Below are 50,040 nucleotides of genomic sequence, written 5' to 3'. Positions count from 1 at the left end.
ACCACCACACCCTCTCCCCCTACCCCCCGCTCCCCCTATCCCCGGGCCACGCCGCGCCCTGACCACTCCTGGGGGCCCCGCCGCCGTTTGCGGTCGGCGGCCCCCCGCTCTGTCGTGGGCGTGGAGCGGGGCCCGTACGGTCCGGCGCCGCTACTGCTCACCCTCGCGCGCGGGTGCTTCCCCTTCGCGCGCTACTGCTTCTCCTTCGCGGCGGCCTGCTCCGCGCAGTCACCGCACGTACCGAAGATCTCGATGGTGTGGGCGACGTCCCGGAAGCCGTGCTCGCTTGCGATCTGGTCGGCCCACTTCTCCACCGCGGGGCCCTCGACCTCGACGGCCTTGCCGCACGTCCGGCACACCAGGTGGTGGTGGTGATCGTCGGTGCTGCACCGGCGGTAGACCGCCTCGCCGTCGCTGGTGCGCAGCACATCGACCTCGCCGGCGTCGGCCAGCGACTGAAGCGTCCGGTAGACGGTGGTCAGTCCGACCGAGTCACCGCGGTGCTTGAGCATGTCGTGCAGCTCCTGCGCACTGCGGAACTCGTCCACCTCGTCGAGTGCGGCGGACACCGCGGTCCGCTGCCGCGTCGATCGGCCGCGTACCGGAGATCCCGCGCTCGTCGCCACCGTTGCCTCCCTAGGACGTCAGGACTTCCCCCTGCACATGCGTCCCGCCATTGTGCCAGGTGACGACCGGCCGCCCGGTGAGACGCTTACCCGTATATCTATCGCCTGCTCCCGTACGCGAACCCGACCGACAGCGCGTGCCGGCCCGATCCGGCCATTCATCCGACCACGCTCACATCGTCCGCCGCGGTGCGGCTGCCGGGCACCTCCAGGGTGCACCCGGCGCCCGGCTTCGCGGCAGCCCTGGCGCGCTTTTTCGCGAGCGGTGCGGCGAGCGCGGTGAACACGACGAACAGGCCGATGGCGAAGAGGACGATCGTGGCACCGGACGGGACGTCCACGTAGTACGAGGTGGCGGTGCCCGTAAGAGTGACCGCGACACCGATCGCGACGGCCACCACGAACGTGGCGGCGAAGCTGCGGCTGATCTGCTGGGCGGCCGCGACCGGGATCACCATCAGGGCGCTGACCAGCAACAGGCCGACCACCCGCATGGCGACGGTGACGGTGACCGCGGCGGTGACCGCGACCAGGAGGTTGAGCAGGCGGACCGGCAGGCCGGTCACCCGGGCGAACCCCTCGTCCTGGCAGACCGCGAACAGCTGGCGGCGCAGCCCGATCGTGATCGCCAGCACCAGGGCGGCGAGCACATAGATCGTGGTCATGTCCGCAGGCGAGACGGTGGTGATCGAGCCGAAGAGGTATGTGCCGAGGTTGGCGTTGGAGCCGGCGTCGGAGAGGTTCATCAGCATCACACCGCCCGCCATACCGCCGTAGAACAGCATGGCCAGCGCGAGGTCGCCACGGGTCTTGCCGTACCAGCGGATCAGCTCCATGACGACGGAGCCGGCGATGGCGACCGCGGTGGCGACCCAGACCGGGCTCTGGTTGAGCAGGAAGCCGAGGCCGACACCGGTGAGGGCGACATGGCCGATGCCGTCGCCCATCAGGGCCTGGCGGCGCTGGACGAGGTAGATGCCGATGGCGGGGGCGGTGACGCCGACGATCAGCGCGGCGATCAACGCCCGCTGCATAAACGCGTAGCTGAGGATTTCCATGATGGCGCGAGCCCCCTTACTAGGTCAGCAGGCCGGTGCGGAGCGGCTCCGCCGCGGCATCGGCGTGCGGGTGGACGTGGTCGTGGCCGGGCAGGGCGTGCTGGCCCACGGCCTCCGGAGGCGGGCCGTCGTGGACCACGCAGCCGTCGCGCAGCACCACCGCGCGGTCGATCAGCGGCTCCAGCGGGCCCAGCTCGTGCAGGACGAGCAGCACGGTGGTGCCGCGGGCGACCTGCTCGCGCAGAGCGGCGGCGAGCACCTCCTGGCTGTCCAGGTCGACGCCGGCCATCGGCTCGTCCATGATCAGCAGCTCCGGTTCGCCGGCCAGCGCCCTGGCGATCAGCACGCGCTGGTGCTGTCCTCCGGAGAGGGCGTCGACGGAGTCCTTGGCGCGGTCGGCCATGCCCACCAGCTCCAGTGCGTGGTGCACCGCGGCCCGGTCGGCCTTGCGCAGGACGCCCAGCTTCGTACGGGCCAGCCGGCCGGAGGTGACGACCTCGCGGACGGTGGCGGGGACCCCGCCGGCCGCGGTGGTGCGCTGCGGCACGTAGCCGATCCGGGCCCAGTCCTTGAAGCGGCGGAACTCCGTACCGAAGAGGGACAGCGTGCCGCCGGTGAGCGGGACCTGGCCGATCAGCGACCGTACGGCGGTGGACTTCCCGGAGCCGTTGGCGCCGAGCAGTGCGACCACCTCGCCGCCGCGCACGGCGAGGTCGACACCGCGCAGTACGGGGCGGGCGCCCAACGAGGCGGTGGCGCCGCGCAGGTCGATGACCGGCTCGGGGTGCGGCTGGTTCATGGGGGCCTCCGTCATGTGCTGCGGGGTGCGCGCTTGCTGGGGGTGCGCGCGCTGTGGTGTGCCGGGTGGTGCGCCGTGCCCTGGGGACCGGCGCCCTGGGGACCGGTGCGCTCGGGAGCGGTGTCCCGGGGCGCGCTGTCCTGGGGAGCGCTGTCCTGGGGAACGGTGTCCGTCACGGGGTGCCGAGCGCCTTCCGCAGCGCGGCGAGGTTGGCGCGCTGCACGCCGAAGTAGTCCGTGCCGCGGGACTTGGCGGTGATTCCTTCGAGCGGGTCGAGGACGTCGGTCTTCAGGTGCAGATCGCCGGCCAGGGTCTTGGCGGTGGCCGGGTTGGCGATCGTCTCGAAGAAGATCGTGGAGACGTGGTGCTCGGTGGCGAGGTCGTGCAGGTCCTTGATGCGGTTGGCGCTGGGCTCGGACTCGGGGTCCAGGCCGCTGACGGCCTCCTCGGTGAGGCCGTAGCGCTCGGCGAGGTAGCCGAAGGCGGCGTGGGTGGTGATGAAGGTGTCCGAGGAGCGCTTCTGCAAGCCGTCCCGGAACTCCTTGTCCAGCCCGTTCAGCTTCTTCACCAGGGCGTCGGTGTTCTTCTGGTAGTCGGCCTTGTGGCTCGGGTCGGCCGCGGCGAGGGTCTTGTTGACCCCCCGGGCGACCTCGGCGTACCGCACCGGGTCCAGCCAGACGTGCGGATCCTTGCCGCCCTCGGCCTCCGAGTGGGAGTGGTTGTCGCCGGTGGTGTGGTGGTGGCCGTCGACCTCGGTGCCGTGCTTCTCCAGGGAGGTCAGGGCGGCGGCGTCGGCGACGTGCTGCACGCCGGACTGCTTGACCGCGTCGTCCACGGCCGGCTGTAGGCCCTTGAGGTAGACGATCGCCCCGGACTCGCCGAGCTGGGCGGTCTGCTTCGGGGTGAGCTCCAGGTCGTGCGGCTCGACGCCGGGCTTGGTGAGGTCGGTCACCTCGACGTGCTTCCCGCCGATCTGCTCGGCGAGGAATTCCATGGGGTAGAAGGACGCCGTCACCTTCAGCCTGCCGTCATCCGTGCGGCCGGTGGCCGTGGGGGAGCAGGCGGAGAGGCCCAGCAGGCCGAGCGCCGCGGCTCCGGCTACGGCCGCGGTGGAGAGGTGACGGCGTATGTTCATGACACTCATTTTCAACAAGGCTGGAAACGATTGTCAATAAAGCTGATTGTCGTGTGAGCGGCGCGACACTGGGCCGGAAGCGATCCGGGGGGCGATCCGGAGGCCGGTCCGGGGGCGATCCAGAGGCCGATCCGGAGGTCGATCGGGGGGCGATCCCCAGCCGATCCCGAGCCGATCCCAAGCCGATCCCGAGCTGATCCGGAACCGATTTGGTCCGGGGGGCACGGCCGCCGGTACCCTGAACTATTCGCCCACCCGTCTCCCGACCACCACCCCCCAGCGAGGCGTCAGGGCGCTGCCCATCCATCGTTCGTCGTCGTAATGAAGAGAGCACCGTGGCCGCCGACAAGATCGATACCATCGTCAGCCTGAGCAAGCGCCGTGGCTTCGTCTACCCCTGCAGTGAGATCTACGGTGGCTCCCGCGCTGCCTGGGACTACGGTCCGCTGGGCGTCGAGCTCAAGGAGAACATCAAGCGCCAGTGGTGGCGTGCCATGGTCACCTCGCGCGAAGACGTGGTCGGTATCGACTCGTCGGTGATCCTGGCCCCCGAGGTGTGGCAGGCGTCCGGCCACGTCGCCACCTTCACCGACCCGCTCACCGAGTGCACCTCCTGCCACAAGCGCTTCCGCGCCGACCATCTGGAGGAGGCGTACGAGGCCAAGCACGGCAAGCTCCCCGAGAACGGCCTCGCCGACGTCAACTGCCCGCACTGCGGCAACAAGGGTGGCTTCACCGAGCCCAAGCAGTTCTCCGGCCTGCTCTCCACCCACCTCGGCCCGTCCCAGGACACCGCCTCGGTCGCCTACCTGCGCCCCGAGACCGCACAGGGCATCTTCACCAACTTCGCCCAGGTGCAGCAGACGTCGCGCAAGAAGCCGCCGTTCGGCATCGCGCAGATGGGCAAGTCCTTCCGGAACGAGATCACCCCGGGCAACTTCATCTTCCGCACCCGCGAGTTCGAGCAGATGGAGATGGAGTTCTTCGTCAAGCCGGGCGAGGACGAGCAGTGGCAGGAGTACTGGATGGAGCAGCGCTGGAACTGGTACCGCGACCTCGGCATCCGCGAGGAGAACATCCGCTGGTACGAGCACCCCAAGGAGAAGCTGTCGCACTACTCCAAGCGCACGGCTGACATCGAGTACCGCTTCAACTTCGGCGGCACCGAGTTCTCCGAGCTGGAGGGCGTGGCCAACCGCACCGACTACGACCTGTCGGCGCACTCCAAGGCGTCCGGCCAGGACCTGTCGTACTTCGACCAGGAGGCCGGCGAGCGCTGGACCCCGTACGTCATCGAGCCGGCGGCCGGTGTGAACCGCGCGATGCTCGCCTTCATGCTCGACGCCTACGTCGAGGACGAGGCGCCCAACGCCAAGGGCAAGATGGAGAAGCGCACGGTCATGCAGCTCGACCCGCGCCTGGCGCCGGTCAAGGTCGCGGTGCTGCCGCTGTCGCGCAACCCGCAGCTCTCCCCGAAGGCCAAGGGCCTCGCGGCCGACCTGCGCAAGCACTGGAACATCGAGTTCGACGACGCGGGCGCCATCGGCCGCCGCTACCGCCGCCAGGACGAGATCGGCACGCCGTTCTGCGTCACCGTCGACTTCGACACCCTCGACGACAACGCGGTCACCGTGCGCGAGCGCGACACGATGAAGCAGGAGCGGGTGTCCCTGGACCAGATCCAGGCCTACCTGGGCGGGCGACTGCTGGGTTGCTGACGCGGTCGCTGACGTCGACACGCGGTCTCTGACGTTGATGGCGATGTTGATGGCGACGGTGGCGTTGATGGCGACGGCGATGCTGACGCCGCAAGACGCTGCATAGCACTGGTGCCGGGCTCCTGAGGGAGCCCGGCACTGCTGCTGTCCGGCGCTTTTCGACGGGGAATGCTGGCGGGAATACCCGTACTGCTCCTTCACGTTGTGGACCCGCAGGGGGCGCTCGTGACCCCTACGGGTTCTGTTCGGCCATGCCCTAGGTGCCCCGCCCCGGACGGTCACCTTGACCCGTACGGTCACCCTGACCCGGTCTGTCACCCTGCCCCGGGACGGTCACCCCGCCCCGGACGGGCGGCAAGCGTCGCGCACAGGGCCGCGAGGGGGAGCTCCGCGAGAACCGCCATCATGACCGCGGTGGCCAGCTCCGCGCCCGGCGCCGCGGTGGTGAGGTCGATGCAGGCGTCCGCGAAGAGGAGCACCGCCGCGGCAGCCGCCGGCGCGCGGTATCGGAGGTCGGCACGCAGCAGGCGGGTGCCGGCGGTGAGCAGGGCGACGGCCTCCAGGGCGTCGAGGGTGACCCAGGCGGTGGCCTCGGCGGGCGGCAGGGTGCCGGCGAGGTAGCCGAGCCAGGGCAGCAGGGCGAGCCCGGCACCCGTCAGTACGCGGCCCTGCCAGCGACGCGCGCGGCCGATCCGCCCAATGCCGTGGGCGCCACCGGTCGTTGCGCAACTGCCTTTGTCGACAGGGGGGTTGAAGGCGATGAGCGCCACGGCGGCGGTCCCTTTCGGTGTCACGAACCCGGCCTTCGGGCTTGTGATCAAGACTCCCGATTCCACCGGTCCCGGTCAGTAACGTCGCTGTCCGACTTGGGGTGGCACTAGCTACACCCCCCGTACGGCAACGGGCTTCATGGCAGGTCGCGACGCCCGGCACCTACGGTTGGACCATGAACATCCCGCCCCGGCTGCGGCGCGCGCTCACCCGCCTGACCCGCGATACGTCCTTCCTCGCCCTGGGGGTGCCGCTGCACCTTTTCATCGGTTCCCTGCTGTTCCTGGTCTTCGGTCTCGTGATGGACACCATCGCGGGGCGGGACAGTGACTCGCCGGTGGTCCTGGGGTTCGCGCTGCTGTTGATGGCGTGCTCCGCGCCGGCGCTGACCGCCGCCCAGCGCTGGCGCTTCCGGCGGCTGCTCGGCATCGACATCCCTCACCCGGGGTGGCAGCGGCCGCAACGGCGGTTCGGCTACCACTGCCTGGCCGGGACGCTGCTCGGCGGGCTCGAACTGCTGCTGCTGTCGCTGCTGTTGACGGGTCTGGCCGCCGCCACCGTGTACGCATGGGTATGGGCGGTTCCCCTGCAATGGCGAGCCGACCACCCCGGCTACCTCACCCAGGCCTCTCCCGTCACCCTCGCCGGCCTCGCCGCGCTCGCCGCGGTCCCGTCCCTCGCCACGGCCCTGGTACGCCTTGAGACGCACCTCGGGCCCGCCATGCTGGGGCCCGACCCGAGCGAGGACCTGGCGCGGCGGGTGATCGACCTCACCGAGAGCCGGGCCGGGGCGGTGGACGCCGCGGACGCCGAACGGCGGCGTATCGAGCGGGACCTGCACGACGGCGCCCAGCAGCGGCTGGTGTCCCTGGCGCTGAACCTGGGGTTGGCCAAGGTGACGCTGACGGATCTGCCGCCCGAGGCCCAAGAGGTGATCGACACGGCGCACCGGGAGGCGAAGGAGGCCATCGAGGAGCTCAGCAACCTCGTGCGCGGGCTGCATCCGGCCGTCCTGGACGAGCTGGGGCTGGACGCCGCACTGTCCGGGCTCGCGGCCCGGGCGCCGCTGCCCGTACGAGTGCGGGTGGATCTGCCGCAGCGGCTGACGCCGGCCGTGGAGGCGGTCGCGTATTTCGTGGTCTCCGAGGCGTTGACGAACATCGCCAAGCACGCGCGCGAGGCGACCCGGGCGGATGTGACGGTCACCCGGCTGGGCGAGATACTGCGGGTGGTGATCGCCGACGACGGTGTGGGCGGCGCCGATCCGTCCAAGGGAAGCGGCCTGAAGGGGCTGGCCCAGCGCGTGCGGTCCGTGGACGGGGAATTCCGGATGAGCAGCCCCGTGGGGGGCCCGACCATGATGAGCGTGGAGCTGCCGTGCCCGACATGAGGGGTGCCGTGCCTGGCACGAGAGGTGTCCTACCTGATGCGCGGGGTGTCGTCCCTGATACGAGGGGTGCCGTACCTGACGTGAGAGGCACTGGGCCTGACGCGAGTGCCGTACCCGGCGTGCGGCGTGCCGTGATCGCCGAGGACTCCGTGCTGTTGCGGATCGGGCTGGTCAAGCTGGTGGAGATGGCCGGCTTCGAGGTGGTGGCCGAGGCGGGCGACGCGCAGGGGCTGCTGGCCGCGGTCGAGGAGCACCGGCCGGACCTCGCCGTGGTGGACGTCAGGATGCCGCCCGGCTTCACGGACGAGGGGGTGCGCGCTGCCCTGTTGATCCGTCAGAACTGGTCGAGCACCGCGGTGTTGATGCTCTCCCAGTACGTCGAGGAACGCTATGCGGCCGAGCTGCTCGCCACCAACACCAGTGGGGTCGGCTATCTGCTCAAGCAACGGATCGCGGACGTCGAGGAGTTCATCGAGGCGCTGCGGCGGGTGGCGGGCGGCGGTACCGCGCTCGACCCGCAGGTCGTGGCCCAGCTGCTGGTACGGCGGCCGAGCGATCCGCTGGAACGACTGACCGCCCGGGAGCGGGAGGTCCTCGCTCTGATGGCCGAGGGCCGCTCCAATGCGGGGATCGCCGCCCAGCTCGTGGTCAGCGAGAGCGCGGTCGCCAAGCACATCAACAACATCCTCGCCAAGCTGGACCTGCCGAAGGCGGACGCCGACCACCGCCGGGTACTGGCGGTACTGCACTTCCTGGGTGTGGGCGGCTAGCGGATGGGCCTTGGGCCCCATGGGGGAATCGCCGCGGATCGGGGTTCAGGTCTGGAGCGTGAGAGGCGCGAGGGGCGTGAGGGGCAAGGGGCGTGAGGTGAGCGAGGGGAGTGCGGCGAGTGGAGGGAGCGAGGGGATAGGGCCGGTGGGGTCGACATGGTGTGGCCGCTCGTGACCAGCTCCGACAACCGGTCGTTCCTTGGGGCATGAAGACGATCACGGTAATCATCGCCGCCCTGGCCCTGTCCACGTTGGCCTCCGCCGCCCCAGCGCTCGCCGACGGCGGCCCCGCGCTGATGCCGAGCCTGCGGGGCAAGGACCTGGTCCCTGCCTATGCGGCCCTGAACTACGACACCGGCATTCGGCTCCGCGACGGGTTGGGCGCCCATCGCCATGTGCTGTGGCCGGCCGGCTGGAAGGTCTGCGATCAGCAGCCGGCGACCGGGACCGCCTTGGAGGGCTCGAAGATCACGCTGACGGTCGTCAAGAAAGGCGAACAGTGCCCCCACGGGTGACCCGTCGCCGGCCACCGGGTGCGCACTGCCCACCAGCGGAAACGGCGGGCAGCACAACGGGCAGGCACAAGAGGCGCGACCCGTACCCCGGAGCATCGCACTCCGGGGTACGGCGCGTGTGTCAGCGGCGGCCTCCTCCCCGGCGCACGGTGGTGCCGGTGATGTCGCCCCCGGCAAGCTGCCTGACGAGGTCGAGCCGCTTGTGGTTGTCGATGAAGATGTCCGTGCGGCAACCCTCCCCGCCGGGAAACAGCAGGCTGAAGCTGAACGACGGCGCGCATCGGATGTCCTGGTCGAAGAGCCCGTCCTCCCAGCCCTTGGCGCTGGCCGTGCCGGCTGCCGACATCATCAGCGCACCGGCCCCAAGGGCGCCCGCGACCATACGCATTGCCTTACCCACGACGGAACTTCCTTCCTGTCTGGTCCCCGGTCTCCTGCCGGGATCACCGCGACAACGAACGAGCAACCGATGGATCACGCTGGGTTACTCCGTCACGGTGGCGGCACCGAGCGACGCGCCGAAGGAGCGAATCGTCGTTGTCGGCCCGGGGCGGGGTGAGCCGATGCATGCGGAGTGGGTCCGGCCGGAGTCGTACGTCCCTTCGTTGCCTAAGCTTTCGCCGTGAACGACACCACACATGGCATACGGATCAGACCAGGTGGCCTGGCCGACGCACCGGCCATTCTGGACATGCTCGATTCCGCGGTGGCCTGGATGAACGATCGCGGCAACACCGAGCAGTGGGGCACGACGCCGTATTCGCAGAAGCCCGGCGGGGTCGCGCGGGTCGAGCGGTACACGACCGAGAACGACCCCTACATCGCGGAGTTGGACGGAACGCCCGTCGGAGCCCTGGTGTTGGACTCCGGGCCCAGCCCGCAGATGCCGATCGAGCCGGCCGAGGAACCCGAGCGGTACGTCCGGCTGCTGGTCTCCGACCGACGGTACGCCGGTCTGGGCGTCGGGGCGGCGCTGCTGGCCCATGCTGCCGAGGAGACCCGGCGGGCCGGCGTGGAGCTGCTGCGGGTCGACTGCTGGGCGGGCGGCGGGGGCGAACTGGTCGCTTTCTACGTGCGCAACGGTTTCACCCCCACCGACCGTTTCCTTTCCGAGGCCTGGCCGGGACAGGTGCTGGCCCGACGGGTCGGCTGACGAAGCGGGCAACGCGCCGGGCGGGCCGGTCGGCTTGCGTGCCCGTTCGCGTGTTCGCCCGTTCGCCCGCTGGCGGGTCGTTGTGTGTGCGCCCGGGCCGGTCAGGCGGGTTCCTTGGCGGGGCCCGGTCTCGGCCGTACAGGGGGAGAGGGGGAACTTGGTGTCGTCGGGTGCGCATCCATCGGCCCCTCTCATGCGTCTCATGAGCGAGCGGCTTTCCCATATGGGCCGCACTGCAGGGGTATTTGGAGTATTCAATTTGAAAACTGGCATCAAGGGCATTCGTCGCATCTCTGCGGTTGCCATCACCGCTGGAGCCGTCCTGACGGCTGGGGCGTTCGCCGCCCCGGCGCAGGCCGCCACGCTCCCGACGCCCACGATCACCGCCCAGGGCGGGTTCGTGATGAACAACGGCACGGGCAAGACCCTTTTCACCAAGGCTGCCGACACCCGTCGCTCCACCGGCTCCACCACCAAGATCATGACGGCTCGGGTGGTGCTCGCGCAGCCGAACCTCAACCTGGATTCCAAGGTCACGGTCCAGAAGGCGTACAGCGACTACATCGTCAACAACAACTGGGCCTCGTCGGCCCGGCTGATCGTCGGCGACAAGGTCACGGTTCGTCAGCTGCTCTACGGGCTGATGCTGCCGTCCGGCTGTGACGCCGCCTATGCGCTCGCCGACAAGTTCGGCACCGGGTCCACGCGGGACGCGCGGGTCAAGTCGTTCATCGGCAAGATGAACTCCACCGCCAAGTCCCTCGGGCTGACGAACACGCACTTCGACTCGTTCGACGGCATAGGGCGCGGCGCGAACTACTCGACACCGCGCGATCTGACCAAGCTCGCCAGCAGCGCGATGAAGTACTCCACGTTCCGTACGGTCGTGAAGACGAAGTCGACCAAGCAGAAGGTCACCACCAAGAGCGGTGGCTACCGCTACATGGAGTGGGACAACACCAACACTCTGCTGGGCAGCTACGCGGGCACCATCGGCGTCAAGACCGGTTCGGGTCCGGAGGCCAAGTACTGCCTGGTCTTCGCCGCCACCCGGAACGGCAAGACGGTCATCGGTACGGTCCTGGCGTCCTCCTCGGTCCCCAACCGCACCGCCGACGCCAAGAAGCTGATGGACTACGGCTTCAAGAAGTAGTCCGGCTGCCACCAGGCCACGGATCACAGGCCGTTGGCCGTAGGTGGTAAGGCCATAGGCCGTCGGGCAGGGGCCCGCTCGCGACCGTGCGTCGTGGGCGGGCCCTTCGCTCACGGCGCGGCGTGCGCGGCCTGATCCGCACGGCACGCCCGCGCGGATGCGGGGACGGCCCCGCGTCTGTAACCGTGCCGGCCGGCTCAGCTGCGCAGGCCGCGCAGGAGCAGGCCGCGGACGGCCTCGAAGTCGGCGGCGATCTCGGGGCGGGACCACTCGGCGGCGTAACACGGGTCGTGGAAGCGGCCGGTGGCATCGAAGACGGCACGGGCGGTGGTGGCGGGCGAGGGGGTGTGGAAGGCGCCCTCGCTGACGCCGGCCTCGATGATGCTGGTGAGTTGGGCCTCCAGATCGGTGACGTGCCGGTCGACCACGCCGCCGCTCTCCCCGATCAACGTCATATACGTGGCGAAGAGTTCGGGGTCGTCGCCAGCCTTGTGCCGCTTGGCCTCGAAGAGGGCGGTGAGCCAACGGTCCAGCCGCTCGGGAGCCGTGCCCTCCTCCGTGACGATGACCGACAGCTGCTCGCTCGTACGGTCCAGCCAGCGCTCCGTGACCGCCTCCCGCAGCGCCGCCTTCGTACGGAAGTGGCGGTAGACGCTCCCATGGCTGACGCCCAGGGCGCGCGCCACGTCCACCACCGTGGCCTTGGCCGGGCCGTAGCGGCGCAGCACCTCCTCGGTGGCTTCGAGGATGCGCTCGGGGGTCAACGTCTCGGGGGGCATGGGGCGGGCCGGCCTTTCTGGAGAGCGGGCGGGGCGGGGACGCCGGGTACCTAGGACGGTACCTGGCCGTACCCCTCGGCCGCCCGGGGCGTATGGCCAGGGCGCCGTCACCGGCGCCGTCACCGGTGTCGTAACCGGAGTGCCGCCACGGGAGCCGCCACCGGCTGCCGTGGCCGGGCTGCCGTGACCGGGGTGCCGTGGCTGGGGGCTGTGACCGGGGTGCCGTGGCCGGGTGGTCGGGTGCCGTGGGGCGTGCGGCCCGGTGGTCAGTGCTCGCTGTCCAGGTGTGCCATCTGTTCGGCCGGGTAGCGGTCGCCCGCGGCGGCGTCGGCCGGGACCGCGTGCTCGATCGCGGCCAGGTCGTCGGCGTTCAGCGTGACGTCCAGCGCGCCGAGCGCCTCGGTCAGTCGGTCCCGGCGGCGGGCGCCGACCAGCGGGACGATGTCCTTGCCGCGGGAGAGCACCCAGGCGATGGCGGTCTGGGCGACCGAGATGCCCTTCTGCTCGGCTGTCTTCCGCAGCGCTTCCACCAGGTCGAGGTTGCGCGCGAGGTTCTCGCCCTGGAAGCGCGGGCTCATCCCACGGAAGTCGTTCGCCGCGAGCTTGCGGTCACGGCTGAAGTGGCCGCTGATCAGACCGCGGGACAGCACGCCGTACGCGGTGATGCCGATGCCCAGCTCGCGGGCGGTGGGCAGGATCGCGTCCTCGATGCCGCGGGAGATGAGGGAGTACTCGATCTGTAGGTCGCTGATCGGGGCGACCGCGGCGGCCCGGCGCAGCGACTCCGCGCCCACCTCGGAGAGCCCGATGTGCCGGACATGACCGGCCTGGACGAGCTCGGCGATGGCACCGACGGTCTCCTCGATCGGGACGTCCGGGTCGATACGGGCGATCCGATAGACGTCGATGTGGTCCACGCCCAGGCGCTGGAGGGAGTAGGCGGCGAAGTTCTTCACCGCGTTCGGCCGGCCGTCGTAGCCGGTGAAGCCGCCCTCGACGGTGCGCAGGGCGCCGAACTTGACGCTGATCTGCGCCTGTTCGCGAGCCGCCGTCGGGGCGGTGCGCAGAGCCTCGTTGATCAGCAGTTCGTTGTGGCCCATGCCGTAGAAGTCGCCGGTGTCGAGCAGGGTGACGCCGGCGTCGAGGGCGGCGTGGATGGTGGCGATGGACTCGGCCCGGTCGCTGTCGCCGTAGAGGGCGGACATGCCCATGCAGCCGAGGCCGAGGGCGGAGGTCTGCGGGCCGGTGGTGCCCAAGGTGCGGGTCTGCACTGCGTGCTCCTGAAGGAGAAGGGAGGGGTGGTGGGGTGCGGGAGGGGTCCGTCGGAGTCCGGTCGGCAGCGGCGCGTCGGGGCGAACGGGGTCGGGACGAACAGGGTCGGGGTGAACAGGGTCGGGACTGGCCGCCGTGGTCGCCGGTCGGGCCCGGGCGGGCTCCTTCCGCTTCTTCACTATGGCATGACGACTGACAGATTTCAATATCTGTCAGTCGTCATGTGTTGAGTCGAGCTCCACCCTCGGTGTTATCGCAGGTCAGCGCAGTGTTCGGGGGAGGCGGAAGGCCAGTGCCGTGGTCCCCGCGACGATCGCCAGCTGGGTCAGCAGGGCGGCGAGCAGCGCATCGCGGATACCGGCGGACGGCAGCAGCGCGAGGAAGAGAGTGCCGAGGGTCGCCACGCCCAGGGCCAGGCCGGACTGCTGGGTGGTGACCATGACGCCGCCGCCCACACCGGCCTGCGCCACCGGCAGTTCGCTCAGCACGATGCGCAGCAGAACCGGCAGCACCATGCCCTGGCCGAAGCCGAGGATCGCCATGCTCGGCGCGAGGCCGGCCACCGACGTGCCCGGCCAACTCCCGTGCACGGTCAGCACCAGGGCGATCAGCCCGCTGCCCTGGATCACCGAGCCGGCGATCACCACCCGACGCCCGAAGCGGCCCACCAGCCGCGGGCCGGCCAGCGAGGTGAGGAAGAAGGCGGCGCACAGCGGCACCAGGGACAGGCCGGCCGCGAACGGCCCGTAGTGCAGGCCGGTTTGCAGGGCGACGGCCACCACGAACATGAAGCCGCCGAAGCCCACCGAGAACGGGACGATCATGGCCAGACCGCTGTTCACGGACGGGATGCGCAGCAGCGAGGGCGGCACCAGCGGCGTACGCCCGGCGCGCTCGGCCCGGCGCTCGACGAGGACGAACGCGGTGCCCACGAACGGGAAGACGGCCAGCAGGATCCAGGACCACACGGGCCAGCCGGCCGCCCGGCCCTCGGTCAGCGGCAGCAGCAGCGTGATCAGCGCGGCGGCCAGCAGCGCGGTGCCGGGACCGTCGACCCGGGTCGGGTGCGGGGAGCGGGTCTCGGGGACCGTACGGGCGGCCAGCAGCAGGGCCACGGCCGCGATCGGGACGTTCACCAGGAAGACCGCGCGCCATCCGGTGCCCGCCAGGTCGACCGAGACCAGCAGCCCGCCGAGCACCTGGCCGAGGGCGCTGGAGACGCCGGCCGTGCCGCCGTAGAGGCTGACGGCCTTGGCGCGGCGCTTGCCGGTGGTCGTGGCCTGGATGGTGGCCAGCACCTGCGGGAGCAACAGCGCGGCCGCGGCGCCCTGGGCGACCCGGGCGGCCACCAGCGTTCCGGCGCCCGGAGCGAGGCCGCAGGCCAACGAGGTCAGACCGAAGGCGGCCAGGCCCCACAGGAACAGCCGCCGACGGCCGATCATGTCACCGAGCCGGCCGCCGAGGACCAGCAGCGTGGCGTAGGCGACGCCGTAACCGGCCACCACCATCTCCAACATCGCGGGGCCCGCGTGCAGATCGTGGTCGATGGTCGGCAGGGCGACGTTGACGATGAAGAAGTCGATCATCGGGAGGGCCGCGCCCAGCAGGACGGTCAGCAGGCCGAGAGGCGTCAACAGGGCCGTGGCCGCGTGCCGTCGTGGGGCGTTGGCCGGGGCTTCCAGGGTGGTGGTCTGTACTCGGGTATCGCTCACGGAGTCGACGATCGTCGACCGCTGAGACTGGTACCAGAGTGTCCTTATCCTGGTACCAGTGCTACCTGGCAACCGGCTGCGGCCTGCGGCAGGCTGGGAACATGACCGTAGACGCGACCCTGACGCAGGTTCCCACGGGACCCGCCACCACCGCTGCCCGGCCGTCCTCCGCCCCGCGCGACGACGTCGCCCGCCGGGCGGAGCTGGCCGCCTTCCTGCGCAGCCGGCGCGAGCGGATCACGCCCGAGCAGGTCGGCCTGCCGCGCGGCGCCCGTCGGCGGACGCCTGGCCTGCGCCGCGAGGAGGTCGCGCATCTGGGGGCGATCGGGGTCACCTGGTACACCTGGCTCGAACAGGCCCGGGACATCCACGTGTCGCCGCAGGTCCTGGACGCGGTGGCGCGGGCGCTGCTGCTGGACCGCGCCGAGCGCAGCCACCTCTTCGCGTTGGCCGCGGCGGTCGACCCGATGCCGAACAAGGAGTGCACGGGCGTTCCGCGCGAGCTGCGGCAGATCCTGGAACAGCTGTCGCCGTTCCCCGCGGTCATCCAGAACAGCCGGTTCGACATCCTCGCCTACAACCGCGCGTACGGGCACCTGATGTGCGATCTCGACGCGCTGCCCGAGGAGGACCGCAACTGCATGTGGCTGGCGTTCACCAACGCCCAGTGGCGCGCGAGCGTGGTCGACCTGGACGCCACGATGCGGCTGATGGCCGCCAAGTTCCGGGCGTCGATGGCCGAGCACATAGCCGAGCCGGCCTGGAAGGCGCTGGTCGCGCGGCTGACCGAGGCATCGCCCGAATTCCGCGAGATCTGGGCGCAGCACGAGGTCGTCCGCCCGGTCAGCTCCGTCAAGGTCTTCAAGCACCCGCGGGTGGGCGTGCTCCAGCTGACCGCCACGAGCCTGTGGACGGGCCCCAACCCGGGCCCCAAGCTGCTGTCGTACACCCCCGTCGACGAGGCGTCCCACGAGCGGCTGCGGCACCTGGACGAGCTGACGGCGTTGGCTGCGGTGTAGCTGAGGTGCGGCTGCGGGGTGACGGGTGACGCGCAACGGGGCGCGGGGCCGGCGGACATCTACGACGATCCCCTACGACCGCGCTACGACCGCGCTACGACCGCGTGTCCGCTACGACCGCGCGTCCTCCCTCTGTGATCCCCGGGCCTCCTCCTCGAAGAGGGCTGCTGTGCGGGCGGCCGTCGTCCTCGCCCAGGGGCCCGTGGTCAGTGCTCCCAGCAGGAGTACGGCGGCGCCGCAGCCCGTGATGATCCACCATGCCGGGTGGCCGGCCGCGATGAACTCGTCGGCGGTCGCGGCGGCGTGTGCTCCGCCCGCCAGGACGGCGCCGATCACCGCGACGCCCAGCGACTGCCCCACCTGCCGGCTGGTGGAGGCCACGGCGGCCGCCACCCCGGCCCGGGTGCGTGGCATGCCGGACACCGCGGTGTTGGTGATCGGCGCGTTGACCAGCCCGAATCCGATGCCGAAGAGGACGTAGCCGGTGAACAGCAGGGCGTCGGTCGACTGGGCGTCGAAGGCCGCGAAGAGCAGGCCGCTCGTGCCCATCGTCGTACCGGCGAGCAGCAGCGGGAGCCGGGGGCCGCGGCTGCCGACCAGCCGCCCCGACAGCGGCGCGAAGAACAGCGTCATCCCGGCCATCGGCAGCATGTGGAGCCCGGCGTCCAGGGCGGACAGTCCGCGGACGTTCTGGAGGTAGAGGGTGTTGAGGAAGAGGAAGCCGCCGAGCGCGGCGAAGGCGCAGACCGCAATGACCGTGGCTCCGCTGAACGGTGCGCTGTGGAAGAACCGCAGGTCGATGAGGGGCTCGTCGCGGCGTCGCTCGTAGCCGATCAGCGCCGTCAGCGAGGCCACCGCCACCAACACGAACCCCAGGATCTTCGGGGACGCCGGGCCGGAGCCCGGCGCCTCGATGATCGCGTAGGTCAGCGAGCCGAGCAGTGCGATCACCAGCAGCTGGCCGACCGGATCGACCCGGCGCGGCCGGGGGGCGCGCGATTCGGGGACGTAGCGCAGGGTGAGGAAGATCGCCAGGGCGCTGATCGGGACGTTCATCCAGAAGATCGAGCGCCAGCCGATGCTCTGCACCAGCAGCCCGCCGATCACCGGCCCGGCCGCCATGCTGATGCCCACGACCCCGCCCCACACACCGATCGCGCGGGCCCGCTCCCGGGGGTCGGTGAAGGTGTTGGTGATGATCGACATGGCGACGGGGTTGAGCATCGAGCCGCCGACCGCCTGCACCATGCGGAAGACCACCAGCCACGACAGGTCGGGCGCCAGGCTGCACAGCAGCGAGCCGAGCGCGAAGACCGCCAGTCCGACCAGGAAGATCCGGCGCCGGCCCAGCCGGTCGGCCGTCGAGCCGGAGAGCATCAGCAGCGAGGCCAGCACCAGCGTGTAGGCGTCGATCGTCCACTGCATCCCGGAGACCGAGGCGTCCAGGTCGCGCTCCAGGGACGGCAGGGCGACGTTGAGGACGGTGTTGTCGAGGCTGACGATCAGCAGGCTCAGACAGCAGATCGCCAGTACCAGGAGTCGACGCCGGCGGCCGAGGTCAGGCATGGTTGAACGCTACAACGATTCCTGTTCGTCCGGTCCGGTGGGGCGCATCGCTCGGTCCGGTGAGGTGCCTCGTCCGGCCCGGCGGGGTCACTCCGTCCCGTCCGGCGAGGTCACTCCGTCCGGCCCCGGCGGGGCCACTCGCGCGGTGCGGGACAATAGGAGGTCGCAGCGGCCGGCAGCCCCGTACGGCCGCGGCCCGCCCGCCTCACCAACGGAAGTCGAAGAAAGCCGAAGGTACCCCCGCCATGACTCTGCTGGAGATCGGTCCGCACGCGGTGCAGCCGCCCGTGGTCCTCGCGCCGATGGCCGGGATCACCAATGCCCCGTTCCGGACCCTGTGCCGCGAGTTCTCGGGCGGCAAGGGCCTCTTCGTCAGCGAGATGATCACCACTCGGGCGCTGGTCGAGCGCAACGAGAAGACCATGCAGCTGATCCACTTCGACGAGACCGAGAAGCCGCGCTCGATCCAGCTCTACGGTGTCGACCCGGACACCGTCGGCAAGGCCGCCCGCATGATCGCGGAGGAGGACCTCGCCGACCACATCGACCTCAACTTCGGCTGCCCGGTCCCCAAGGTGACCCGCAAGGGCGGCGGCTCGGCGCTGCCGTACAAGCGCCCGCTGCTGCGCTCCATCCTGCGCGAGGCGGTGGCGAACGCCGGCGCCCTGCCGGTGACGATGAAGATGCGCAAGGGCATCGACGACGACCACCTCACCTACCTCGACGCGGGGCGGATCGCGGTCGAGGAGGGCGTCACGGCGATCGCCCTGCACGGGCGCACCGCGTCCCAGCACTACGGCGGCACCGCCGACTGGGACGCCATCGCCCGCCTCAAGGAGCACGTCCCGGAGATCCCGGTGCTGGGCAACGGCGACATCTGGTCGGCGGACGACGCCCGGCGGATGATGCGGGAGACCGGCTGCGACGGCGTGGTCGTGGGCCGCGGCTGCCTGGGCCGGCCGTGGCTGTTCGGCGATCTGGTCGCCGCCTTCGAGGGCACGGGGTTCCGGGACGGGGGCCGTGACGTCGCGTACGCACAGCCCACCCTCAAGGAGGTCGCGGTCGTGATGCTGCGGCACGCCACCCTGCTCGGCGAGTGGCTCGGCGACGAGGCGCGCGGCGTCATCGACTTCCGCAAGCACGTCGCCTGGTACACCAAGGGCTTCTCGATCGGCTCGGACATGCGCCGCAACCTCGCGGTCACCTCCTCCCTGGACGAGCTCGACGCCCTGCTGTCGGAGCTCGACCTCGACCAGCCGTGGCCGACCGGCGCCGACGGCCCCCGTGGCCGCACCTCGGGCCGCAACCGCGTGGTCCTCCCCGACGGGTGGCTGGACGACCCCTACGACTGCGCGGGCGTGGACGTGGACGCGGAGTTGGACACGTCGGGCGGCTGACGGCGCCGTCCCCGCCCCACCACACCGTTTCCCGGGATTTCCTGGGAGAAAGGGGAGTTGGGGCCGGGCGGCGCGAGTAACATGCGTGGCTCACGGCCACGGGGGGAGAGCAGTGACGAGCGTCGTCTTAGTGCACGGTACGGGCGTCCGGGCGCCGTCGTACGACAAGACCTTCGACCGTGTCTCCCGTGGCCTGGCCGGAGTCCGGCCCGATGTCCGTACCGTCCCCTGCTTCTGGGGTGACGCCCACGGCGCCTCGCTGGCGCTTGACGGGGCGTCACTTCCGTTGCGGGCCAAGGACCGTGGGTGGGGCGGTGAGGACGCCTGGGACGTCCCGCCGGCCGAAGACGACCCGCTGGCCGTGTGGGCCCTGTTGGAGGCGGACCCGCTGGCCGAGCTGCGCGCCTTCGCGGGGGCGGCTGCGGACGGCGAGGACGCGACCGGGTTCGTACCGGGCCGCCGGGACCCCTGGGACGAGGTCGCCGACCAGGTGCGGGAGCTGACCCTGGCGGACGGGGTTCCCGGCGGGGCGGTCGACGACGGCGAGGGGCTGCGGCAACTCGCCGCCGACCTCGCCCCGTACACCGGCGAAGCCGCCGACCGGGTCGCCGAGGAGATCTCCAACGCCCTCGGCGGCGCCCCGTTCGCCGACGGCATCGAGCCCGTGGCGGCCCGCGCCGTGCTGGCCCTCGCCCTGCGGCTGGCCGAGTCCGCGGAAGCCGCCGACGAACCCCTCCCGGTGGACGGCGCCGACCGCGACGCCCTCGTACGGCTGCTGACCGAGCGGCTCGGGGGCGGTGACCGCGGCGTCGCACAGGCCGCGAAGTGGACAGGTGCCCGGCTGCTCACGCCGGTTCTGTGGCCGCTGTCCTCCGCCGCGCGGTGGCAGCGCGGCCGGCTCACCGGCGCGATCGTCCCGGCCGGCGGCGACATCCTGCGCTACCAGGCGCGCGGCGAGGGGCTGCGCACCGCGATCGCCGAGGCGGTGCGCGGTGCGGCAGCGGCCGCCCCCGGCCCGGTCGTCCTGCTCGCCCACAGCCTCGGGGGCATCGCCTGCGTCGACCTGTTCGCCGACGGGAGCGCCGGCCCGCCTCCGGGCGTGGACCTCCTGGTGACGGTCGGCTCGCAGGCACCGTTCCTCTACGAGCTGGACGCGCTCGGCTCGTTGCGCCGGGGCGAACCGCTGCCGGCCGCCTTCCCCCGCTGGATCAACGTCTACGACGAGCGGGACCTGCTCGCCTTCGTCGGCGAGCGGACCTTCCCGGGCCGGGTCGCCGACGTCCGGGTCGACACCCGCCAGCCCTTCCCGCGCTCCCACAGCGCCTACTTCGCCCACCGTGGGCTCTACGACCTGCTCGCCGCGGAGCTGCCGCGGTGACGTCGGAGCAGCACGACTGGCGGCGTACCCATGCCGTGCTGGTGGCCGTCGAGGCGTACCAGGACGAGAGCTGGGACCTGGACGGACCGGTCACCGACGCGCTGGGGATGATGGGCTGGCTGATCAGACAGGGCGTCCCGGCGGACAACATCCACCTCCTGGCGTCCCCCCTGGAGCGGAACAAGGGCGTCCTGGCCGCGCAGGAACCCCCGTCCAGCCGCCCCGCCGACCGGGCCACCGTCCGCAAGGTCTTCCGGGACGAACTGCGCCGCCTGGACGGCGAATGGCTGTGGATCTACTGGGCCGGACACGGCGTACAGGCGCAGGGCGACCGCTGGAGCCTGCTCTATCCCGAAACCCGCGAGACGGACCTCGTCGGCCTCGACGCGGACAACCTGATCCACCTGCTGCGCACCGACCGGCTGCCGTCGCGCGGGGTGGACCGGGTCACCGTCGTCATCGACGCCTGCCGCACCGCCCTGTCCACCCGGCAGCAGACGATGGCGTCGCCACCGGACCGCCTCCACGAGGCGCCGCAGACCCACCACGACCGCCGGATCTTCATGATGCGCGCCTCCCGCCCCGGGGGCGCGGCCAAGGAGCTGGGCGGGTCGGGGCAGTTCACCTCGGTACTGCTCGGCCAGTTGGCGGCGGCCGGCCGCGGGGGCGCGATGGTGGACCTCGACCGGGTCTGGGACGGGGTCAGGGGGGAGTTCGAGCGGCTGCGCGCCGACGGCCGCACCCGGCAGTTCCCGACCCTCTACGTCAACGACTGGAACGACCAGGAGACCGAGTTCACCCTCGCCCCGCTCCAGGACCCCCGGCACAAACGGGCCCGGCAGCAGCTCGTCCTGGAGGTCAACCGGCTGCTCACCACGGCCGTGGGCGTGGCCGAGGGCGTCGCCGTCCGGCTGTGCGGGGAGCTCGCCGCCGAACCGCCCGCCACGACCTCGCCGTCCGCCGCGGAACTGGTCGACTGGGCGCTCGGCGACCCGCACGGCGTCGCCACCCTGCTGGACGCCCTCGGCGAACGGACACCGGGCGAGCCGGCGCGACCCGAGGCCCAGGACGCCTGCCGCATCCTCCAGAGCGGGCAGTGGCTCACCCGCACCGAGCACACGGCGCTCGTCGACCTGCTCGACCGGCTCGACCCCGAGGATCTGAGCGCCTTCGCCGCGGCGGCGCACGAGGAGATCCCCGGCGTGCACCTCCCGGCGATCGCCCCCGCACCGCTGGCCGGGACGCTCGAAGGGCTGCTGTGCGTACCCCACCGTCTCCCGCAACTCCTGCGCGTCGTCGAGCGGTTCGCGGCCCGCCGCCCCGGCGCGCCTTCGGTGGCCGGCCTGCGGGACTGGGCGCTCGGCTGCGCCACCCGGCTAGGCCTCCAGGCCGCCCTGCTGGACCGGCGGGCCGACGCCGAGGAGCGCGCGGCGGCCGCCCCGGCAACCGCCCCGGCCGGTGCCGACGACCGCATCCAGATCCGCCTCCGCCCGCCGGACGGCCCGGGACAGCGGCGCAGCTACGAGGTCTGGTCGCGGCGCGGCGCGGACGTCGAGGCGCTGGCCAAGGCCGACACCCCGGCGTCGCCCGAGGAGATCCAGCGCCATCTGGACGCCCTGCTGGGCCTGCACGCCCGCACCCAGGAGACGCTGGTGGAGTTCTTCCTGGCCCCCACCGACCTGGAGCTGGACGTCCACCGCTGGCAGCGCGGCGCGTCCGGCCCGGTGGAGCGGTCCCTGGGCACCGACTTCCCGGTCGTCGTGCGCTGCACCGAACTCCGCGGCGACCAGCCGCACCTGTGGAGGCGCCGGTGGGACCAGGTGGGCGTGGCGAGCACCGAGGACCTGCACTGGCTCCCCGACGACCTGGAGAAGAGCAAGCAGGTCTACGGCGCGTTGCAGTCCCGGGCGGACGCCCCCGGCGTGGTGATGACCACGCCGCGGCGGTCCCGCTCGGAGGTGTTCACCGCCTGCCTGTTCGGCGGAGTGCCCGTGCTGGTCTGGCACAGCGATGCCGAACTGGCTGCGGCGAAAGTGGAGTTGGAGTCCCTGCTCGGCCGGGAGCGGCTCCCTTCCCTGCCGCACCACCTGCGTAAACTCCGCTCGGCGAGCGACGCCGACGACCGCCATCCGGGCCGGAACCTGGCCCTGCTGTGGGACGACCCGTGTCGGCCGCTCCCGGACCAACTCAACCTGTCGGCACCCTGAGGAGAGCGAGACATGGCACAGGACTGGCGGCTCTTCCACGGCGGCGCCGCCGAGCCCCACGACGTGGAGTGGCCCACGGCGCCGCCGTGGCGTCGCTTCGGGGCCGGCGCCCGGAACCGGGACGGCGCACAGCCGTCGTACGTCATCGCCCCGGAGGACCGGGACGTCGTCAACACCGCGCTGCACCTGCACCGCCCGCTGCTGGTCACCGGTCGGCCCGGTACCGGGAAGTCGACGCTCGCCCACGCCGTCGCCCGCGAGCTGCGCCTCGGCCCGGTGCTCCACTGGCCGGTCAACAGCCGCTCCACACTGGCCGACGGGCTCTACCGCTACGACGCGGTGGGGCGGCTGCGGGACGCCTCCCTGCACGGCCGGGACGCCTCCCTGCACGGCCGGGAGGGCGACGGGGCGGCACCGGCGTCCGAGCCGGACATCGGTGACTACCTGCGGCTCGGTCCGCTGGGCAGTGCCCTGCTGCCCGGCCCCAAGCCCCGGGTGCTGCTCATCGACGAGCTGGACAAGGGCGACGTCGATCTGCCCAACGACCTGCTGACCGTCTTCGAGGACGGCGCGTTCGAGATCCCCGAACTGGCCCGGCTCAAGCAGCCGGACGTCGAGGTGCGGGCCACCGGCACCGAGGAGAAGGTGCGGATCAGCGGCGGCCAGGTGGGCTGCGACGTCTTCCCCGTCGTCGTCATCACCAGCAACGGCGAACGCGACTTCCCGCCCGCCTTCCTGCGGCGCTGCGTCCGCCTCGACCTGCGGCAGCCGGACGAGCAGCAGCTCACCGAGATCGTCCGGATGCACCTCGGCCCCGAGGTCGGGGCGCAGGCACAGGAGTTGATCGCCGCCTTCCTCGACCTGAGGGATTCGCAGGAGCGCGAACTCGCCACCGATCAGCTGCTCAACGCCGTCCACCTGCGGTCCTCCGGGGTGCGGATGGACTTCGACACCCTGCGTGAGACGGTCCTGCGGTCCCTGGACGAAGCAGACTTCTGATGTTCCAGCGGCTGTGCACCCTGCTTGAGGACGCCGGGGCGGACCTGTCCGCCGAGGAGCTGCGCGACGTCCTGTGGCTCGCCGTCACCACGGCGCCCGCCCACCGGGACGGCGCCCGCGACACCGACCGGTCCACCGCGACCGCGCCGGCCGACGGCGCCACGGCCGACGGCGGGCCCGCCGAACGGGTGGGAGTCCGGTCGTCCGGGCCGCGCGAGGGCGGCGCGGAGGTTCCCGAACCGGCCGCGCCCGCCGGGCTGTTCGCCCCCGGCGGCCCCCGGCCCCGGGCGGCCCGACCGGCCCGGGCGGTCGGAGTACGCGGGGTGCCGGCCCTGCCCGCGGCCCGCGGGCTGTCCCGGGCGCTGCGGCCGCTGCGGCAGAGCGTGCCCTCCCGCCGCGCCTTCACCCTCGACGAGGCGGCCACCGCCGACTGGATCGCGGACACCGGTCTGCCGGACGCCGTACTGCGCCCGGAACGGGAGCGCTGGCTGAGCGTCGCCCTGGTCGTCGACGACGGCCCGTCGATGGTGCTGTGGCAACGGCTCGCCGCCGAGGTGCGGGCGATGCTGGAGCGGCAGGGCGCCTTCCTCGACGTGCGGACCTACGGTCTGGACAGCGCCGCCGTCCGCGAACCGGTGGTCACGGCGCGGCCGTACGCGGCCACCGCCCCGCGCCGCGGCACCGGGCACCTGACGGACACCTCCGGCCGCACGGCGGTGCTGGTCCTCTCGGACGGCGTCGGTCCGGGCTGGCGCAGCGGCGCGATCCCCCGTGCCCTGCGCGACTGGGCGCGGTACTCGCCGGTCGCGGTGATCCAGCCGCTGCCCCCGCGCATGTGGCCGCAGCAGGGGATGCCCACCCAGCGGCTGGTCGTCTCCGCGGACCGCCCGGGCGCTCCCGGGCGCGCGCTGTCCGTACGGCACCCGGTGCTGCCGCCGGACATCGTGTCGTACACGGGGACGGTGGTCCCGGTGCTGGACCTTTCGCCGGCGCAGGTCGGGGCCTGGGCCGACCTCACGGCGACGGGCCGCGGCAGCGCCCAGCTGTCGGTGCTGCTGCTGCCGGAGGACGAACGGCACCCGCCCGCTTCCCCGGCCGCGCCGCAGGACGCCTGCGCGCCGCCGGATGCCTCCGCATCGCCGGCCGCCCCCGCCGCGCCCACGCCGGAGGAGCGGCTCAGGCGCTTCCGCGCGGCCGCCTCGCCCGAAAGCCAGCGGCTGGCCGGCGCACTCGCCGCGGTCAGTCCGCTGACGCTCCCCGTGATGCGGCTGATCCACCAGGCGGCCAGCGATGGATCCGAGCGCTACCACCCGGCGCAGCTCGCCGAGGTCTTCCTCGGCGGGCTGTTGCGCCGGCGGGACCCGGACGTCCGGCAGCCGTCCGACGCCGTCGAGTACGCGTTCCGGCCCGGCGTCGCCGATCTGCTGCTGGACGCCGTACAGACCTCGACCGCCCTGGACACGGCGGCGCAGGTCACCCGGTTCCTGCTGCGCCGACGCGGCGGTGGCCCGGAGTTCCGGGCCCGGCTCTCGGGGGAGGGCGGCGGGGACTCGGCGGTCGCCGAACAGGCCCGCCCGTTCGCCGCCGCCTCGCCGGAGCTGCTGCTGCGGCTGGGCCTGCTCGCGGACTCCCCGGCCCGCGACGACGACGGGCCGGGCGGCCCGCACCCCGAGCCGCACCCGAAGACCGCCACCCGCAACCCGCACCGCTACCCTCCGCGCTCCTACGCGTCCGAGCGGGTCCAACCGCCGCTGATCGCCGTGGTGCGGAGGATCGCCGAGGACGAGGCGCTGCCGCAGTCGGTCCGGCTGTACCTCGACCCGCTGCTCGCCGAGGCGGACCAGCGGTCGGACGGCGTCGGATGGGAGGGCGTGACGCGTCTGACCGGGCTGGCGTCCGAGCTGGTGAACGCCGGATGGCACGGCTACGCGGACTGGCTGTGCGACGCAGTGCGCGCACAGCTGCCGGACCTCGCGGCCGCCGACGACCTCGAATCCCGCAACCTCCGCGGCCACTTGGCGCTGGCCCTGAACGTCCTGGGGGAGCATGACGAGGCGGAGGAGCACCTGCGGTCCGTGGTCGCGATCTCGGGCCGGGTGCACGGCGAGGAGCACGACTTCACCCTCTTCGCGCGCTCCTACCTCGTCTCTCTCCTCCAGTTCGCCGGTCGCCGGGACGCCGCGGAGGAGGAGTGCCGCAGCCTGATCGCCAGCTACGAACGGCGTGCGGACAGCCAGGACGACCACACCGCGGAGAACGTCGCGGAGGTGCGGATGCGCCTCGGTCTGCTCCTGAACGGTACCCAGCGCCACGAGGAAGCCCTGGCCGAGTTCCGCGCCGTGGTGGCGGTGCGTGGCGACGTGCTGGGGCCGTCCCACACCCAAACCGTCCTCGGCAGGGCGTGGCTGGCCGCCGCGCTGCAACGGCTCCGGCGCTACGAGGAGGCCGAGGCCGAGGCCCGGACGGCGCTGGCGGACGCCCGGGCGGCCCGGCCGGAGGTCGAGTCCGCCGTGCTGCCGGCTCTGTACCGGCTGGCCGACATCCTCCTTGCCCAGGACCGGCGTGCGGAGGCCTACGCCCTGGTGGGCGACCTGCCCGCCACCGTGGCGGCCAAGCTGGGCGTGAGGCACTGGCGGACGCTGGAGGCGCGCCGGGAGCGCGTCGCCGTGCTGCGCCGGCTGCGCCGGTACGAGGAGGCCGAGGCCGAGGCCGTGCAACTGGTGGACAGCACCGCCGCGGCCCTGGGCGAGCGGCACGTCAACTACTTCTCCGCCCGGCGCCTGCGGGCCATGGCGGTGCGGGACCGGCGTGTGCCGGAGGAGGCCGAGGCGGCCTTCCGCGAACTGCTCGACGACCAGGTACGGGTCCTCGGCCGGGACCACGACAGTACGCTCCTCACCCTCCACGAACTCGCCCTCACCCTCGAACAACCCGGCCGCTGGGAGGAGTCGCTGGCCCTCTACACCGAGGTGCTGGAGCAGCGCACCGACAAGGCACAGCAGGACCGGTCGGGCACCCTCATCACCCGGTACAACCGGGTGACCGTGCTGATGGAGCTCGGGCGCGACGAGGAGGCCGAGACCGAGTGCCGGGCGACGCTCGCGGCCCAGCTGCGGCTCCTCGGCCCCGACCATCCTGAGACCTTGAGCACCCGCAAGAGGCTGGGCGACGTGCTGCGCGACCGGCAGCGCCACGAGGAGGCGGAGCGCGAGTTCCGCAGCGTGATCGAGGGCCGCAGCCGGGTCCTCGGCCCGGAGGACCGGCAGACGCTGGCGGTCCGGCACAGCCTGGGCTACCTGCTGGCCGCGATGGGCCGGTTCGCCGAGGCCGAGGTGGAGAACCGGGCGACGCTGGCGGCGCGACGGCGGGTCCTCGGCCCCGAGAACGCCGCCACGCTGTGGACCCACCACAACCTTGGCAAGGCCCTGCACGGCCTCGGCCGGCTCGACGAGGCGGCGGCGGAATGGCGCGCCCTGCTGGAGGTCGGCGAGCGTGCCCTGGGGGAGGACCACCGGTGCACCCGGGACACCCGGAAACTCCTGACCGAGCTCCTGACCGAGATCCAGGGAGAGGGAGAGGGAGAGGGAGAGGGAGAAGGACAGGGCGAGGGCGAGGGTGACGACTCCGACGGCTGAGGGCGCCGGCCTGGTCGAGGACGAGGACACCCGGATGCCGCTCCGCAGTGCGGTGCCGCCGGGCATCGAGTGACCCGACCGGGGTGCGGCCGGGGCGTGTCGAGGGACGGATACCGGCCGGCCCCGAGCGCCCCCGTTACCGTTTGAACCCGTACGGGCGGGCGTCCCTGCGGGCCGTGCGTCCACGGAACACGGGTCAGGGAGAGTTGTGGTGAGCGGACGCCGTTCCATCGAGGACACGGAGAAGGCGGTACAGGCCAAGCTCGGTGACCTGCCGGTCCGATATGAGCAGATGACGGCGGTGGCGCACACCTACCGCGCCGCGGCCGCCGTGCGGCAGCACCTGGAGAACTCCGTGCTGCGCGGCGCCGAGCTGACCTGGACGTCGTTCGTCGTGCTGTGGGTGGTGTGGATCTGGGGAGAGCAGGAGACCCGCCGGGTCGCCGAGGAGGCCGGCATCTCCAAGGGCACGCTCACCGGCGTCGTCCGTACCCTCCAGGGCCGAGGTCTGCTGGAGCGCAAGGGGCACCCCACCGACGGCCGGCTCGCCCTGCTCTCGCTCACCCCGGAGGGCGAGCGGCTGATGGTCGGGCTCTTTCCGGAGTTCAACGCCGAAGAGGCCTTCGTCACCGCGGCGTTGAGCGACGACGAGGCGCTCGACCTGGCGGAGCTGCTGCGCCGGATCGTGGTGCAGGTCGAGACCCATGGTGAACAGCGGCGGCTGGAGCTGTTGGACGGCCATGACCCGCGGCCCAGGAGGAGCGGCCGTCGGGCGAAGCACGAGGGGGCGTCCACGCCCTGACGACGAGGGGCGGGGCGCGGTCTCGGAGGCGGTGCGGAACGCCGTCGTGGCTCCCCGCCATGGTGCGGAACGTCGTCGTGCGCCGCCGCCATGGTGCGGAACGTCGTCGTGCCTCCTCGCCATGGTGCGGAAACGTCGTCGTGCGTCCCCTCCGCGGTGCGCTGGTGCGACGCAGGTCACATCCGCGCATGTCACAGTGCGCCGACGTGTTCCGTCCAAGAGGCGTAACCAGCAACAGCGAACGACACGGGAGCGCACCATGCATGCTCGCTTGAACCTCTTCGAGAACCAGGTCGCAGCCAAGTTCGGCAGGCACCTCGTCGCGGCGAGCAAGGTGCTCGCGGATTCGACGCTGCCGGCCGCGACGCAGGAACTGGTGAAGCTCAGGGCCAGCCAGATCAACGGCTGCGGTTTCTGCGTCGACATGCACACGAAGGACGCCGCGCACGCCGGGGAGACCTCGACCCGCCTGAACCTGGTCGCGGCCTGGCGGGAGGCCACGGTGTTCACCGACGCCGAGCGCGCCGCCCTGGAACTGGCGGAGCAGGGCACCCGCATCGCGGACGCGGCCGGCGGGGTCACGGACGAGGCCTGGGCGAATGCCGCCAAGCACTACGACGAGGACCAGCTCGCGGCCCTGGTGTCCGTCATCGCCCTGATCAACGCCTTCAACCGCGGGAACGTCATGATCCAGCAGCCCGCCGGCGACTACCAGCCCGGCCAGTTCGGATAACGAGGCATCGCCGGCCGGTGCCGCCGGCGCCCTCGGACACCACCGGCAGCGCACGCCCCGGGCACCACCAGCCGCCGCCCGGGGCGCAGACTTGAGTCTCCCGCAGGGGGAGACACGAAGGTGGGGGCATGGACGGCGGCACCCTTTACTCGATCGGTGAACTGGCCCGGCGCACCGGTCTGACGGTCAAGACGATCCGGTTCTACTCGGACCGCGGCATCGTGACGCCGGCCGACCGCACCCCCGCCGGATACCGCCGTTACGGCCCGGATGCCGTTGCCCGTCTGGCCCTCGTGCGGACGCTGCGCGAGCTCGGCCTCGGCCTCGACGCGATCCGGCGGGTCACGGATCAGCAGCTCACGCTCGGCGAAGTCGCCGCGGAGCATGCCGCCGCCCTGAACGTACAGATCGGCATCCTGCGTCTGCGGCGAGCGGTGCTGATCACCGCGGCCGGGCGCGAGCCCACCATTGAGGAGATGGAACGCATGCATCGGTTGGCCACCTTGTCCGAAGCCGAGAGGCGCCGCTTGATCGAGGACTTCCTCGACGTCGTCTTCGAGGGACGCCACGGCGACTTCGACCATGCCGCGGCCCGGCGTTCCCTGACCCCCGAACTGCCCCACAGCCCCACTGAGGAACAGGTCGCAGCCTGGGTGCAGCTGGCGGAGCTGTCCCTGGACCCGGACTTCCGCGCCGGTGTGCGGAGCATGGTCGACGACCATGTGGCCGATCGGCCCGACGGAGCCACCGTGCCGCCGCGCCCGGACGTGGTGGCCGTCACCCGCGAACTCGTGGGAGCGGCCGTGGCCTCCGGCACCAGCCCCGACTCGCCGCAGGCCGATCCCGTTGTCGCGACGCTCACCGCAGGGTGTGCGCTCGCGGTCGGCCGCCCCGACGACGGCGAACTGCACGACTGGCTGTCGCACCGCCTGGAGGCCGCGAACGATCCCCGCTGGGACCGGTACGTCGGCCTGCTCGCCGTGATCAACGGCTGGCCGGCCCCGGAACCCCTGGCGCCGGTGATCGACTGGTCCGTCACGGCCCTGAGGACGCGGACGGCCCGATGACGCAACTGGGTCCGGGACCGGCAACGGGGACGGGAGGCGGAGGACCGCTTCGCGTTCGCCGTCGTGGAGCCCGAAGCCGAGGCGGGCACCGCGGAAGCGGGCCATGACCCGGCGGACAGACCCTAGTCCGTCCGCGGGCCCGCCCCGTCGGCCACCAGTCCGGCTGCGCCGATCTCCCGGTAGCGGTCGAGGAGTTCGCCGATGGTCCGGGCCGCGTAATCATCGGCGGGGGTGTAGACCCACATCTTGGCGTCGGGGACGGTGGTGGTGGTGAAGCCGGTGGCGGTGATCGTGACCGTACGGCCGTCGACCGTGCGGAATCCCTTGCGGTGGGTGGCCGGAGCGGACACCTCGTGCCGGGCCCACATGTCCGCGAAGACCGGACTGGCGTCGGAGAGCCGACGGATATACGCACGCCAGCGCGGGTCGTTCAATCGCCGTCCGAATTCGGCCCGCAAATGACCGACCATGAAAGACACCTCGCGTTCCCAGTCGACCAGCGGTTGGCTCTCCTCGTCCGCGGTGAAGAGCCGCCACAGCACGTTCCGGTCCGCCGGCGGGAGCAGCACCATACGGGGATCGAGCGCCGCATAGGCGTCATTGAATACGAGGACGTCGTAGTCCGCGGTCACCACGCTCGCCGGTAGCGGACTGAGCGAATCCAGAATGGTCTTCAGGGCCGCCGCCTCGGGCGGCAGCGACTCCCGTGCCGGGGCGCAGGACAGGGCGCCGGGGACGTCGGCGAGCCGGTGCAAGTGCTCGCGCTCGGCCGGATCGAGCAGCAGGGCGCGCGCGATGGCGTCGAGCACCTGCACGCTCGGGTTGATCGCCCGGCCCTGTTCGAGCCAGGTGTACCAGGCCACGCCGACCCCGGCGCGCTGGGCGACCTCCTCGCGGCGCAGCCCCGGGGTGCGCCGCCGCGGACCACCGGGCAGGCCGACGTCCTCCGGTGCGATGCGCTCCCGGCGGAGCCGCAGGAACCTGGCGAGTTCACCGCGCCGGGAGGCCGCGGCGGTGGTGGGGCGGGTGGTGAGGGCGGACACCGCACCATCATGCGGGACGCCGTGACCGCCTGCCAGATACCACCGGTACCAGGATCACCGGATCTCTGGTACCCGAATGGCGACGCCTTGATCATCGCTGTCATGAGCGAGTCGACCTCTCAGCGGGAAACGCACGCCACCGCACCCGGAAAAGGCACCCCCGGACAAGCCCCCAGGCAAATCCCCGGGCAATCTCCCAGACAATCCCCCGGACAAGCTCCCGAACAATCTCCCAGGCAATCCCCCGGGCGAAATCGACCGCCCCACAACGGGATTCTCCTCGTCATCCTCGGCGCGGTCTTCATGGCACTGCTCGACGCCACCGTCGTGAATGTCGCCACCCCGACGATCCGGACCGACCTGAACACCACCGGTTCCGCGCTCCAACTGATCGTCTCCGGCTACACGATCTCCTACGCCGCGCTCTTGATCACGGGCGCCCGGCTCGGTGCCCGCCATGGATTCCGCACCGTCTTCCTGCTCGGTCTCGCCCTCTTCACCCTGGCCTCGTTCGGCTGCGGCCTGGCACCCGGTGCGGGCACGCTGATCGGTGCGCGGGTGGTGCAGGGGCTCGGCGCGGGGCTGATGGTCCCGCAGGTCTACAGCCTGATCCAGCTCACCTTCGAAGGGCGGGCCAGGGCCCGTGCGTTGAGCCTGTACGCGACGGTGATCGCGGTCGCCGTGGTGGTCGGCCAGGTCGCCGGCGGGCTGCTGGTCAGCGCCGACCTCCTCGGCACCGGCTGGCGTCCGGTCTTCCTGATCAACGTGCCGGTGGGGCTGGCGCTGCTCGCGGCCGCGGTCCGGCTGCTGCCCCGCGAGGCGCCCCGGGTGGCCAAGGGCCTGGACCTGCCCGGCCTGGCCACGCTGACCGCCGCGCTGCTGCTGCTCGTGGTGCCGCTGGTCCTGGGCCATGAACGGCACTGGCCGCGGTGGACGGTGCTCTGCCTGGCCGCGGCGGCCCCGATGTTCGCGGTCTTCGTCCTCGTCGAGCGGGCGGTCGCGCGCCGTGGCGGAGCGCCGCTCGTCCCCGGCCGGGTGCTGCGCTCGCCGGACCTGGTGTGCGGGGCCGCCGCCCTCTTCTTCGTCATGGCCGGGTACGCCGGCTTCCTCTTCTCCTTCTCCCAGCACCTCCAGGCGGGGCTCGGCGAGTCCGCCACCCGCGCCGGGCTGACCTTCGCGCCGCTCGCCCTCGGCGTCGCCACCGGCAGCCTCACCTGGCAGAAGCTGCCCGCCCGTTGGCAGCTGTGGATGATCGTCGCGGCCTGCACCCTCGCCGCGGCCGGGTACCTCGGACTCGGTCTCACCCTGCGCACGGGCGGCCAGGGCGGTCTCCTCCTGCCGGTGCTGCAACTGGTGTGGGGCCTCGGCCTCGGGTACACCACCAGCCCGCTGCTGACCCTCGCACTGTCCGGAATCGCCCCGGCGGACGCCCCGGACGCCAGCGGGGTGGCCACCACCGTTCCGCAGATCGCCCAGGTGGTCGGCGTCGCCGCGTACGGCAGCGTCTTCCTCTCGCTCGCCGGCGACACCGGGGCCGCCGGAGCGCAGACCGCGGCCGTGTCGGGCGAGGCCCTGCACACCACCGCGCTGCCGGTTGCCGCCGGCACGCTGCTCGGTGCGCTGGCGATCGTCCCGCTGCTGCGCCGGCGTGGTGCCGGGGCTCTCGCGGCCACGGCCCGCAACGCCGCCGGTGAAGCCTGAGCCCACACGGTTCCTTACGACGTCCGGACGAACGGCTTGTGGTGACGGCCGAGCGGTATACGAACCCGGACGTGGCGGCGGAGTTCCTGCCGGCCGAGAACTATGGCCTGATCCTGACACTCGGCGCCCCCGGAGGTCCTGCGGCCCCGGTTCGAGCACGGCGGAGCGGCGATCGCGGCCGAGGTGGGCGCCGACCCCGTGCAGCGGGTGGCCGAATTGCGCGCAGAACTGCCGGTTGTTCGGGCGCGGGCGTATGAGTTGGCCGATGCATTCCTTGATCGGGTAGCGAGCGGCGGGTCCAAATGATGGGACCACGGCACACATGAGCGCGTGATTCTCGCCACCCCTGATAGGGGGTGCGCTCAGATGAGCGAGTTGCGCCGGGCTCCACCTCTCCAAGAGGTGGCACCCGGTGCCACCCTTCATCTGTTCGAGTGATCAATGAATCCATCACGCTGAGTAGCTATTCTCTTCACTCCGACTGCGTAACGGAGTGATGCATTCAGGTAATGAACTCTCCTCTGAGTGTGTGATCACTTTCGATCTGCTGGCGGACGCCTGGTTACGCACGCATGTCGACCGAGTGGACGTACCCATACGCCTTCGATCTGGGTATGTTCCTCGCCGTCAGGGCAGCCCGTCGGCGAGGAGTCAGTGCCGTGTCGGAAACACAAGATCCCCACGTAACCCAGCCTTCGTCCGCGAAGTTCGTCTACGACTTCACCGAGGGCAACAAAGACCTGAAGGACCTCCTGGGCGGCAAGGGTGCAAACCTCGCCGAGATGACCAACCTGGGACTTCCCGTCCCTCCGGGCTTCACGATCACCACCGAAGCCTGCAAGGTCTACCTGGAGAGCGGCGCCGAGCCTGCGGCACTCCGTGCCGAGGTCACCGAGCACCTCAACGCCCTTGAGCAGAAGATGGGCAAGAAGCTCGGTCAGGCCGATGACCCGCTGCTCGTATCGGTGCGTTCCGGTGCAAAGTTCTCCATGCCCGGCATGATGGACACCGTCCTCAACATCGGCCTCTCCGATGCGTCGGTTTCCGGCCTCGCCGCGCAGGCCGGCGATGAGCGGTTCGCCTGGGACTCCTACCGCCGCCTCATCCAGATGTTCGGCAAGACCGTGCTGGGCGTCGACGGCGAGCTCTTCGAGGACGCGCTGGAGGAGGCCAAGCGGGCCAAGGGCGTCCGCGTCGACGTCGACCTGGACGCCGAGGACCTCAAGGGCCTGGTTGCGCACTTCAAGGACGTCGTCGCCAAGGAGACCGGCCGCGACTTCCCGCAGGACCCGCGCGAGCAGATGGACCTCGCCGTGCGCGCGGTCTTCGACTCGTGGAACACCGACCGGGCCAAGCTGTACCGCCGTCAGGAGCGCATCCCCGGCGACCTCGGCACGGCCGTCAACGTCTGCTCCATGGTCTTCGGCAACCTCGGCCCCGACTCCGGCACCGGCGTCGCCTTCACCCGCGACCCCGCCAGCGGCCACCAGGGCGTCTACGGCGACTACCTCCAGAACGCGCAGGGCGAGGACGTCGTCGCCGGTATCCGCAACACGGTCCCGCTCGCGGACCTGGAGCAGATCGACAAGGCGTCGTACGACCAGCTGATGCAGATCATGGAGACGCTCGAAACGCACTACAAGGACCTGTGCGACATCGAGTTCACCATCGAGCGCGGCAAGCTGTGGATGCTCCAGACCCGGGTCGGCAAGCGCACCGCCGGTGCCGCCTTCCGGATCGCCACCCAGCTCGTCGACCAGGGCCTGATCGACGAGGCCGAGGCCCTCCAGCGGGTCAACGGCGCGCAGCTGGCCCAGCTGATGTTCCCCCGCTTCGACCTGAGCGCGAAGTCCGACCTGATCGGCCGCGGTATCGCCGCCTCCCCGGGCGCGGCGGTCGGCAAGGCCGTCTTCGACTCGTACACCGCCGTCAAGTGGTCGCGCTCCGGCGAGAAGGTCATCCTGATCCGCCGGGAGACCAACCCCGACGACCTCAACGGCATGATCGCTGCCGAGGGCATCCTCACCTCCCGCGGCGGCAAGACCTCGCACGCCGCCGTCGTCGCCCGCGGCATGGGCAAGACCTGTGTCTGCGGCGCCGAGGAGCTGGAGGTCGACACCAAGTCCCGCCGGATGACGACCAGCGACGGCATCGTCATCGAGGAGGGCGACGTCGTCTCCATCGACGGCTCCACCGGCAAGGTCTACGCCGGCGAGGTGCCGGTCGTGCCGTCCCCGGTCGTGGAGTACTTCGAGGGCCGGATGCATGCCGGCGCCGACGACGCGGACGAGCTGGTCCAGGCCGTCCACCGGATCATGGCGTACGCGGACCGGGTGCGCCGGCTGCGCGTCCGGGCCAACGCCGACAACGCCGAGGACGCCGCCCGCGCCCGCCGGTTCGGCGCCCAGGGCATCGGCCTGTGCCGCACCGAGCACATGTTCCTCGGTGAGCGTCGCGAGATGGTCGAGCGCCTCATCCTGGCCGACACCGACGCCGACCGGGAGGCCGCGCTCACCGAGCTGCTGCCGCTCCAGAAGGCCGACTTCATCGAGCTGTTCGAGTCGATGGACGGCCTGCCGGTGACCGTACGGCTGCTGGACCCGCCGCTGCACGAGTTCCTGCCCGACATCACCGACCTGTCGGTGCGCGTCGCGCTCGCCGAGGCCCGCCACGAGAAGCACGAGAACGACCTCCGGCTGCTCCAGGCCGTGCACAAGCTGCACGAGCAGAACCCGATGCTGGGTCTGCGCGGCGTCCGCCTCGGCCTGGTCATCCCCGGCCTGTTCGCCATGCAGGTGCGGGCGATCGCCGAGGCCGCCGCCGAGCGCAAGAACGCCAACGGCGACCCGCGCGCGGAGATCATGATTCCGCTGGTGGGCACCGTCCAGGAGCTGGAGATCGTCCGCGAGGAGGCCGAGCAGGTCATCGCCGAGGTCGAGCGGACGTACGACGTCAGCCTCGGGCTCACCCTCGGCACCATGATCGAGCTGCCCCGCGCCGCCCTCACGGCCGGTCAGATCGCCGAGTCGGCCGACTTCTTCTCCTTCGGCACCAACGACCTCACGCAGACGGTCTGGGGCTTCTCCCGGGACGACGTCGAGGCCAGCTTCTTCACCGCGTACCTGGAGAAGGGCATCTTCGGCGTCAGCCCGTTCGAGACCATCGACAAGGACGGTGTGGGCTCGCTGGTCCGCAACGCCGCCGCGGCCGGCCGGGCCACCCGCCCGGACCTCAAGCTCGGCGTCTGCGGTGAGCACGGCGGCGACCCGGAGTCCGTCCACTTCTTCCACGAGGTGGGCCTGGACTACGTCTCCTGCTCCCCGTTCCGCATCCCGGTCGCGCGACTGGAGGCGGGCCGGGCGGCGGCCGAGTCGAAGGGCAGCGACAGCCGCTGATCCACCGGGCACCGCGGGCGCCGAGTGCGTCCGTGGTGCCCAGAAACCACCGGAAGCCGGCGGTAGGGCACCCCAAAACCCTCATCCGCCTGGCCGTCGGCTCCGGAACCCCGACGAGGGCGGCACCTGTGCGGAGGTGCCGCCCTCGCTGCTGTGGGCTGCGGGGTCCTGCGGTCATCCGGCGTGTGGGTCAAGCGGGGCGGCGCCGGTTCGCGACGGCGCGTCACTGAGTGGGTGCGGGATATTTCCTATTAACCTCTCGTAACCGTATGAGGTCGATCAACTACTGATCGCATCCACGCAATCCACCGGAGATGAAATGCGCAAGCTTCGTAAGGCTGCCGTCGTGGCCGCCGTCCTCGGCAGCGTCGGCCTTCTCGGCGCCGCCGGCGCCCACGCCGACGGCAGGGCAGGGGGTCGTGACTACGACCGTCAGGAGACCAGTCGCGACTACGACCGGCAGCAGCCGAGCCGTGAGTACGACCGGCAGCAGCCGAGCCGCGACTACGACAGACAGGCGTCGAGCCGGGACTACGACCGCCAGGAGCCCCGACGCGACTACGACCGCCAGCAGATGAGCCGCGACGCGTCCGACCGCCAGCAGGTGAGCCTCAGCCACTACGACCGGCAGCAGGGCAGCGGCGAAGCGCGGGACCGCCAGAGCACCTCGTGCCGGGCGGACGACAAGATCGTCGACGCCTACGGCCAGGTCGGGTTCGCGAACGGCACGGGGGGCAATGCGGACGGCGGCAAGGGTGACTCGGGCACGCAGATCACCACGATCGGCTCGTCGATGAACTGCAGCAACAGCATCGACAACAGCGTCGAGAAGTAGTGCAGTTGGGTCCCGGCGCCCGATCCGGAGGGACGGCGCCGGGGCCTGTTCTCGTCCTGCGGACCGTCGGCAATGCACCAGGGGCTCCTCGGCAGGCGAGCTCCCGGCCCGCCGCGCCGAGCCCATCGATTCGGCGTCTGTGCAGGTCAACCCTACGAGGGCGGCACCTGTGCGGAGGTGCCGCCCTCGCTTTCTCCGGACTCCCCCCTCGGGAGTTGCCGCCACCCCGGTCGGCGCGGGAAGGCGGCCTTCGACGGGGCTGCCGAGCGGCCGGCTGTTTGCCCATCACCCCCCACGGGATCGAGCAATCCGTGCCGTTCGCGCCGCCGTCGAATTGAGTACAAGCATTCCCGCCGGCCGCCCACCGGCGCGAGCACTTTCAAGTCTGGCCAAAAGGGCATGGTGACCGCACGTGTTGGCGTGCATACTCAGGCGTGCCGGGGGCCGACTGAGGAAACCAGAGGTGGGGGTTCGGTGTTACGCGTCCATTTCAGTGGACTCGATCTGGCCCGTGTGCGCATTGCGGCGCGCCCTGACGCACTGTGGGAGACGGTCTTAAGCTTTCATCGACTACGCGACAGACGTGACGATTCGGCGTTCGGCAAATGGCGATCGGAAACGCGCGGAAAGTTGAATGGCGAAGCGCGGCTGCTGGCGCCGCTGGTGCCCACCCGCGGCTATTTCCCCGACTTCTTGACGCCGGCCGAAGGGCTGCTCGGGATGGCGGATGCGCTCGGCGCACTGCGCGAGACGCCCGCCACCCGGCTGCACGAGGAGCTCTCCCGGCTCTCCACGGCCACCCGCCCGCTCCCGTCGTGGATGCGGGCGATGGCCGAGGGCGACACCCGCGCACTGGGCCGTCTCGCCGATGTGCTCCAGCGCTACTACGAGGTGGCGGTCGCCCCGTACTGGTCGCGCGTCCAGGGCCGGATCGAGGCCGACCGGGCCGCCCGCGGCCGGGCCCTGCTCGACGGCGGCGCCGACCGGCTGCTCGCCTCGCTGCCGCCGATGATGCGCTGGCGCCCGCCGGTCCTGGAGGCCGACTACCCGGTCGAGCGCGACCTGCATCTGGGCGGCCGGGGCCTGTTGCTGCTGCCGTCGTACTTCTGCCGCCGCACCCCGGTCACCTTCCACAACCCCGACCTGACGCCCGTCCTGGTCTACCCCGTGGAGCACCCGGCACCGCGGCTCACCTCGCACGTCCCGGCGGCGCGTTCCCTCGGCCGGCTCGTCGGGCAGACCCGCTCCGCGATACTCCAGACCATCGGCGTCGGCTGCACCACCAGCGAACTCGCCCGCCGCGCGGACGTCTCGCTGGCCTCCGCGAGCCAGCACGCGACCGTCCTGCGGGACGCCGGTCTGCTCAACACCCTGCGCCAGGGCAACGCCGTGCTGCACACCCTCACCCCGCTCGGCGCGGCGCTGCTGCGCGGGGCGCGCCCGGCGGAGGAGGCGGCGTACGAGCGGCTGGTGTGACCTCGTGTGTGGGTCGGATGCGGGACGGCGGGACGGCGGGGCGGAGGTGGGCAGGCGGGCACCGGGCGGTAAGCGCAGCGCCCGCCTGGCACCCGTCCGGCGCCCGTCCGGCACCCTTCCGGCGCACGCTCTTCGGGCGGCGGTGCGCCCCGGGGTGCTCGGCGGGCGGGAACTCCGCCTGGAATGGGGACAGTTGGGGCGGCGTGCAGGAGTGGGAGAACCCCGGGGATAGGCGTGCGCCGCCCGCGATCCGTCGTCCCGGGCCCTGATTTTCGAAGGCAAATTGTCGTATGCTGCTGCCATATCGGCTCACGTGGCGTCCCCGCCGGCGGGCGGCCCCTCGCGTAGCGGCAACACCGCACCGAGCGTGGGCCGTTCCCGGAGGGTGCTGTCCGTGCGCCATACGCTCTCGAACGTAGGCGCCCCGCCGCCCCGCTTGGTAAACCGAACGACATCCTCCGAATCCCCCTCGGCCAGCAGCGGTGCGGTCTCCAACTACCTTTAATTTCCGACGAATTCACATGGTGACCCGGGAGTCAGCTGCTGCCCGCGGAAGAACGGCAGCTTCCGCTCCGGCAGCGCCACCCGTCGGTGTCGCCTGCGCGCGGCTCCGCCTCACGGACGTCCAGGTGCGTGCTCATGCCACGCACCGCACCCGGTACGTCACCCGCCCGCGCCTCAGTCGTCGATCCCGCTGCGCTCCACCCCCGCGACGATGTACCGCTGGAGCAGCAGGAAGACCACCACCAGCGGGGCGATGGACACCGCCGCGGCCACGAACAGCTCGTGCAGGTTGAGGTTCTGCGCGGTGGTGAACGTCGACAGGGCGACTTGCACCGTCCAGGCCTCCTGGTCCTGCCCGATGACCAGCGGCCACAGGAACGCGTTCCACGCGCCGATGAAGACGATCGTCCCGACGGCGGCGAACACCGGCCGGGAGTTGGGGACGACGATCCGCCAGTACGTCCGCCAGTACCCGAGCCCATCCACCCGCGCCGCATCCTCCAACTCCCTGGGGAAGCCGAGGAAGTACTGCCGGAAGACGAAGCAGGCGAAGGCGCTGAACAGCGTGGGAATGATCAGCCCGCGCAGCGTGGAGATCCACCCCAGCGTCGACACCAGCACAAAGCTCGGCACGAACGTCACCGCCGCCGGCACCATCAGCGTGCCCAGGATCGCGTAGAAGACGACATTGGCGTACCGGTACGGAATCCGCGCCAGGCCGTACCCCGCGAGCGAGGCCAGCACGACCGTGCCGACCGTCGTCGACACCGCGATCAGTGTGGAGTTGAGCATCGCCCGCCCCATGGGCAGGTTCGGGTCCTGGAAGACCTCGGTCAGATTCGACCACTGGAGCTCATGCGGGAAGAACGTCCACTCCGGCGCCGTGATGTCCTGCTCGGTCGCCAGCCCGTTCCGCACCAGCAGGTAGAACGGCACCAGGAAGAGCAGCGCCAGGGCGACCAGCACCACCACCCGCAACGCCCGGCCCGCACGCGTCAACGCATCCTGCATCCGGTCAGTCCTCTCCCTTGCGACCGAGTCCGAACCAGCGGGCCTGCACCACCGTCGCCAGCGCGATGATCAGCGCCAGGATCACCGCACCCGCGCTTCCCAGCCCGAGGTTCTGGTCCCGCCCCAGCGCCGTGTAGTAGAGGTAGACCAACGGCGGCCGGGCGTACGGCGGATAGCCGCGGGCATCGCTCAGCAGGTTGTAGAACTCGTCGAACGCCTGGAACGCATTGATCACCAGAAGCAGCACCACGGCCACCGAGGTGGCACGCAGCTGCGGGAAGGTGATGTGCCGGAAGGTCTGCCAGCCGGGCCGCGCCCCGTCCACCGCGGCCGCCTCGTACAGCTGCGGTGAGATCCGTTGCAGCCCGGCCAGGAAGAGGATCATGTAGAACCCGGCCTGTAGCCACAGCCGTACGGTCACGATGACCAGCCAGTACCAGGGCGGATCGGTGGTCGACAGCCAGGCGGTCTGATCCGCCCCGAACCAGCCGAGCACCGTGTTCGCCAGTCCGAACCGCACCCCGTTGAAGATCGACAGCTTCCAGATCACCGCGGCGACGACGTACGAGCAGGCCGTGGGCAGGAAGAACACCGACCGGAAGAACGCCCGGGCGAAGCGCAGCCGGTTGACCATCAGCGCCAGCGACAGCGCCAGCACGTATGTGGCCGGCACGATGAACGCCGTGAACAGCAGGAACGCGCCCAGGCTGCTCAGGAACGCCTCGTCGCGCAGCATCGTGCCGTAGTTGCCGAGCCCGACGAAGTCCGAGCCGGTCGGACTCACCGTGTTGTGCGCATCGAAGAAGCTGAGGTACACGCTCCACGCCAGCGGCACATACGTGAACAGCCCCAGCCCGATCGCGAACGGCCCGACGAACACCCAGAACCACAGGTTCCGCCGCTGCGGCCCGAGCACCCGGGCCACCGTTGACCGGGGCGACGGGGTGCCGGGGGAGGGGGCCGTGCGGGAGCCGTCGGCGGGGCCGCCGGAGGTGGCGCGGGAGGCGGCACTGGCGGGGGCGCCGGAGGTGGCGCGCGGTCCTGTCACGTCGTCGCCCCCCTACGCGGCCTTCTTCTTCACCCGCTGGAGCTCGGCGTGCACCTTCCGCACCACGCCCTTCAGTTCGCTCTCCGGGTTGGCCCCGTCCTTGATGATCCGGCTCAGGGCGTCCTGATAGGCGGTACGGTCCGCGGTCGTCCACAGCAGCGGCTCCGCATACCCGTGCTCCGTCGCGAACCGCACCGCATCCGCCGCCGCACCCTGCTGGAGCTGCTTGGCCTTCTTCGCCAGCGAGATCCGCGCCGGAATGTGGAATCCGTACGACAGCGCGAAGTCCTGCTGGAAGTCCGTCCGGTCCACCCACAACCACGCCGCGAACGCCTTCGCCTCCGCCCGGCGCCTGCTCCGCGCACTGACCGCGGAACCGTACGCCCCCACCGGAACGGACGGCTTGCCGCCGGACCCGTCCCTGGGGAACGGCAGCACTCCGAAGTCGTCCCCCAGCGCCTTCTCGATCTGCGGCAGCGCCCACAGCCCCGACCACTGCATCGCGGTCAGCCCCTGGATGAACGCGGCCGGATCGGACCAGTCCGTGGGCGCACCCAGCAGCAACGACTTGTCCGCGTACAACTGCCGGATCTTCCCCAGCGCCCGGGCCGCCGCCGGGTCGTCGAACCCGACCTTCCCGTCCTCGCCGATCAGGCTGAGCCCCGCGGCGAACAACGGCGTCCCGCCGAGCACCCCCACGCCACCGTCGTTCCCGAGGAACAGCCCCTTGGTCTTCTTCGTGGTGAGCTTCCCGGCCGCGTCCACCAGCTCGTCGAGGGTCCGCGGCGGCGTCACCCCCGCGTCCTTCAGCGCGCTCTTCCGGTAGTAGAGCAGCTGCATGTCGATGACCTGCGGGATGCCCCAGATCTTGTCCTGCCAGATCTTGGGCGCCAACACGGCCTGGTTGAAGTCGTCCTTCACCGGCTCGACCTCGGCGGTCAGATCGACCACCTGACCACTCTGGATCTGGTCCAGTAGGGGCCCGTTGACCTCGAACACATCCGGCCCCGAGTCCGTCAGCAACGCGGCCGCCGTCTGCCGGTCGTAGTCCCCGGGCCGCCACTGCACGGTGACCCGGGCCTTCTCGTACGCCGCGGCGTACCGCTTCACGGCCCGCTCGGTACCCGGCTCCCCGTACTGGTGGTACCACTGGCTGATCCCCGGCCCCGAACCACCGCCGCCCCGCCCGGTGTTGGACCCGCACGCCGTGGCGAGCGCAGCCCCGAGCGCCGCTCCCCCCGCGCCCATCAGCAGCCGCCGTCTGTCGATCCCCGCCATGACCCGTCACCCCCTGAGCTCGTCACTCGTTCTCCGATGCCGTTCATCGATGCCGTTCTCCGATGCCGTGCTCCGAAGCCGTCCATCGAAGCCGTCCATCGAAGCCGTCCATCGAGTCGTTAACCGGCATCGTTCATCGAGTCGTTCACCGGCGTCGTCCTCCGAAGTGGATCACCGATATGCGACCCTCCACTCTGCCGCACGACCGTGAAGCGCACATTGCATCCCTACGAACCGGTCACCTGACTGGCCGTCAGTGCCTCCACGGCCTTCTCCACCGCTTCCTCCCACGCATACGGATACCCCTCCACATACATCTCCTGAGAAAGCCCCGGCCCCACTGCAACATCCGGCACCGAGACTCTGATTCCCCTCCCCTCCACCGTGAGGAGGTACGTCACCCAGGAGTCACCGCCCGCATCGACATCGGAGTTGACGTCCGCATCCCGCAGCGGAAGCCCCCGTTCGACCAGTTCGGCCACCAGCCGATCCCTGTTCGACCAGATCGTGCGCCGCGCCTCGTCGAACGTGGAGAGTTCGTCCACCAGGTCACCCCAGGCGTACGGCACCCCGTTGTGCACCAACTCCCAACCGCCGTCCGCCCCAGCCCCCTTCACCACCTCCAGTGGCACACCGGGCATCACCAGATCGCCCTCGTACCCCTGCGGACACTCGAAGGAGAACTGGATGCACCCGGGCCACTCGTCGTCCGCGTACCCGCCGTCGAGATCCGCCCACGGCTCCTCACAACCGCGCTCGGCAAGCTCGGCCACGAACGCCGCCATGTTCGTCCGCGCGCACGCCGCGACCTGGTCTTCATCGGCGAGGATCTCCGCGACGCGATCGCGAGCATGCTCCCCGTCGCTCCGGCAGCCAACGCCGCGACTCTCGTCGTCACTCTCAGTCGTCATACGGCAATTGTGACGCGCCCCACTGACATTCACGCCTGTCCCGCGTCCCCCCCCCGTTATGCGTCATGTCCTTCGAGGTCCGGCGAGAGGAAGAGTGCCGCTGGCCTCCGGGCCCGGCATGGTGGCCGGTGAGAGTGCGGGAGCGCTGATCGCCACGATGCACAGCCAACTGGCCGGTCAGGACGTCGCGGACTGGCAGGCGGTCCTGACGGCGGTGCAGCGCCTCGACCGGGTAGGCGTCGGCCCGGTGGGCTAGGGCCTGTCCGGCGAATCATCTGTGGTTGAGGCCTCTGACGGATGGCGAGTGGTTCAGGATGGACCCATGGCAACCGTTGTGGCTTTCCCCGCGCACCCCGACGACGAGGTATTGCATACCGGGGGCACGCTTGCGCGCGCCGCCGCCCACGGCCATCGCACGGTGATAGTGGTCGCCACTGACGGCCTGATGGATGCCGTCCCCAAGGACGGCGAGGCGCCGCGTCTGGTGGAAATGAGGGCGAGTGCGACCGTGCTCGGCGTGGCCCGTGTCGCGCACCTGGGGTACGCCAACAGCGGCCACGGCAAGGACCTCTACCCGGATCCGCCGGACCGGGCGCGCTTCGTGAGGGCGGAAACGGAGGAGGCCGCCGAACAACTCGCGGCGATCCTGCGCGAGGAGAATGCAGACGTGCTACTCATCCACGACGCCAACGGCGGTTACGGCCACCGCGACCACGTCAAGGCGCATCGTGTGGGCAAGCGTGCCGCCGAACTGGCCGGCGTGCCCCGGGTGCTGGAAGCGACGATGCCGCGCGAAGTCGTCAGCCGCCTGGTGAGGTTGGTACGTCTGCTGAGGCTCCCCTTCCGCTACGACCCCGAGGTGCTTCGCATCGCGTACAGCCCGCGCGAAGCCATCACGCACACGGTTGATGTGCGACGGTTTGCCGCACAAAAGCAAGCGGCCCTTGCCGCCCACCGCTCCCAGCTAACCGGACCCGGCCGGAGCTCCCCGGTCTTCAGGGCACTGGTCAGACTCCCGTCCCCTGTCTTCGGGTTGCTGCTCGGCCGGGAGTGGTTCGTCGAGGCTGCTGCTGCGCCCACTTCCCAGGTGACCGCCGACATCTTCCAGCCAGCCTCTTGGCTCAACTCGCCTCCCCAGGCGCGGACGGATCACACCCGGAGCCACAATCGGATCGCTGCGACAGTGACGGTGCCATGGAAGACATAGGCCCGTTTGCCGTAGCGGGTGGGTGCGCCACGAGGCGCCATGGAATCGAGTGAGGTGAGAGACCTTCACCACCGGGTTGTCGTAGCAATCCGGTTGAAGCTGGGGGCAGTTCGGCTCGGGGGATGCCGAGCCGAGCGGTAAGCAGCCCCGACAACGCCGGGACGGGTTGGTACTGCCAGACGACCCGGGTCCGGCTAGCGAGACAGGAAGGTGCACGCGAGAAATCAGTGCCTGACGCCCCGTAATTACGACACCGGCTCGAACCTGGCGGATCTGGGCCGGACGCAGTGCACGACCACCAGTGCTCGTCGGTGGTCGACTCCGAAGCCGACTCTACTCATCGGTGGGGAGGCCACGCCGAAAGTCTGCGGCGTAAGCGTGGCGATGCTGCCGGGGTAGAGCTGGGCACCTCACCTGTCGATCGATTTCGCGGTGAACGTGGGAACTGTCCGCGGTTGCCCTTATATCGGACATCCAGTCCGATCGGGGGCAGGCCCATCGCCGGCTGATGGCCGTCGGGCAGGACGGAGGCTCCGTAGTACTCCGAGGCAGGGAAAGCCGGTCACATGGGGAAGGGGGTCAGCAAGTCAGCAGTAAGGAGACTGGAATGCCAGGGGCTGTCGCCGGTGAATACCGACGAGCTGGAATGGGCCTTGATGAAGGCCGAACGCCGGGTACTGGAGATCCAGACCAAGCTGCACCGTTGGGCTGCCGATGATTCTCATCGCAGGTTCGACGACCTGTTCAACCTCGTGGCCGATCCCGCCTTCCTGTTGGTGGCGTGGGACCGTGTCCGGGGAAACAAGGGTGCCCGCACGGCCGGAGTGGATGGGAAGACCGCCCGCTCCATCGAAGCCGGGCAGGGAGTCGAGGCGTTTCTCGACAAGCTGCGGACGCAGATCAGAGACCGCAGCTTCCATCCGGTTCCTGTCCGCGAGCGGATGATTCCCAAGGCGAATGGCAAGTTTCGTCGTCTCGGGATTCCGACTGTGGCGGACCGAGTGGTCCAGGCATCCTTGAAACTGGTGCTGGAGCCGGTATTCGAAGCGGATTTCCTCCCGTGTTCCTATGGGTTCCGCCCGAACCGCCGAGCCCACGATGCGATCGCCGAGACTCGCTACCTCGCCAGCCACGGATACGAGTGGGTGGTGGAGGGCGACATCACGGCATGCTTCGACGAGATCGCGCACCCGGCCCTCATGGAGCGGGTGCGGAATCGAGTCGGGGACAAGCGGGTGTTGTCCTTGGTGAAGGCGTTCTTGAAGTCCGGGATCCTGTCCCGTGACGGAGTCTTCACGGACACACGCACCGGGACCCCGCAGGGCGGGATCCTATCGCCGCTGCTGGCCAACATCGCACTCTCGGTCCTGGACGAGCACATCGCCCAGGGCCTCGGAGGACCAGATGGCACCTCCGAGGATCGGCGCAGGAGACGGCGCCGAGGATTGCCCAACTACCGGCTGGTCCGGTATGCGGACGACTTCCTCGTACTCGTCTTCGGGCGCCGTGAGCATGCCGAGGAGCTACGCGACGAGGTCGCAGAGGCATTGAAGCCAATGGGCCTTCGCCTGTCGGTGGAGAAGACAAAGATCACGCACATTGACGAGGGCCTTGACTTTCTTGGATGGCGCATCCAGCGTCACCGGAAACTTGGCACTGATCGGCAGTATATTTACACCTACCCGGCACGGAAATCAGTACGTTCCGCCACGGGCAAGGTGAAGGAACTGACCGGACGGCAGAACGTCGGCTTGTCGCTGGAGTCCTTGCTTCACCGACTGAACTCGGTGTTGCGAGGATGGTGCGCGTATTTCCGTCCCGGAGTTTCGAACGTGGCTTTCTGTTACCTCAGCCACTACGCGTGGATGAGGGTGACACGATGGATCCGACGCAAGCACCCCGGGATCACTTGGAAGCAGCTCCGTCGACGCTATTACGGCGGCGGCTGGTGGCCCGTCACAGAGGAAGCGGAACTGTTCAACCCGGCAAAGGTAAGCACGACCAGATACCGATACCGGGGAAAGTGCATTCCGGCTCCATGGCCCACTACGGCATGAGGAACTGAACACCCCGGAACGGGATTTGTGGAGAGCCCGGTGCCCGGAGACGGGCACGCCGCGGCGGAGCCGCGGGCCAGGCGGTGGCGGATCTGGTCCTTCTTCTCCAGGATGCTGTGCGGAATCTGGCGTCTACGCAGGTAGGAGCGTATCCGGCGAGAGGAGTACGCCTTATCTGCGCTGATCGCGTCGGGCCGAGCGCGGGGGCGCCCACCGCCCTGGCGGGGCACGCGGATTCGCTCGACGACGGCCTCGAAGACGGTACCGTCGTGGGTCTGTCCCGGGGTGACGAGTACGGCCAGCGGGCGCAGCCCGCCCTCGCAGGCCAGGTGAATTTTGCTGGTCAGGCCGCCACGCGAGCGCCCGAGTCCCGCATCCTCACGGTGCTGGACCGGGACCCCTTTTTTGGAGCGCCCGCCGGAGCGGTCTTGCGAGCGCCGACAGCATGCTGATGGGCGCGACAGGAAGTGGAATCCACGCCGACCTGGCTCCAGTCCAGCCGCCCTTCGGCGTCTGCATCGCCCTGGATCGCCCCAAGTATTCGATCCCAGGTACCGTCCGCCGACCAGCGCCGGTGGCGATCGTGGACGGTCTTCCATTTCCCGAAACGCGCAGGAAGATCGCGCCATGGCACCCCCGTCCGCTCCCGAAAGTAGATCCCGTTGACCACCTTGCGGTGGCTCTGCCACTGCCCGCCACGCTTGCCGTTCTTTGGCAGGTACGGCTCCAGCCGAGCCCACTCCACCGCGTTCAGATCGCCACGCCCCATAGCCACCTAAACGATCAAGGGCGGGGCGCTGTTCCGAGATCCACTGGCGATTCGTCGGACACGCCCTACTAGTGCGCGTGGCGTCGTTCGAAGGGGACAGCTCGCTGTGATTCTTCGCCCGGCATCTGAGGTGACACCAGAGCGCAGCGCCCGGCGCGCTGGCCGGAGCTCGATTCCGGTCAGCGCGTTCGGGTCACTCGATCTCCGGCCCCGCCCCGGGCGACAGTGGGCCTGACGCGGCGGACGGCAGGAGGTGCGTGCTACGCGTTCGATCCGCGTTGAGAGCGGTACAGGGCGATGGCCGATTCGGTGGGCAGGTTGGGGACGGTGACCGTTTCTCCGGTGTCCTTCGCCACGATGATCTTGGCGCCGCCGGGCGGGGTGGGCTGCGGCTGGCCCGATGCGTCGGTGGGGCGCGGGAACGTGGCGTACACCAGGTAGCCGATGTCGAATTCGTGGACGTGCATGGGCGCCGGAGAACCGTCCACCAGCTTGGGCTGGGCGTAGCGGCTCAGGACGATGGCTAGGGCTTCTTCGGGGGTGGTGGGGGGCGAGGGAGCGTCCTGTGACATAGCCGATGTCTCCTGATCAGTGAGAGGTATACGTGGGGAACGCATCCACCCGTTCATTGCTGACCAGGTGGATGGGCGCGGCAGGGAAGGAGATAGTGAACGTCATGGCTAGATGGCCCCTTTGTGGGCTGGCGCCACGTTCACGGAAAGGTGCTTCTGAAGGTCAAGGACCGCCTCGAGGAGTGTATGGCCTGCCATTCTTTGGATTTCCTTCCCCGCCTCAATGGGTCCCAGCTGGCCATCACGGTGCCACCCGTGACATCTGTGCCACTCATCGACGGCTGCACCTTGACCAGTTCGAGCCGAACCCCATCGCGTACTTTGCCTTCATTGGGTCAATTCGGAGCGCTTCACTCCAGTTCCCATCCGCTTTCCAGGAGGGCTTCGATTCTGTTGTCGATTTCAGGCCTTCCCATGCCACCCGGGGCCCAGATTGACCAATAAGTGGAGAAATCGAAAACGAGCTCACCTGGATTTCTATGGAGCCGATACTCGAACGGCGCATGGACGACGGATGCCCCAATCGGCCCGTAAATCCAGCCCGCATCGTCGCGCGTCTCGACAGGGTGATTGACGACTCCCCTGGTGACCTCAAGCTGAATCACATCAGGGTCTTCTCTGGGGTAGTCGTCGGGTAGCCGAGCCATTGACGCATTGAACTGAATATCCTGCCAGCCAACGGAAAGCTCGCTTGTATCGTTCGGGGGCTCGGTGAGGAGTCCCTGGATGAAGTTGACAGCGGCATTCTCGCTGATTTCGCCGATGGCGGTCACTTGCTCGTTCCGTAGGCGTGGCTCCGCGGTCACCCTCTCCGGGAGGGGGGAGCGGCGCAGCATCCCGGATTCCCGCGGTGGAGTCGGTGAATCGACCGGCAGGTCGAACTCCGTTTCCCAGTAGGCGGTCGTTACTTCCATGGAAAGTGGGATGCAGAGATCGTGTGACATCTTGAATGCCGCGGACAAGGCCAGCCTTGCGAATTGAGCGTGATCAACGCTCAGGTCTTCCACGTCCTTCACCAGGCGGATGGACGATCCCGGGAAGTCAAGAATTCTGGCATCGGTCATCGGATCCGCTCCCATGAAGTACCGTTGTGCACATATTCTGCCAATACGCCCAAATCTGGGTCTGAGCAAATTATGCGGTCCAGCTTACTGGCGTCAGGTGTCTTGTTCAAATTGTCCAGGATGTCGTCGAACAGATTCCTCTCCCGAATCAGGGTGCCATCAGGCCGGCTGAGTTTCACCGAGCCATCCGGACCCCGCTCGGTGGTGAGGCCCTTCTTGGACTTTATCTCCGCCTTCACCTTGAGGTAGATGCTGACATCGCGTGGTCGCGGAAGTGGGAATCCGTGCGCTTCTCGCTTATTAATTTTATCGAACCCGTGCGCAACGGCGTTCCTGATGTCGCCTGGCTTCTCGATCTCCCTCTCGACAGTGGTGACTTCCACTCGGCGATTTATTGGACCGTTAGGTTCGGCGAGTCCGAGGTCGAATTCCGCCAGTGCCTCGTTGTTCGGTGAGACCGGAGCATTCAGCTCCAATGCGGTGTGCAGGACATGGTCTGGGTTCTCCTCAAGGAGCCTCCTCGCCTCGCGCATCTCGTTGAGGGTCTGCTCGAATTCCACATCGGCCTTCTTCTCGTGGAATTGCAGCCAGGAATCCAGGTCGAGAACCCTCGCGGCGGTCGGGCCGAGTATGTCCTCGGCCTGATTGCGGCGTTCGGCAAGGCTCGACCGCTCTTCGGACGTGTCCTCCGGGACGCCACTCGGCTCCTCGGGCGCATGGTGGTCGTCATCGTCGTGGTGTTGCGCGTCCAGTGCGTGCTGGTCGGCGGGATGATCTGAGGTGGGAGCGACGGCACCGTCATTCGGAGTAGTTGGGGGCGGGGAACTGACGGAAGATTCCGCGGCCTCGCCCTCCTGATGCGGTGCTTGTGTGGCGGCCTCGCCCTTGGAATCGTCAGATGTCTCGACGCTGGGCTTGCCGTAGATCAGAGGGTTGCTGTCATGGCTCAGTGCTTTGGCGAGGTACTGCGAAATGCTCGTGCTGGGCTTTTTGGGCGTGCTTTCGCTGTCGCCCGGGGTGGGCGACTCCGAGTGATCGGTGGGCGCATGCTCCGGCCCCGTCGTGTCGACCTGATCGGCCGGCGTGTGCTCCGGCTCGGTGGGGGCGTGGTCGGTCGGCGACTCGTCCGACGGGTGATCGGCCGGATCGCTGGTCGAGTTGTCGGCCGAGTCGTTGGTCGCGTCGTCAGTCGGGGTGTCGGGGTGGGGAGCGGTCGAGTCGTGGTCGGCCGGGGTCTCGGTGTGTGGGGCCTCGGCGTGCGGGGTCTCGCTGTGCGGAGTGGGGGTGTCCTCGGGCTTGGCGTCTGAGTGTTCGGTGGGGGTGCTATCGGGCTCGGGCTTGGCTTCTTCGGTGGGGGTGTTGTCGGGCTTGTTGTCTGTCTGTTCGGTGGGGGTGTTGTCGGGCTTGTTCTCGGGCTTGTCCGAGGGGGTGTCTTCGGGCTTTGCTACGGCGTGATCGGCGTGTAGTGGCTGCCGGTCGGGTCCGAGGGGGATGTGCCAGACGTGTTCCGCCTGC

General features: G+C 70.3%; 39 protein-coding genes and 3 pseudogenes. 22 read left to right on the top strand and 20 right to left on the bottom strand.

Features of this window, described 5'->3' with window-relative positions; all coding sequences use genetic code 11:
* Window positions 1-191 precede the first annotated feature (191 nt).
* The 5 genes from AB0C96_RS30800 to AB0C96_RS30780 all read right to left on the bottom strand — a co-directional run bounded on the left by AB0C96_RS30800 (window position 192) and on the right by AB0C96_RS30780 (window position 3,618).
* Window positions 192-626 carry a transcriptional repressor gene (locus AB0C96_RS30800; protein WP_362921885.1) on the bottom strand — a complete coding sequence of 145 codons (435 nt, stop codon included), beginning with the start codon at window positions 624-626 and terminating at the stop codon, window positions 192-194.
* 158 nt (window positions 627-784) lie between these two features.
* A complete protein-coding gene (locus AB0C96_RS30795) occupies window positions 785-1,684 on the bottom strand; it encodes a metal ABC transporter permease (protein ID WP_362921883.1) in 900 nt (299 codons plus the stop codon).
* Window positions 1,685-1,703: 19 nt separating this feature from the next.
* Window positions 1,704-2,483, bottom strand: coding sequence for a metal ABC transporter ATP-binding protein (locus tag AB0C96_RS30790; RefSeq protein WP_362921881.1), 780 nt, complete (start codon window positions 2,481-2,483; stop codon window positions 1,704-1,706).
* 11 nt (window positions 2,484-2,494) lie between these two features.
* Entirely contained in the window at window positions 2,495-2,659 is a 165-nt protein-coding gene (locus AB0C96_RS30785) for a hypothetical protein (protein ID WP_362921879.1), read from the bottom strand.
* A complete protein-coding gene (locus AB0C96_RS30780) occupies window positions 2,656-3,618 on the bottom strand; it encodes a metal ABC transporter substrate-binding protein (RefSeq protein ID WP_362921878.1) in 963 nt (320 codons plus the stop codon). The genes AB0C96_RS30785 and AB0C96_RS30780 overlap by 4 nt, the downstream gene beginning before the upstream one ends.
* Before the next feature lie 335 nt (window positions 3,619-3,953).
* Here AB0C96_RS30780 and AB0C96_RS30775 point away from each other — a divergent pair, with 335 nt between their 5' ends.
* Entirely contained in the window at window positions 3,954-5,336 is a 1,383-nt protein-coding gene (locus tag AB0C96_RS30775) for a glycine--tRNA ligase (protein WP_362921876.1), read from the top strand.
* Between the two features lie 314 nt (window positions 5,337-5,650).
* On the opposite strand, the gene AB0C96_RS30770 is transcribed toward AB0C96_RS30775, so the two are convergent.
* Window positions 5,651-6,130 carry a hypothetical protein gene (locus tag AB0C96_RS30770; RefSeq protein WP_362921875.1) on the bottom strand — a complete coding sequence of 160 codons (480 nt, stop codon included), beginning with the start codon at window positions 6,128-6,130 and terminating at the stop codon, window positions 5,651-5,653.
* 152 nt (window positions 6,131-6,282) lie between these two features.
* On the opposite strand from AB0C96_RS30770, the gene AB0C96_RS30765 reads away from it, so the two are divergent.
* The 3 genes from AB0C96_RS30765 to AB0C96_RS30755 all read left to right on the top strand — a co-directional run bounded on the left by AB0C96_RS30765 (window position 6,283) and on the right by AB0C96_RS30755 (window position 8,782).
* The gene (locus AB0C96_RS30765; RefSeq protein WP_362921873.1) at window positions 6,283-7,497 is read left to right on the top strand and encodes a sensor histidine kinase; all 1,215 of its coding nucleotides are present in this window, start codon (window positions 6,283-6,285) and stop codon (window positions 7,495-7,497) included.
* A gap of 131 nt (window positions 7,498-7,628) precedes the next feature.
* Complete coding sequence (locus tag AB0C96_RS30760; protein WP_362921896.1) at window positions 7,629-8,267, top strand: response regulator transcription factor; 639 nt, start codon at window positions 7,629-7,631, stop codon at window positions 8,265-8,267.
* Window positions 8,268-8,473: 206 nt separating this feature from the next.
* The gene (locus tag AB0C96_RS30755) at window positions 8,474-8,782 is read left to right on the top strand and encodes a PASTA domain-containing protein (RefSeq protein WP_362921871.1); all 309 of its coding nucleotides are present in this window, start codon (window positions 8,474-8,476) and stop codon (window positions 8,780-8,782) included.
* A 121-nt stretch (window positions 8,783-8,903) separates the two neighbouring features.
* Here the strand turns inward: AB0C96_RS30755 and AB0C96_RS30750 are convergent, their stop codons facing one another.
* Window positions 8,904-9,164, bottom strand: coding sequence for a hypothetical protein (locus tag AB0C96_RS30750; protein ID WP_362921869.1), 261 nt, complete (start codon window positions 9,162-9,164; stop codon window positions 8,904-8,906).
* Between the two features lie 240 nt (window positions 9,165-9,404).
* On the opposite strand from AB0C96_RS30750, the gene AB0C96_RS30745 reads away from it, so the two are divergent.
* Complete coding sequence (locus AB0C96_RS30745; protein WP_362921867.1) at window positions 9,405-9,935, top strand: GNAT family N-acetyltransferase; 531 nt, start codon at window positions 9,405-9,407, stop codon at window positions 9,933-9,935.
* 259 nt (window positions 9,936-10,194) lie between these two features.
* The gene (locus AB0C96_RS30740; protein WP_362921865.1) at window positions 10,195-11,088 is read left to right on the top strand and encodes a D-alanyl-D-alanine carboxypeptidase; all 894 of its coding nucleotides are present in this window, start codon (window positions 10,195-10,197) and stop codon (window positions 11,086-11,088) included.
* Window positions 11,089-11,285: 197 nt separating this feature from the next.
* On the opposite strand, the gene AB0C96_RS30735 is transcribed toward AB0C96_RS30740, so the two are convergent.
* The 3 genes from AB0C96_RS30735 to AB0C96_RS30725 form a co-directional block, all read right to left on the bottom strand.
* Window positions 11,286-11,867, bottom strand: a complete 582-nt coding sequence (locus tag AB0C96_RS30735; RefSeq protein WP_362921863.1) for a TetR family transcriptional regulator — start codon at window positions 11,865-11,867, stop codon at window positions 11,286-11,288.
* Window positions 11,868-12,133: 266 nt separating this feature from the next.
* Window positions 12,134-13,138, bottom strand: a complete 1,005-nt coding sequence (locus tag AB0C96_RS30730; protein WP_362921861.1) for an aldo/keto reductase — start codon at window positions 13,136-13,138, stop codon at window positions 12,134-12,136.
* A 261-nt stretch (window positions 13,139-13,399) separates the two neighbouring features.
* Window positions 13,400-14,851 carry an MFS transporter gene (locus AB0C96_RS30725; RefSeq protein WP_362921859.1) on the bottom strand — a complete coding sequence of 484 codons (1,452 nt, stop codon included), beginning with the start codon at window positions 14,849-14,851 and terminating at the stop codon, window positions 13,400-13,402.
* Window positions 14,852-14,952: 101 nt separating this feature from the next.
* On the opposite strand from AB0C96_RS30725, the gene AB0C96_RS30720 reads away from it, so the two are divergent.
* Window positions 14,953-15,870, top strand: a complete 918-nt coding sequence (locus tag AB0C96_RS30720; RefSeq protein WP_362921857.1) for a helix-turn-helix transcriptional regulator — start codon at window positions 14,953-14,955, stop codon at window positions 15,868-15,870.
* A gap of 111 nt (window positions 15,871-15,981) precedes the next feature.
* Here AB0C96_RS30720 and AB0C96_RS30715 read toward each other — a convergent pair whose 3' ends face one another.
* Window positions 15,982-17,436 carry an MFS transporter gene (locus AB0C96_RS30715; protein WP_362921855.1) on the bottom strand — a complete coding sequence of 485 codons (1,455 nt, stop codon included), beginning with the start codon at window positions 17,434-17,436 and terminating at the stop codon, window positions 15,982-15,984.
* Window positions 17,437-17,681: 245 nt separating this feature from the next.
* Between AB0C96_RS30715 and dusB the strand changes: the two genes are divergently transcribed.
* The 8 genes from dusB (at window position 17,682) to AB0C96_RS30675 (ending at window position 29,654) form a co-directional block, all read left to right on the top strand.
* The gene (gene dusB, locus AB0C96_RS30710; protein WP_362921854.1) at window positions 17,682-18,833 is read left to right on the top strand and encodes a tRNA dihydrouridine synthase DusB; all 1,152 of its coding nucleotides are present in this window, start codon (window positions 17,682-17,684) and stop codon (window positions 18,831-18,833) included.
* Between the two features lie 112 nt (window positions 18,834-18,945).
* Window positions 18,946-20,211, top strand: coding sequence for a hypothetical protein (locus tag AB0C96_RS30705; protein WP_362921852.1), 1,266 nt, complete (start codon window positions 18,946-18,948; stop codon window positions 20,209-20,211).
* The gene (locus AB0C96_RS30700) at window positions 20,208-22,418 is read left to right on the top strand and encodes a caspase family protein (RefSeq protein WP_362921850.1); all 2,211 of its coding nucleotides are present in this window, start codon (window positions 20,208-20,210) and stop codon (window positions 22,416-22,418) included. The genes AB0C96_RS30705 and AB0C96_RS30700 overlap by 4 nt, the downstream gene beginning before the upstream one ends.
* Before the next feature lie 12 nt (window positions 22,419-22,430).
* Window positions 22,431-23,417 carry a MoxR family ATPase gene (locus AB0C96_RS30695; protein WP_362921848.1) on the top strand — a complete coding sequence of 329 codons (987 nt, stop codon included), beginning with the start codon at window positions 22,431-22,433 and terminating at the stop codon, window positions 23,415-23,417.
* Window positions 23,417-27,052, top strand: coding sequence for an SAV_2336 N-terminal domain-related protein (locus tag AB0C96_RS30690; protein ID WP_362921847.1), 3,636 nt, complete (start codon window positions 23,417-23,419; stop codon window positions 27,050-27,052). The genes AB0C96_RS30695 and AB0C96_RS30690 overlap by 1 nt, the downstream gene beginning before the upstream one ends.
* A gap of 211 nt (window positions 27,053-27,263) precedes the next feature.
* Window positions 27,264-27,854 carry a MarR family winged helix-turn-helix transcriptional regulator gene (locus AB0C96_RS30685; protein WP_362921845.1) on the top strand — a complete coding sequence of 197 codons (591 nt, stop codon included), beginning with the start codon at window positions 27,264-27,266 and terminating at the stop codon, window positions 27,852-27,854.
* A 259-nt stretch (window positions 27,855-28,113) separates the two neighbouring features.
* On the top strand, window positions 28,114-28,587 hold the full coding sequence (locus tag AB0C96_RS30680) for a carboxymuconolactone decarboxylase family protein (protein ID WP_362921843.1): 474 nt from the start codon (window positions 28,114-28,116) through the stop codon (window positions 28,585-28,587).
* A gap of 128 nt (window positions 28,588-28,715) precedes the next feature.
* Window positions 28,716-29,654 (top strand): MerR family transcriptional regulator, encoded by a 939-nt coding sequence (locus AB0C96_RS30675; protein WP_362921841.1) that lies wholly within the window; start codon window positions 28,716-28,718, stop codon window positions 29,652-29,654.
* A 122-nt stretch (window positions 29,655-29,776) separates the two neighbouring features.
* On the opposite strand, the gene AB0C96_RS30670 is transcribed toward AB0C96_RS30675, so the two are convergent.
* Complete coding sequence (locus AB0C96_RS30670; RefSeq protein WP_362921839.1) at window positions 29,777-30,697, bottom strand: helix-turn-helix transcriptional regulator; 921 nt, start codon at window positions 30,695-30,697, stop codon at window positions 29,777-29,779.
* Between the two features lie 273 nt (window positions 30,698-30,970).
* On the opposite strand from AB0C96_RS30670, the gene AB0C96_RS30665 reads away from it, so the two are divergent.
* The 4 genes from AB0C96_RS30665 to AB0C96_RS30650 all read left to right on the top strand — a co-directional run bounded on the left by AB0C96_RS30665 (window position 30,971) and on the right by AB0C96_RS30650 (window position 38,104).
* Window positions 30,971-32,398, top strand: a complete 1,428-nt coding sequence (locus tag AB0C96_RS30665) for an MFS transporter (protein WP_362921895.1) — start codon at window positions 30,971-30,973, stop codon at window positions 32,396-32,398.
* Window positions 32,399-33,057: 659 nt separating this feature from the next.
* Window positions 33,058-35,793: a pyruvate, phosphate dikinase gene (ppdK, locus tag AB0C96_RS30660; RefSeq protein WP_362921837.1), complete on the top strand. Its 2,736-nt coding sequence runs from the start codon at window positions 33,058-33,060 to the stop codon at window positions 35,791-35,793.
* Between the two features lie 319 nt (window positions 35,794-36,112).
* The gene (locus AB0C96_RS30655; RefSeq protein ID WP_362921835.1) at window positions 36,113-36,628 is read left to right on the top strand and encodes a hypothetical protein; all 516 of its coding nucleotides are present in this window, start codon (window positions 36,113-36,115) and stop codon (window positions 36,626-36,628) included.
* A 630-nt stretch (window positions 36,629-37,258) separates the two neighbouring features.
* The gene (locus AB0C96_RS30650; RefSeq protein ID WP_362921833.1) at window positions 37,259-38,104 is read left to right on the top strand and encodes a winged helix-turn-helix domain-containing protein; all 846 of its coding nucleotides are present in this window, start codon (window positions 37,259-37,261) and stop codon (window positions 38,102-38,104) included.
* A 678-nt stretch (window positions 38,105-38,782) separates the two neighbouring features.
* Here the strand turns inward: AB0C96_RS30650 and AB0C96_RS30645 are convergent.
* The 4 genes from AB0C96_RS30645 to AB0C96_RS30630 form a co-directional block, all read right to left on the bottom strand.
* Window positions 38,783-39,619, bottom strand: coding sequence for a carbohydrate ABC transporter permease (locus AB0C96_RS30645; RefSeq protein ID WP_362921832.1), 837 nt, complete (start codon window positions 39,617-39,619; stop codon window positions 38,783-38,785).
* A gap of 4 nt (window positions 39,620-39,623) precedes the next feature.
* Window positions 39,624-40,544 (bottom strand): sugar ABC transporter permease, encoded by a 921-nt coding sequence (locus AB0C96_RS30640; RefSeq protein ID WP_362921893.1) that lies wholly within the window; start codon window positions 40,542-40,544, stop codon window positions 39,624-39,626.
* Between the two features lie 135 nt (window positions 40,545-40,679).
* On the bottom strand, window positions 40,680-41,945 hold the full coding sequence (locus AB0C96_RS30635) for an extracellular solute-binding protein (RefSeq protein ID WP_362921830.1): 1,266 nt from the start codon (window positions 41,943-41,945) through the stop codon (window positions 40,680-40,682).
* 227 nt (window positions 41,946-42,172) lie between these two features.
* Window positions 42,173-42,856: a hypothetical protein gene (locus AB0C96_RS30630; protein WP_362921828.1), complete on the bottom strand. Its 684-nt coding sequence runs from the start codon at window positions 42,854-42,856 to the stop codon at window positions 42,173-42,175.
* Window positions 42,857-42,950: 94 nt separating this feature from the next.
* On the opposite strand from AB0C96_RS30630, the gene AB0C96_RS30625 reads away from it, so the two are divergent.
* The 3 genes and pseudogenes from AB0C96_RS30625 (at window position 42,951) to ltrA (ending at window position 46,120) form a co-directional block, all read left to right on the top strand.
* Window positions 42,951-43,112 carry a hypothetical protein gene (locus AB0C96_RS30625; protein ID WP_362921826.1) on the top strand — a complete coding sequence of 54 codons (162 nt, stop codon included), beginning with the start codon at window positions 42,951-42,953 and terminating at the stop codon, window positions 43,110-43,112.
* Between the two features lie 66 nt (window positions 43,113-43,178).
* Window positions 43,179-43,589 (top strand): annotated as a pseudogene (locus tag AB0C96_RS30620) (PIG-L deacetylase family protein); the annotation flags it as partial.
* A 1,100-nt stretch (window positions 43,590-44,689) separates the two neighbouring features.
* Complete coding sequence (gene ltrA, locus AB0C96_RS30615; RefSeq protein ID WP_362921825.1) at window positions 44,690-46,120, top strand: group II intron reverse transcriptase/maturase; 1,431 nt, start codon at window positions 44,690-44,692, stop codon at window positions 46,118-46,120.
* A 68-nt stretch (window positions 46,121-46,188) separates the two neighbouring features.
* On the opposite strand, the pseudogene AB0C96_RS30610 reads toward ltrA, so the two are convergent.
* The 4 genes and pseudogenes from AB0C96_RS30610 to AB0C96_RS30595 all read right to left on the bottom strand — a co-directional run.
* A pseudogene (locus AB0C96_RS30610) lies at window positions 46,189-46,889 on the bottom strand (IS5 family transposase); the annotation flags it as partial.
* A gap of 260 nt (window positions 46,890-47,149) precedes the next feature.
* On the bottom strand, window positions 47,150-47,461 hold the full coding sequence (locus AB0C96_RS30605; RefSeq protein ID WP_362921824.1) for a hypothetical protein: 312 nt from the start codon (window positions 47,459-47,461) through the stop codon (window positions 47,150-47,152).
* Between the two features lie 350 nt (window positions 47,462-47,811).
* A complete protein-coding gene (locus AB0C96_RS30600) occupies window positions 47,812-48,525 on the bottom strand; it encodes a hypothetical protein (RefSeq protein WP_362921822.1) in 714 nt (237 codons plus the stop codon).
* Window positions 48,522-50,040, bottom strand: a pseudogene (locus AB0C96_RS30595) (hypothetical protein); the annotation flags it as partial. The pseudogene AB0C96_RS30595 and the gene AB0C96_RS30600, both read right to left, overlap by 4 nt.

The sequence above is a fragment of the Streptomyces sp. NPDC048506 genome (assembly GCF_040651315.1).
Lineage (GTDB): Bacteria > Actinomycetota > Actinomycetes > Streptomycetales > Streptomycetaceae > Streptomyces.
This window is presented reverse-complemented; position numbering and strand designations above follow the sequence as displayed.

Coding starts and splice junctions, on each gene's coding strand:
- AB0C96_RS30795 (WP_362921883.1), bottom strand. CDS start 1,684: ATGGAAATCCTCAGCTACGCGTTTATGCAGCGGGCGTTGATCGCCGCG.
- AB0C96_RS30605 (WP_362921824.1), bottom strand. CDS start 47,461: ATGTCACAGGACGCTCCCTCGCCCCCCACCACCCCCGAAGAAGCCCTA.
- AB0C96_RS30720 (WP_362921857.1), top strand. CDS start 14,953: ATGACCGTAGACGCGACCCTGACGCAGGTTCCCACGGGACCCGCCACC.
- AB0C96_RS30675 (WP_362921841.1), top strand. CDS start 28,716: ATGGACGGCGGCACCCTTTACTCGATCGGTGAACTGGCCCGGCGCACC.
- AB0C96_RS30715 (WP_362921855.1), bottom strand. CDS start 17,436: ATGCCTGACCTCGGCCGCCGGCGTCGACTCCTGGTACTGGCGATCTGC.
- AB0C96_RS30645 (WP_362921832.1), bottom strand. CDS start 39,619: ATGCAGGATGCGTTGACGCGTGCGGGCCGGGCGTTGCGGGTGGTGGTG.
- AB0C96_RS30690 (WP_362921847.1), top strand. CDS start 23,417: ATGTTCCAGCGGCTGTGCACCCTGCTTGAGGACGCCGGGGCGGACCTG.
- AB0C96_RS30755 (WP_362921871.1), top strand. CDS start 8,474: ATGAAGACGATCACGGTAATCATCGCCGCCCTGGCCCTGTCCACGTTG.
- AB0C96_RS30655 (WP_362921835.1), top strand. CDS start 36,113: ATGCGCAAGCTTCGTAAGGCTGCCGTCGTGGCCGCCGTCCTCGGCAGC.
- AB0C96_RS30630 (WP_362921828.1), bottom strand. CDS start 42,856: ATGACGACTGAGAGTGACGACGAGAGTCGCGGCGTTGGCTGCCGGAGC.
- AB0C96_RS30790 (WP_362921881.1), bottom strand. CDS start 2,483: ATGAACCAGCCGCACCCCGAGCCGGTCATCGACCTGCGCGGCGCCACC.
- AB0C96_RS30635 (WP_362921830.1), bottom strand. CDS start 41,945: ATGGCGGGGATCGACAGACGGCGGCTGCTGATGGGCGCGGGGGGAGCG.
- AB0C96_RS30750 (WP_362921869.1), bottom strand. CDS start 9,164: ATGGTCGCGGGCGCCCTTGGGGCCGGTGCGCTGATGATGTCGGCAGCC.
- AB0C96_RS30765 (WP_362921873.1), top strand. CDS start 6,283: ATGAACATCCCGCCCCGGCTGCGGCGCGCGCTCACCCGCCTGACCCGC.
- AB0C96_RS30680 (WP_362921843.1), top strand. CDS start 28,114: ATGCATGCTCGCTTGAACCTCTTCGAGAACCAGGTCGCAGCCAAGTTC.
- dusB (WP_362921854.1), top strand. CDS start 17,682: ATGACTCTGCTGGAGATCGGTCCGCACGCGGTGCAGCCGCCCGTGGTC.
- AB0C96_RS30735 (WP_362921863.1), bottom strand. CDS start 11,867: ATGCCCCCCGAGACGTTGACCCCCGAGCGCATCCTCGAAGCCACCGAG.
- AB0C96_RS30600 (WP_362921822.1), bottom strand. CDS start 48,525: ATGACCGATGCCAGAATTCTTGACTTCCCGGGATCGTCCATCCGCCTG.
- AB0C96_RS30695 (WP_362921848.1), top strand. CDS start 22,431: ATGGCACAGGACTGGCGGCTCTTCCACGGCGGCGCCGCCGAGCCCCAC.
- AB0C96_RS30780 (WP_362921878.1), bottom strand. CDS start 3,618: ATGAACATACGCCGTCACCTCTCCACCGCGGCCGTAGCCGGAGCCGCG.